This window comes from Curvibacter sp. GW821-FHT01G03 (assembly GCF_059422285.1).
Genome location: NZ_JBWKWP010000012.1, coordinates 1 through 57,671, shown reverse-complemented (window position 1 = coordinate 57,671; position 57,671 = coordinate 1). Strand labels below are relative to the sequence as shown.

Annotated in this window: 43 protein-coding genes and 2 pseudogenes (1 of these 45 running past the window's edge); 34 read left to right on the top strand and 11 right to left on the bottom strand. The window is 66.7% G+C overall.

Annotated elements, in window-relative coordinates; genetic code table 11:
* Positions 1-862: the 3' portion of a DUF2252 domain-containing protein gene (locus AC07VS_RS18080; protein WP_494751637.1), read on the top strand. The gene continues 374 nt to the left of window position 1, outside the view; only the last 862 of its 1,236 coding nucleotides appear in the window; its start codon lies off the left edge, out of view; the stop codon is at positions 860-862.
* Between the two features lie 19 nt (positions 863-881).
* Here the strand turns inward: AC07VS_RS18080 and AC07VS_RS18075 are convergent, their stop codons facing one another.
* Positions 882-1,163, bottom strand: coding sequence for a hypothetical protein (locus tag AC07VS_RS18075; protein WP_492348977.1), 282 nt, complete (start codon positions 1,161-1,163; stop codon positions 882-884).
* Positions 1,164-1,281: 118 nt separating this feature from the next.
* Complete coding sequence (locus AC07VS_RS18070) at positions 1,282-1,950, bottom strand: TetR/AcrR family transcriptional regulator (protein ID WP_492348976.1); 669 nt, start codon at positions 1,948-1,950, stop codon at positions 1,282-1,284.
* A gap of 150 nt (positions 1,951-2,100) precedes the next feature.
* On the opposite strand from AC07VS_RS18070, the gene AC07VS_RS18065 reads away from it, so the two are divergent.
* The 8 genes from AC07VS_RS18065 (at position 2,101) to AC07VS_RS18030 (ending at position 13,883) form a co-directional block, all read left to right on the top strand.
* The gene (locus AC07VS_RS18065; RefSeq protein ID WP_494751636.1) at positions 2,101-3,873 is read left to right on the top strand and encodes a PHA/PHB synthase family protein; all 1,773 of its coding nucleotides are present in this window, start codon (positions 2,101-2,103) and stop codon (positions 3,871-3,873) included.
* A complete protein-coding gene (fabI, locus tag AC07VS_RS18060; protein ID WP_492348974.1) occupies positions 3,874-4,641 on the top strand; it encodes an enoyl-ACP reductase FabI in 768 nt (255 codons plus the stop codon).
* Between the two features lie 7 nt (positions 4,642-4,648).
* Positions 4,649-6,142 carry an efflux transporter outer membrane subunit gene (locus AC07VS_RS18055; protein WP_494658254.1) on the top strand — a complete coding sequence of 498 codons (1,494 nt, stop codon included), beginning with the start codon at positions 4,649-4,651 and terminating at the stop codon, positions 6,140-6,142.
* 29 nt (positions 6,143-6,171) lie between these two features.
* Positions 6,172-7,242 (top strand): HlyD family secretion protein, encoded by a 1,071-nt coding sequence (locus tag AC07VS_RS18050; protein WP_492348972.1) that lies wholly within the window; start codon positions 6,172-6,174, stop codon positions 7,240-7,242.
* Positions 7,239-9,983, top strand: coding sequence for a ribosome-associated ATPase/putative transporter RbbA (rbbA, locus tag AC07VS_RS18045; RefSeq protein ID WP_494751635.1), 2,745 nt, complete (start codon positions 7,239-7,241; stop codon positions 9,981-9,983). The genes AC07VS_RS18050 and rbbA overlap by 4 nt, the downstream gene beginning before the upstream one ends.
* Positions 9,984-9,986: 3 nt before the next feature.
* Positions 9,987-11,111, top strand: coding sequence for an ABC transporter permease (locus AC07VS_RS18040; RefSeq protein WP_492348970.1), 1,125 nt, complete (start codon positions 9,987-9,989; stop codon positions 11,109-11,111).
* A gap of 127 nt (positions 11,112-11,238) precedes the next feature.
* The gene (locus AC07VS_RS18035; RefSeq protein WP_492348969.1) at positions 11,239-12,672 is read left to right on the top strand and encodes a bifunctional enoyl-CoA hydratase/phosphate acetyltransferase; all 1,434 of its coding nucleotides are present in this window, start codon (positions 11,239-11,241) and stop codon (positions 12,670-12,672) included.
* A gap of 8 nt (positions 12,673-12,680) precedes the next feature.
* Positions 12,681-13,883 (top strand): acetate/propionate family kinase, encoded by a 1,203-nt coding sequence (locus AC07VS_RS18030; RefSeq protein ID WP_494751634.1) that lies wholly within the window; start codon positions 12,681-12,683, stop codon positions 13,881-13,883.
* A 65-nt stretch (positions 13,884-13,948) separates the two neighbouring features.
* Here the strand turns inward: AC07VS_RS18030 and AC07VS_RS18025 are convergent, their stop codons facing one another.
* Positions 13,949-14,638 (bottom strand): NYN domain-containing protein, encoded by a 690-nt coding sequence (locus AC07VS_RS18025; protein WP_494658258.1) that lies wholly within the window; start codon positions 14,636-14,638, stop codon positions 13,949-13,951.
* 235 nt (positions 14,639-14,873) lie between these two features.
* Entirely contained in the window at positions 14,874-16,136 is a 1,263-nt protein-coding gene (locus AC07VS_RS18020) for a M20/M25/M40 family metallo-hydrolase (protein WP_492348966.1), read from the bottom strand.
* Between the two features lie 143 nt (positions 16,137-16,279).
* Between AC07VS_RS18020 and AC07VS_RS18015 the strand changes: the two genes are divergently transcribed.
* The 10 genes from AC07VS_RS18015 (at position 16,280) to AC07VS_RS17970 (ending at position 26,420) form a co-directional block, all read left to right on the top strand.
* Entirely contained in the window at positions 16,280-16,714 is a 435-nt protein-coding gene (locus AC07VS_RS18015) for an acyl-CoA thioesterase (RefSeq protein ID WP_492348965.1), read from the top strand.
* An 86-nt stretch (positions 16,715-16,800) separates the two neighbouring features.
* Positions 16,801-17,574: a bestrophin-like domain gene (locus AC07VS_RS18010; RefSeq protein ID WP_492348964.1), complete on the top strand. Its 774-nt coding sequence runs from the start codon at positions 16,801-16,803 to the stop codon at positions 17,572-17,574.
* 185 nt (positions 17,575-17,759) lie between these two features.
* The gene (locus tag AC07VS_RS18005) at positions 17,760-19,439 is read left to right on the top strand and encodes a glycosyltransferase family 39 protein (RefSeq protein WP_494751633.1); all 1,680 of its coding nucleotides are present in this window, start codon (positions 17,760-17,762) and stop codon (positions 19,437-19,439) included.
* 31 nt (positions 19,440-19,470) lie between these two features.
* Entirely contained in the window at positions 19,471-19,839 is a 369-nt protein-coding gene (locus AC07VS_RS18000) for an EamA family transporter (RefSeq protein WP_492348962.1), read from the top strand.
* 21 nt (positions 19,840-19,860) lie between these two features.
* Positions 19,861-20,967: a DegT/DnrJ/EryC1/StrS family aminotransferase gene (locus AC07VS_RS17995; protein WP_494751632.1), complete on the top strand. Its 1,107-nt coding sequence runs from the start codon at positions 19,861-19,863 to the stop codon at positions 20,965-20,967.
* A gap of 18 nt (positions 20,968-20,985) precedes the next feature.
* Positions 20,986-21,966 carry a glycosyltransferase gene (locus AC07VS_RS17990; RefSeq protein ID WP_492348960.1) on the top strand — a complete coding sequence of 327 codons (981 nt, stop codon included), beginning with the start codon at positions 20,986-20,988 and terminating at the stop codon, positions 21,964-21,966.
* On the top strand, positions 21,963-22,925 hold the full coding sequence (locus AC07VS_RS17985) for a formyltransferase (protein ID WP_494751631.1): 963 nt from the start codon (positions 21,963-21,965) through the stop codon (positions 22,923-22,925). The genes AC07VS_RS17990 and AC07VS_RS17985 overlap by 4 nt, the downstream gene beginning before the upstream one ends.
* Positions 22,926-22,956: 31 nt before the next feature.
* Positions 22,957-24,000 (top strand): bifunctional UDP-4-keto-pentose/UDP-xylose synthase, encoded by a 1,044-nt coding sequence (locus AC07VS_RS17980; protein WP_492348958.1) that lies wholly within the window; start codon positions 22,957-22,959, stop codon positions 23,998-24,000.
* A 26-nt stretch (positions 24,001-24,026) separates the two neighbouring features.
* On the top strand, positions 24,027-24,938 hold the full coding sequence (locus tag AC07VS_RS17975; RefSeq protein ID WP_494751630.1) for a polysaccharide deacetylase family protein: 912 nt from the start codon (positions 24,027-24,029) through the stop codon (positions 24,936-24,938).
* A gap of 66 nt (positions 24,939-25,004) precedes the next feature.
* The gene (locus AC07VS_RS17970) at positions 25,005-26,420 is read left to right on the top strand and encodes an MFS transporter (protein ID WP_494658266.1); all 1,416 of its coding nucleotides are present in this window, start codon (positions 25,005-25,007) and stop codon (positions 26,418-26,420) included.
* 52 nt (positions 26,421-26,472) lie between these two features.
* Here the strand turns inward: AC07VS_RS17970 and AC07VS_RS17965 are convergent, their stop codons facing one another.
* Positions 26,473-28,785, bottom strand: a complete 2,313-nt coding sequence (locus AC07VS_RS17965) for a methyl-accepting chemotaxis protein (RefSeq protein WP_492348955.1) — start codon at positions 28,783-28,785, stop codon at positions 26,473-26,475.
* 288 nt (positions 28,786-29,073) lie between these two features.
* Here AC07VS_RS17965 and AC07VS_RS17960 point away from each other — a divergent pair, with 288 nt between their 5' ends.
* The 5 genes from AC07VS_RS17960 (at position 29,074) to AC07VS_RS17940 (ending at position 36,623) form a co-directional block, all read left to right on the top strand.
* Positions 29,074-29,613, top strand: a complete 540-nt coding sequence (locus AC07VS_RS17960) for a putative pterin-binding protein (protein WP_494751629.1) — start codon at positions 29,074-29,076, stop codon at positions 29,611-29,613.
* A 25-nt stretch (positions 29,614-29,638) separates the two neighbouring features.
* Positions 29,639-32,539 (top strand): HD domain-containing phosphohydrolase, encoded by a 2,901-nt coding sequence (locus AC07VS_RS17955; protein ID WP_494751628.1) that lies wholly within the window; start codon positions 29,639-29,641, stop codon positions 32,537-32,539.
* Positions 32,540-32,641: 102 nt separating this feature from the next.
* Complete coding sequence (locus AC07VS_RS17950) at positions 32,642-33,766, top strand: sensor histidine kinase (RefSeq protein WP_494658271.1); 1,125 nt, start codon at positions 32,642-32,644, stop codon at positions 33,764-33,766.
* Positions 33,763-34,548 carry a response regulator transcription factor gene (locus AC07VS_RS17945; RefSeq protein ID WP_494658272.1) on the top strand — a complete coding sequence of 262 codons (786 nt, stop codon included), beginning with the start codon at positions 33,763-33,765 and terminating at the stop codon, positions 34,546-34,548. Before AC07VS_RS17950 ends, AC07VS_RS17945 begins: the two co-directional genes overlap by 4 nt.
* 290 nt (positions 34,549-34,838) lie before the next feature.
* Positions 34,839-36,623, top strand: a complete 1,785-nt coding sequence (locus tag AC07VS_RS17940; RefSeq protein WP_494751627.1) for a methyl-accepting chemotaxis protein — start codon at positions 34,839-34,841, stop codon at positions 36,621-36,623.
* 136 nt (positions 36,624-36,759) lie between these two features.
* Here the strand turns inward: AC07VS_RS17940 and AC07VS_RS17935 are convergent, their stop codons facing one another.
* Complete coding sequence (locus tag AC07VS_RS17935) at positions 36,760-38,997, bottom strand: NADP-dependent isocitrate dehydrogenase (protein ID WP_494658274.1); 2,238 nt, start codon at positions 38,995-38,997, stop codon at positions 36,760-36,762.
* A 492-nt stretch (positions 38,998-39,489) separates the two neighbouring features.
* On the opposite strand from AC07VS_RS17935, the gene AC07VS_RS17930 reads away from it, so the two are divergent.
* From AC07VS_RS17930 to AC07VS_RS17905, 6 genes are all read left to right on the top strand, one after another.
* Positions 39,490-40,629: an ABC transporter substrate-binding protein gene (locus tag AC07VS_RS17930; protein ID WP_492349007.1), complete on the top strand. Its 1,140-nt coding sequence runs from the start codon at positions 39,490-39,492 to the stop codon at positions 40,627-40,629.
* A 60-nt stretch (positions 40,630-40,689) separates the two neighbouring features.
* On the top strand, positions 40,690-41,565 hold the full coding sequence (locus AC07VS_RS17925) for a branched-chain amino acid ABC transporter permease (RefSeq protein WP_492348948.1): 876 nt from the start codon (positions 40,690-40,692) through the stop codon (positions 41,563-41,565).
* On the top strand, positions 41,562-42,551 hold the full coding sequence (locus AC07VS_RS17920) for a branched-chain amino acid ABC transporter permease (RefSeq protein ID WP_494751626.1): 990 nt from the start codon (positions 41,562-41,564) through the stop codon (positions 42,549-42,551). The genes AC07VS_RS17925 and AC07VS_RS17920 overlap by 4 nt, the downstream gene beginning before the upstream one ends.
* 5 nt (positions 42,552-42,556) lie before the next feature.
* Entirely contained in the window at positions 42,557-43,303 is a 747-nt protein-coding gene (locus AC07VS_RS17915; protein ID WP_492349006.1) for an ABC transporter ATP-binding protein, read from the top strand.
* A gap of 2 nt (positions 43,304-43,305) precedes the next feature.
* Positions 43,306-44,064 (top strand): ABC transporter ATP-binding protein, encoded by a 759-nt coding sequence (locus tag AC07VS_RS17910; RefSeq protein ID WP_492348946.1) that lies wholly within the window; start codon positions 43,306-43,308, stop codon positions 44,062-44,064.
* 217 nt (positions 44,065-44,281) lie between these two features.
* Positions 44,282-46,888 carry a chemotaxis protein CheW gene (locus tag AC07VS_RS17905; protein ID WP_494751625.1) on the top strand — a complete coding sequence of 869 codons (2,607 nt, stop codon included), beginning with the start codon at positions 44,282-44,284 and terminating at the stop codon, positions 46,886-46,888.
* 331 nt (positions 46,889-47,219) lie between these two features.
* Here AC07VS_RS17905 and acnA read toward each other — a convergent pair whose 3' ends face one another.
* The 3 genes from acnA to AC07VS_RS17890 all read right to left on the bottom strand — a co-directional run bounded on the left by acnA (position 47,220) and on the right by AC07VS_RS17890 (position 52,699).
* Positions 47,220-50,018: an aconitate hydratase AcnA gene (gene acnA / locus AC07VS_RS17900; RefSeq protein ID WP_494751624.1), complete on the bottom strand. Its 2,799-nt coding sequence runs from the start codon at positions 50,016-50,018 to the stop codon at positions 47,220-47,222.
* Between the two features lie 303 nt (positions 50,019-50,321).
* Positions 50,322-51,203, bottom strand: coding sequence for a glycosyltransferase family 32 protein (locus tag AC07VS_RS17895; RefSeq protein ID WP_494751623.1), 882 nt, complete (start codon positions 51,201-51,203; stop codon positions 50,322-50,324).
* A gap of 56 nt (positions 51,204-51,259) precedes the next feature.
* A complete protein-coding gene (locus AC07VS_RS17890; RefSeq protein ID WP_492349005.1) occupies positions 51,260-52,699 on the bottom strand; it encodes an NAD-dependent succinate-semialdehyde dehydrogenase in 1,440 nt (479 codons plus the stop codon).
* Positions 52,700-52,990: 291 nt separating this feature from the next.
* Here AC07VS_RS17890 and AC07VS_RS17885 point away from each other — a divergent pair, with 291 nt between their 5' ends.
* Entirely contained in the window at positions 52,991-53,263 is a 273-nt protein-coding gene (locus AC07VS_RS17885; RefSeq protein ID WP_494751622.1) for a cupin domain-containing protein, read from the top strand.
* A 50-nt stretch (positions 53,264-53,313) separates the two neighbouring features.
* Here the strand turns inward: AC07VS_RS17885 and AC07VS_RS17880 are convergent, their stop codons facing one another.
* On the bottom strand, positions 53,314-54,195 hold the full coding sequence (locus AC07VS_RS17880; RefSeq protein ID WP_494751621.1) for a LysR substrate-binding domain-containing protein: 882 nt from the start codon (positions 54,193-54,195) through the stop codon (positions 53,314-53,316).
* A 181-nt stretch (positions 54,196-54,376) separates the two neighbouring features.
* Between AC07VS_RS17880 and AC07VS_RS17875 the strand changes: the two genes are divergently transcribed.
* The 3 genes and pseudogenes from AC07VS_RS17875 to AC07VS_RS17865 all read left to right on the top strand — a co-directional run.
* Entirely contained in the window at positions 54,377-55,381 is a 1,005-nt protein-coding gene (locus AC07VS_RS17875; protein ID WP_492348940.1) for a Bug family tripartite tricarboxylate transporter substrate binding protein, read from the top strand.
* Positions 55,382-55,389: 8 nt separating this feature from the next.
* Complete coding sequence (locus AC07VS_RS17870) at positions 55,390-56,847, top strand: N-acyl-D-amino-acid deacylase family protein (RefSeq protein ID WP_494751620.1); 1,458 nt, start codon at positions 55,390-55,392, stop codon at positions 56,845-56,847.
* A 110-nt stretch (positions 56,848-56,957) separates the two neighbouring features.
* A pseudogene (locus tag AC07VS_RS17865) lies at positions 56,958-57,080 on the top strand (IS3 family transposase); the annotation flags it as partial.
* A 292-nt stretch (positions 57,081-57,372) separates the two neighbouring features.
* Here the strand turns inward: AC07VS_RS17865 and AC07VS_RS17860 are convergent.
* Positions 57,373-57,594 (bottom strand): annotated as a pseudogene (locus tag AC07VS_RS17860) (heme-binding protein); the annotation flags it as partial.
* Positions 57,595-57,671: the final 77 nt, after the last annotated feature.

Genomic DNA, 57,671 nt, shown 5'->3' with positions numbered 1-57,671 from the left:
CAGTGCGGCCCAGGCCCAGGCGTTGAGCCAGGCCTGTGTCAGCGCCTACCAACAGGCGCTGCTGCGCGGCAAGGCCCTGTGGGTGGAGGGCGAAACGGCCAGCGGCGTGGTGGCCGAGCTGTTCGAGCGCCTGAAAGAGCGCCGACGGGTTGATTTCCTGAACTCGCGATCCGTGCTGCACAAAAGCGGCCGGCGCCGGCTCAAGATCGATGGTCAGAAAGCCCTGCCCGTGACGGACGACGAGCGCCAGCGGGTGACAGCCTTTGTGCAGCGCTACGCCTCGCAACAGGCCCACCCGGGCTTTTTCGAGGTGCTGGATGTGGCACGCCGCATTGCGGGCACGGGCAGCCTGGGCCTGCCCCGCTACGCGGTGCTGATCGAGGGCAAGGGCTCGCCGGATGCGAACGTGCTGCTCGATCTCAAGACGGCCCAGCCCTCGTCGCTGATCCCGGCCTTGAACGCCCTGGGCGTGAAGCAGCCCGGCGGGGCCGATGAAGCGCAACGCATCGTCGGTGCGCAACACCGCATGCAGGCCGTGGATCACGCCTTTCTGGCACCGGTGGAGTTCGACGGCCAGCCCTGGGTGCTCAGGGGCCTGCAACCCAGTGAAGACCGGGTGGACATGGCGCAGGGCAAGGCCAATCCCGAAGGCCTGCTGGCCACAGCCCAGACCCTGGGCCGTGTGTTGGCCTGGGACCAGTTGCGCGCCAGCGGCCGCAGCGGCGCGGCATCGGCCGACAACCTGATCGCCTTCGCCCAGCAAGCGCACTGGACCGAAGCCGTGCTGGAGGCCGCGCTGCAGATGGTGAACGTGACCCAGGCCCAATGGCAGGCGTTCAGCGCCTCGTCACTGGGCCGTTGAAGGCTGCCCCGCTGAGGGCTTACTTCTTGGCGTCGGCTTCGCACTTCTTGATGGACGACGCCTTGGCCGCACCCGACAGCGGCTTGCCGTCCTTGCTGACGGCCTTGCTTTCGCAGCTCGGTGCGGCGGCGGCCGCGCCGCCGGCATCGGCCTCGCATTTCTTCATGAACGAGGTCTTGGCGGCACCGGCCAGCGGCTTGCCGTTCTTGCCCACCGCCTTGGCTTCGCAATCGGAGGCCTGGGCCAGACCGCAAGTGGCGGCCAGCAAACCGGAAATCAGAACAACGATGAGTTTGGACATGAATGAGCTCCAGAAAAAAGTAGGGGCGAAAGCACTGAATGGCCGCTCAACGATAGCACCGCCTTCTCAACTTTTTTCCACTCGTCCCACCAAAATGACACCTGAGCAGTGAACTCGGTCACATGCGTTCAGGATTGGCCGGAGTAGCAAGCAGTACGGTGAGCATTTCCACATAGCCATCGTGCACCATGTCAGCCGGAGGCATGGCCGCGCCCTGGGGGGCTTTGCCAAACAGCAAGTGGGTCACCATGGTGTGCAAGGCCGGAGCCATGGCCAGCCAAGGGTGGCGTACCAGCAGGCTGTCGGCACACCCCAGATGGGCAGCCACCCGGGCCAGCGATTCAGCCAACTGCCGTTGATGAGGCTCCACCACCTGCTGCTGCCACTGCTGCACCAGGTGGGGCACCCGCTCGCTCTCGGCCACCAGCAACCGGAAAGTGGCCACCGTGCCGGGCCGCTGCAGGCAGGCCTCGACCTGCCCCACCAGCCACTCAGCCACCCCACGGGCGGTGTTGGCCCCGCCCAGGCTGGGCAAGTCCTCCAGATCCGGCAGCGTCAGCGAGCGCGACAGCAGGGCCTCGAATACCTCGTCCTTGCTGGCGAAATGCGCGTACAGCCCGCCCTTGGACAGGCCACAACGGCGCGCGATGTCATCCATGCGCGTGGCGGCAAAGCCCCGCTCGGCGAACTCTTGCTGGGCCGCATCCAGGATCTGGCGCATGCGCACCTCGGGCGGCAGGCGCAGGCGCGGCGCCGTGGGCAGGCGCTCCGGGGCGAGAACGGTCATGGCGATGTCTCCGTCGTGGTCATGGCAGTGTCTTGTTGATCATTTATTAGATACCGACCAGTCGGTCGTTAGTTTGATCCAGGTCATGACCGATCAGATGAGACTTGCCTAGAGTCAATCCCATCCAACCAACGGAAGAGCCCGTTCACCATGAGCACACCCGATTCCACCGCCCCAGCAGCCCCCGCCACCGACCAGGCTGCCGCCGCACTGGATGCGGCTTTTCATGCCGCCCTGGCACGCCACAGTGGTTCGATGTCGCTGGCCGCGCCCTGGCTGGCCGGTCTGGACTGGGCCATGCACCTGGCACTGTCGCCCGGCAAACGCCTGGCCCTGGCCCAGTTGGCCTGGCAGCAGGGTGAGCAGTTCGCCCGCTATGCCACCGAGTGCCTGATGGCCGGCCCCGGTCCGGCCCGCCAATGCATCGAGCCGCCGGCACGTGACCGCCGTTTTGCCGACCCGGAATGGTTGCGCTTTCCCTTCAACCTGCTGCACCAGGGTTTTCTGCTGAACGAGCAATGGTGGCAACAGGCCACCAACGAGGTCTGGGGCGTGGAAAAGCACCACGCCGATCTGGTGGCCTTCGGCACCCGGCAATGGCTGGACATGTTCTCGCCCGGCAACCTGCTGCCGGCCAACCCGGTGGTGTTGCAGCGCACCCTGCAGGAGCATGGGCTGAACCTGCTGCGCGGCGCTTCGTTCGCCCAGGACGACCTGAAGCGGGCCAGCACGCATGAGCCGGCGGCCGGCACCGAGGCCTTCGAGGTGGGACGCGACCTGGCCTGCACCCCGGGCGAGGTGGTGTTGCAAAACCGCCTGATCGAGCTGATCCAGTACCGCCCCACCACGGCCCAGGTGCATCCCGAGCCGGTGCTGATCGTGCCGGCCTGGATCATGAAGTACTACATCCTGGACCTGTCGCCCGACAACTCCTTGATCCGCTACCTGCTGGACCAAGGTCACACCGTGTTCTGCATCTCCTGGAAGAACCCGACCGAGGCCGAGCGCGACCTGGCCATGGACGACTACATCGAGCTGGGCTTCGAGGCCGCCCTGAAAGCCGTGCAAGCCATCTGCCCGGCGCAGAAGGTGCATGCGACCGGTTACTGCCTGGGCGGCACCCTGCTGGCCATCGCGGCCGCAGCCCTGGTGCGCGACGGCCGCGATGAGCTGGCCTCGATGACGCTGTTTGCGGCCCAGACCGATTTCAGCGAGCCCGGCGAGCTGGGTCTGTTCATCGACGAAAGCCAACTCAGCCTGCTGGAGGCCCAGATGGCGCAGACCGGCACCTTGAGCGCAGGCCAGATGGCCGGCGCCTTCCAGATGCTGCGCTCGAACGACCTGCTGTGGTCGCGCCTGATCAACGAGTACATGCTGGGTGAACGCCCCGCCATGAACGACCTGATGGCCTGGAACGCCGACGCCACCCGCATGCCCGCACGCATGCACTCGCAGTACCTGCGCCAACTGTTCCTGAACAACGACCTGGCCGCCGGTCGCTACCAGGTCCAAGGCCACCCCGTGTCGTTGACCAGCCTGCGCCTGCCCGTGTTCATCGTGGGCACCGTGACCGACCACGTGGCCCCCTGGCGCTCGGTCTACAAGCTGCATCACCTGAGCCCGGCAGAGATCAGCTTCGTGCTGACCAATGGCGGCCACAACGCCGGCATCGTCAGCCCGCCGGGCCCAACCCACCAACACACTCACCGCCATTACCAGTGCCTGACCCGCAGCGCCGACGGCGCCGCCCTGAGTGCCGACACCTGGCTCGCCCAGGCGCCCCAGGTCGAGGGCTCGTGGTGGCCGGCCTGGCGTGACTGGCTGGGAGCCCATTCAGGCGCCCCGGTCGCGCCCCCCGCCCTCGGCGCCCCCGAACACCCGGTGCTGTACGCCGCCCCCGGCCACTACGTGATGGAGAAGTGAATGACGCCCCCTCTGCAAGGCAAGCGCGGCCTGGTGGTCGGCATCGCCAATGAACACAGCATCGCCTGGGGTTGCGCCCGGGCTTTCCGCGACGCCGGGGCCGAGGTCGCCGTGACCTGGCTCAACGACAAGGCCCGCCCCCATGTCGAGCCGCTGGCCGACCAGCTTCAGGCAGCGATCCGCGCGCCACTCGATGTGGAGCAGCCCGGTCAGCTGGAAGCCCTGTTCGACACCCTGGGGCGAGAGTGGGGGCAGCTCGATTTCGTGCTGCACTCGATCGCCTTCGCCCCCATGGCCGACCTGCACGGCCGGGTGGTCGATTGCTCACGCGAGGGCTTTGCACGTGCCATGGACATCTCTTGCCACTCCTTCATCCGCATGGCGCGCCTGGCCGAGCCCCTGATGCACCAGGGCGGCACGCTGCTGACCATGAGCTACCTGGGCGCCGACGAGGTGGTGGCCAACTACGGCCTGATGGGCCCGGTCAAGGCCGCCCTCGAATCCAGCGTGCGCTACCTGGCCACCGAACTCGGCCCGCGAGGCATCCGCGTGAACGCGGTCTCGCCCGGCCCCTTGGCCACCCGCGCCGCCTCGGGCATCGCCCATTTCGACCAGCTGATGAGCCAGGCCACGGCACGCTCACCGCTGCGCCGCCTGGTGGGCCTCGATGAAGTCGGCGCCCTGTGCACCTTTCTGGCCAGCGACGGCGGCCGCGCCATCACCGGCGACACGCTGTACGTCGACGCTGGCGTCCACATCATGGGCTGAGCTTCCGATGCGATCACTTTCCAACCCCGCTTGCAGCACCCGGCCCCGGCTGAGCACTGGGTCCATTGCACTGGCCGGCAGCCTGTTGCTGGGCGCCTGCGCCCACACGCCCGCCCCACTGGCTTTGCCCACGGCCCCGGTGGCCGGTGTTTACGCCGAGGCCAGTGCCCCCGAAGGCCCGGCCGCCCCCACCCTGGCCTGGCACAGCTTCTTCACCGACCCGGCGCTGCAGGCCCTGATCACCCAGGCCCTGGCGAACAACCGCGATCTGCGCATCGCGGCTGCCCGGGTGCAACAGGCCCAGGCCGCCTGGGGCTTGCAACATGCGGCCAGCCTGCCCTCGGTGGTGGGCATGGCCGGCAACAGCCGGGTGCACCTGCCGGCCGGCATCAACCCGCTGGGCAGCACCGTGCAAGCCAGCGGGGCCAGCCTGGGCCTGGGCTTCGTGAGCTGGGAGGTGGATCTGTGGAACCGCCTGGGTCAGTTGCAGGATGCCGCGGCCCAGAATGCCGAAGCAGCCGAGCAGGCCCGACGGGGCGCCGAGCTCAGCCTGATGGCCCAGGTGGCCCAGGCCCATCTGGCCCTGGGTGAACTGGACGAACGCCTGGCCCTGGCACGCCAGGCCGAGGCCAGCCGCGCCGAGAGCCTGCGCATCTTCACGCGCCGCGTGGCCATGGGGGCGAGCTCGCGCCTGCAACTGACCCAGGTGCAGACCCTGCTGACGCAGGCGCAGGCCCTGGTGGTGCAGTTGGAGCAGGCCCGTGCCGCCCAGGCCCAGACCCTGATCGCCCTGGTGGGCACCCCCCTGGACCTGCCCGAGCGCGCCGACGCCCTGAGCCGACAAAGCCCGGTGGCCCAACTGCGCAGCGGCCTGCCCTCCGAACTGCTGCAGGCCCGGCCCGACATCGTGGCCGCCGAACACCAACTGCGCGCCGCCCATGCCCAGGTGGGCGCAGCCCGCGCCGCCTTCTACCCCAGCCTGACCCTGACCACCGCCCTGGGCACCACCAGCACGGATTTCGATGGCCTGTTCCGGGGCGCCAGCAAGGCTTGGCTGTTTGCCCCCAGCCTGAACCTGCCGCTGTTTGACGGAGGCCGGCGCGAGAACAACCTGAGCCTGCAGCAGGCGCGCCAGATCGAGGCCGTGGCGCAGTACGAGAAAAGCATCCAGAACGCCTTCCGCGAGGTGAACGACGCCCTGTCTGCCAGCCATGCGCTGGCCCAGCAGGTGCGCATCGCCGAGGCCGCTCTGCAGGCCCAGACCGAGCGCGCCCGCCTGTCCGAGCGCCGCTTTGACGCCGGGTCGGCAGCCTTTCTCGAGGTCCTGGACGCCCAGCGCGATCTGCTGGCCGCCGGGCAGCAACTGGTGCAGGCCCGCCGGGCCGCCATGGCCAGCCGCGTGCTGCTGTACGCCGCCCTGGGCGGCGGCACGCTGGCGGCGGCAGACGCCAGCCCAAGCACGACCGCCAGCCCCGCCAAGACCGCCACCGCACAACCCTGAGCACCCGCCTGCCGGAGCCGAGCCACACCATGAAAAAGCCTTCTTCCCTTCTCCCCATCGCTGCTGTTCTGGCCCTGGCCCTGGCCGCCGGGGCCTATGGCTGGACCCACCTGCGCGCCACCGGCCCCGGGCCGGGCTTTGTGAGCGGCAATGGGCGCATCGAGGCCACCGAGATCGACATTGCCACCAAGACCCCGGGCCGGGTGCTCGACATCCTGGTCGGCGAAGGCGATCTGGTCAGCGCCAACCAGCCGCTGGCCCACATGCAGATGCAGAGCCTGGAGGCCCAGCGCGACGAAGCCCGGGCGCGCCAGCGCCAGGCCGTGACCGGTGTGGCCAGCGCCGAAGCCCAGGTGGCCATGCGCGAAAGCGATGCCGCCGCCGCCCAAGCGGCCGTGGCCGCCCGCGAAGCTGACCTGGACAATGCCCAGCGCCGCCTGGCGCGCTCCACCGACCTGAGCCGCGACGGCGCCGCCTCGCAGCAGGAACTGGACGACGACCGGGCCCGCGCCCGCAGCGCCACGGCCGCCGTGGCCGCCGCCCGCGCCCAACTGGCCGCGGCCCAGAGCGCCATCGCCGCCGCCCGCTCGCAGGTGGGCAGCGCCCATGCCGCCGTCGTGGCCGGTGACGCCACCGTGGCCCGCATCCAGACCGAGATCGACGACGGCACCCTGGTAGCCCCGCGCGCCGGCCGCGTGCAGTACCGCGTGGCCCAGCCCGGCGAGGTGCTGGGCGCGGGTGGCAAGGTGCTGAACCTGGTGGACCTGTCCGAGGTGAACATGGGCTTTTTCGTGCCCGAGACCGTGGCCGGTCGCCTGGCCGTGGGCAGCGAGGTGCACCTGGTACTGGATGCCGCGCCGCAGTACGTGATCCCGGCCAAGGTGTCGTATGTGGCGGCCACCGCCCAGTTCACGCCCAAGACGGTCGAGACCGCCAGCGAGCGCCAGAAGCTGATGTTCAAGGTGAAGGCCCAGATCGACCGCGAGCTGCTGCGCCGCCATCTGCAGCAGGTCAAGACCGGCCTGCCCGGTGTGGCCTGGCTCAAGCTCGACCCCCAGGCCGAATGGCCCGCTGAACTGGCCGTGAAGGTGCCCCAGTGAGTGAAGCCTGCGCCAGCCTCCACGCGGTGAGCCTGCGCCACGGGGCCACCCTGGCCCTGGACAACATCACGCTGAGCCTGCCTGCGGGCTGCCGCGTGGGCCTGATCGGCCCCGACGGCGTGGGCAAGTCCAGCCTGCTGTCGCTGCTGGCCGGCGCCCGCGCGGTGCAGCAAGGTCGGGTCGAGACCCTGGGCGGCGACATGGCCAGCAGCGCCCACCGCGATGCCGTGTGCCCGCGCATCGCCTACATGCCGCAGGGCCTGGGCAAGAACCTCTACCCCACCTTGTCGGTGGAGGAAAACCTGCAGTTCTTCGGCCGCCTGTTCGGCCACAGCCCGGCCGAGCGCCGCCGCCGCATCGACAGCCTCACCGCCAGCACCGGGCTGTCGCCCTTCCTGAGCCGACCGGCCGGCAAGCTGTCGGGCGGCATGAAGCAGAAGCTGGGCCTGTGCTGCGCGCTGATCCACGACCCCGACCTGCTGATCCTGGATGAACCCACCACGGGCGTGGACCCGCTGTCGCGCAGCCAGTTCTGGGACCTGATCGACCGCATCCGCACCGAACGCCCGAGCATGAGCGTGATCGTGGCCACCGCCTACATGGAAGAGGCCGAGCGCTTCGACTGGCTGGTGGCCATGGATGCAGGCAAAGTGCTGGCCACGGGCAGTGCCCCCGAACTGCGCCAGCAGGCCGGCGCCGACACCCTGGAGGCCGCCTTCATTGCCCTGCTGCCCGAAGAGCGCCGCCGCGGTCACCAGGCCGTGCAGGTGCCGCCGCTGGACGCGGCGGCCGATCACAACATCGCCATCGAAGCCCAGGGCCTGACCATGCGCTTTGGCGATTTTGTGGCGGTGGACCATGTGGACTTCCGCATCCGGCGCGGTGAGATCTTCGGCTTTCTGGGCTCGAACGGCTGCGGCAAGTCGACCACCATGAAGATGCTGACCGGGCTGCTCAGTGCCACCGAGGGGCAGGCCTTGCTGTTCGGCCAGACCGTCAACCCCAACGACCTGGCGATTCGTCGGCGCGTGGGCTATATGTCGCAGGCCTTCTCGCTGTACAGCGAGCTCACGGTCGAACAGAACCTGGTGCTGCATGCACGCCTGTTCGGTGTGCCCGAGTCCGAGGTGGCCGGGCGTGTGGCGCACATGGTGCAGCGCTTCAGCCTCAGCGAGGTGGTGGGCAGCCTGCCCGAGAACCTGCCCCTGGGCATGCGCCAGCGCCTGTCGCTGGCGGTGGCCATGGTGCACCAGCCCGAGCTGCTGATCCTGGACGAGCCCACCTCGGGCGTGGACCCGGTGGCCCGCGACCTGTTCTGGCAGCTGATGATCGACCTGGCCCGCCAGGACGGGGTCACCATCTTCATTTCGACCCATTTCATGAACGAGGCCGAGCGCTGCGACCGCATCTCGCTGATGCATGCGGGCCGAGTGCTGGTCAGCGACACGCCGGCGGCCATCGTGCGCCAGCGCGGTGCGGCCACCCTGGAGGCCGCTTTCATCAGTTACCTGCGCGAGGCCACCGGCGACGAGGCCGCCCCCCAGGCCACCGCACCCGCAGCGACCGCCCCTGAAACAGCGGTGCCCACCCATTCCGGCACACCGGCACGGCGCAAGCGCTTCAGCCTGGCCCGGGCCCTGAGCTATTCGCTGCGCGAGGCCCTGGAACTGCAGCGCGACCCCGTGCGCGCCACCCTGGCCTTGCTGGGCACGGCCATCCTGATGTTCATCATCGGCTATGGCATCAGCCTGGACGTGGAAGACCTGTCTTACGCGGTGCTGGACCGCGACCAGACGGTGCTGAGCCAGAACTACGCCCTCAACCTGTCGGGCTCGCGCTACTTCATCGAACGCCCCCCCATCACCAGCGATGCCGAACTGGACCGCCGCCTGCGCAGCGGCGAGCTGGCCGTGGCCATCGAGATCCCGCCCGGCTTTGCCCGCGACCTGGAGCGCGGCCAGACCGTGAGCGTGGGGGCCTGGGTGGACGGCGCCATGCCCACCCGCGCCGAGACCGTGCGCGGCTATGTGCAGGCCCTGCACATGGGCTGGATCGCCGAGCAGGCCGAACAGCGCCTGGGCGTGCACCTGGCCGCCGCCAGCCAGATCGAAACCCGCTACCGCTACAACCCCGATGTGAAAAGCCTGCCCGCCATGGTGCCGGCGGTGATCCCGATGCTGCTGATGATGATCCCGGCCATGCTGACGGCCCTGTCGGTGGTGCGCGAGAAAGAGCTGGGCTCGATCATCAACCTGTACGTCACGCCCGTCACGCGCATGGAGTTTCTGCTGGGCAAGCAACTGCCCTATGTGGTGCTGGCGATGTTCAATTTCGCCCTCATGACCGTGCTGGCCGCCACCGTGTTCGGGGTGCCGGTGAAGGGCAGTGTGGCCACACTCACGCTGGCTGCCTTGCTGTTCGTGATCAGCGCCACGGGCTTCGGTCTGCTGGCCTCGACCTTCACGCGCAGCCAGATCGCGGCCATGTTCGTGACCATGATCGGCACCCTGATCCCCTGCGTGCAGTTTGCCGGCCTGCTCAACCCGGTGTCCTCACTGGAGGGCACAGGCGCCCTGATCGGGGCGGTGTACCCGGCCACCCACTTTCTGACCATCAGCCGCGGTGTGTTCAGCAAGGCGCTGGACCTGGGGGCGCTGACCGGTTCATTCTGGCCGCTGGCGGCCTCGATCCCGGTGATCCTGGGCCTGGCCGTGGCGCTGCTGAGAAAGCAGGAGAGCTGAGCCATGAGTCGACTCAAGAACATCTATCGCCTGGGCGTGAAAGAGCTGTGGAGCCTGATCCGCGACCCGATGATGCTGGTGCTGATCGCCTACACCTTCACGCTGTCGATCTACGTGGCCGCCACGGCCATGCCCGAGACGCTGCACAACGCCGCCATCGCGATCGTCGACGAAGACGGCTCGCCACTGTCGGGGCGCATTGCGCAGGCCTTCTACCCGCCACACTTCAACACGCCGCGCCTGCTGACCCTGACCGAGATGGATGCCGGCATGGACAGCGGCGACTACACCTTTGTGCTGGACATCCCACCGGACTTCCAGGCCGATGTGCTGGCCGGCAAGGCGCCGCGGGTGCAGCTCAATGTGGACGCCACGCGCATGAGCCAGGCCTTCACGGGCAGCAGCTACATCCAGCAGATGGTGTCCGACGAGGTGACCGAATTCGTGCACCGCTACCGGACGCCAACCCGGCTGCCGGTCGAGCTGAATGTGCACACGCGCTTCAACCCCAACCTGGAGCAGTCGTGGTTCGGCTCGCTGATGGAGATCATCAACAACGTCACCATGCTGTCCATCATCCTGACCGGTGCAGCCCTGATCCGCGAGCGCGAGCACGGCACCATCGAGCATCTGCTGGTGATGCCCGTGCGCCCGCTGGAGATCATGCTGGCCAAGGTCTGGGCCATGGGCCTGGTGGTGTGGAGTGCGGCGCTGATCGCGCTGATCTTCGTGGTGCAAGGGGCTTTGCACGTGCCCATCCAAGGCTCGCTGGCGTTGTTCATGCTGGCGGTGGCGCTGCACTTGTTCGCCACCACCTCGATGGGCATCTTCCTGGCGACGGTGGCCCGCTCGATGCCTCAGTTCGGCATGCTGCTGGTGCTGGTGCTGCTGCCCCTGGAACTGCTGTCGGGCGGCATGACGCCACGCGAAAGCATGCCCCGCCTGGTGCAGGACCTGATGCAGGCGGCCCCCACCACCCACTTTGTGACCGTGGCCCAGGCCATCCTGTACCGGGGCGCCGGCCTCGATGTGGTGTGGCCGGCACTGCTGGCCATTGCGGTGATCGGCAGTGTGCTGTTCAGCGCCGCGCTGGCCCGCTTTCGCAACACCATCAGCCAGATGGCATGAACGCCTGAGGCTCTGATGCCGTCGGAGACCCTGTCACAACCCGGTCATGCAGCCCACCGATACCCGCTGAGCCTCAGCCCCCGACGCTGACCTATCCTGTCGAAACGCCTTCAAAGAGGAACGATCCATGCCGCCAGAGACCCTTTCGCCCGCGCCCTTGGAGGCGCTGCAGACGGTGCGCAACCGCACCTTTGACGAGATCGCCGTGGGCGACTCCGAATCGATCCGTCGCCAGCTCACGGCCGAGGACATCCAGCTCTTCGCCATCCTATCGGGCGACGTGAACCCGCAGCACCTGGACGCCGATTACGCCGCCGCGTCGCGCTTTCATGGCGTGATCGCCCACGGCATGCTGGGCGGCGCGCTGATCTCGGCCGTGCTGGGCACGCGACTGCCCGGGCCAGGCACCATCTACCTCGGCCAGACCCTGCAGTTCATGGCCCCGGTGCGCATCGGCGACACGCTGGACGTGCAGGTCACGGTGACCGAGCGCGAGGAAACCAAGCGCCGCCTCAAGCTGGCCTGCAGCTGCGTCAATCAGGACGGGGTGACCGTGATCCGTGGCGAAGCGCAGGTGATCGCCCCCACCGAATCGGTGTCGCGCCCGCGCAGCACCCTGCCCGAGGTGCACCTGAGCGCCGGCAACGACGGCCCACGCCGCCTGCTGGCCGAAGCCCGCCCGCTGGGCCCGATCCGCATGGCCGTGGTCCACCCCTGCGACGCCCTGAGCCTGTCCGCCGCCCTCGATGCGCAGGCCGCCGGCCTGATCACCCCCGTGCTGGTGGCGCCCCGTGCGCGCCTGGCGTCAGTGGCCGCCGAAGCCGGCCTGAGCCTGGACGGCCTGCTCATCGAAGACGTGCCGCACAGCCATGCCGCGGCCGACCGCGCGGTCGAGCTGGTTCGGCAGGGCCAGGCCGAAGCCCTGATGAAGGGCAGCCTGCACACCGACGAACTCATGGCCGCCGTGGTGTCGGCCGAGCACGGCCTGCGCACCAAGCGCCGCATCAGCCACTGCTTTCTGATGCAGACCCCGGCCTACCCGCGACCCTTCATCATCACCGACGCGGCCATCAACATCGCCCCCGGCCTGGACGCCAAGGCCGACATCGTGCGCAATGCCATCGAACTGGCCCACGCCATCGGTGTGGCCCAGCCGCGGGTGGCCATCCTGGCCGCGGTGGAAACGGTCAACCCCGCCATGCCGGCCACGCTGGACGCCGCCGCCCTGTGCAAGATGGCCGACCGAGGCCAGATCAGCGGCGCCCTGCTTGATGGCCCGCTGGCCTTTGACAACGCGGTCTCGGCCGCGGCGGCCCACATCAAGGGCATCCAGTCCGAGGTGGCCGGACGTGCCGATGTGCTGGTGGTGCCCGACCTCGAAAGCGGCAACATGCTGGCCAAGCAGCTCGAATACCTGGGCGGCGCCGCCAGTGCCGGCATTGTGCTGGGCGCGCGCGTGCCCATCGTGCTGACCAGCCGGGCCGACTCGCGCGAAAGCCGCATCAGCTCGTGCGCGATTGCCGTGCTGCTGGCCCACCGCTACCGTGCCACCCCCCCTTGAGGAGCGCCATGAACACGCACATCCTGGTCCTGAACTGCGGCTCGTCGAGCATCAAGTTCGCCCTCTTCGACGCCAGCCGGCCGCCTCTGCCGCGCAGTCCGGTCTGGGGTGGCAAGATCGAAGGCATTGGCGGCCCCCAGGCCACCCACGGTGAAACCGGTCAGCCCCCGGTGGGCCTGAGCCTGGACCCGATCCAGCCCTACCACGCGGCACTCGAGCACATCGAGCGCCGCGTGCTGGCCCAGCCCGGCGCGCAACACCTGGCGGCGGTGGCGCACCGGGTGGTGCATGGCGGGTCCAAGTACTTCGAGCCGGTGGCGGTGAACACCCAGGTGCTGGCCGACCTGCGCGAGTACATTCCGCTGGCACCACTGCACCAGCCCTTTGCCCTGGAGGCCATCGAGGCCCTGCTGGAGCGCCAGCCCCAGTTGCTGCAGGTGGCCTGCTTTGACACGGCCTTTCACCACACCCTGCCCCAGGTCGAGCAGATGTTGCCCCTGCCCTATGCGGCCTGGGAGCGGGGGCTGCGCCGCTACGGCTTTCATGGCCTGTCGTACGCCTACCAGGCCCTGGTGCTGCCCGAGCGCCACGGCGCTGTGGCCCATGGCCGCACCGTGGTGGCCCACCTGGGCTCCGGCGCCAGCCTGTGCGCTCTGAACGATCTGAAAAGCGTGGCCACCACCATGGGCTTCTCGGCCCTGGATGGCCTGATGATGGGCACGCGCTGTGGCGCGCTCGACCCTGGCGCGGTGATCTACCTGATGGAAATCGAGAAACTGAGCCTGCAGCAGGTCGCCCATGTGCTGTACCACGAGTCGGGCCTGCTGGGGGTGTCGGGCCTGTCCTCCGATCCGCGTGTGCTGCTGGCCCACGAGGCCGGCAATGAGCGTGCCCGCGCCGCGCTTGACCTCTATGTGCGGCGCATCGTGCGCGAGATCGGTGCCCTGGTGGCCGTGCAGGGCGGGCTGGACCTGCTGGTCTTCACCGCCGGCGTGGGGGAACACAACGCCGAGATCCGTTCGCGCATCTGCCAGCAACTGGGCTTTCTGGGTCTGCGCCTGGACAACGCCGCCAACCAGGCCCACCAGGCCTGCATCTCGGCGCCCGACAGCGCGGTGCGGGTGGCCGTCGAGCCGGCCAACGAGGAATGGGTGGCGGCCCGGGCGGCGGCCCGGCTGGTGGGGTTGGCGGTTGACAGCGATGGCAGGTAGCTCACAGATGTCAAAGCAGGCATGGATTCTGGCGTGCGGGTGAAGCCCGCGTGACCCTGATCGAATCACCAATGCGCAGGCTTGCTGGCGGGCTTCTTGCGTGTAGGCACGTTGATGGGCATTTGCGCTTGCGCCAATTCATCGTCCCGGATGTATCGGCGAACCCAGTGAGCCAAGTCCGTCAATCTTTTGTTGGGCACCTTGCCCGTGCCTGCACTCGGCTCACGCAAAGGCATCACCAACCCAATTTTGACCGCAGGAACATCTGCGCGCACCCTGCGCAATGCGGGCTCCAGATCGCTGTCGTTCGAACAAATCACCAATTGCTCACTCTGCCCCAGCACCGCATCGCGATAGATGTGCAGGGCCATGTTCACATCCGTCTGCTTCTCCTCAATCATCCAGACTGGCAACACATCGTTCTTGTCGGGTGCCTGCCCCGGTTCGTACCGGGGCAATGCCGTGGGCTCAAAGACATGAAACCCCTGGATGATTTCCAGCAACTGCGGATGGCGGGCTCGCAATGCGCGGTGGTATTGGGTTTGCGCCTGAGCCGACGCCTCACCATGCCGGGCATAGGATGCTTTGATGGGCGCAGTGAAAAATTTGATCGTGTCGACGACCGCAGAGGGGTCCTGAATCTGGACGATGCGATCTCTGAACAGAGCGGCCACATCGAGCCATTTGTAAGGTGTGCCTTTGAGTCGCGAGTAATACAGGTTGAAGCCGTCGACGTAGATCGTTGTTCGAGACACTTTGGAATCCACCCATGAAAAAGCCACCTTGCGGTGGCCTTTTCGCCCCAAGCCTGAGTCAACCAAATGACACCGCGAGGGGATTGTAGGAAGCCATTTTAGCGGTCCGCCTGTGATCTGTACGGGCCAGAACAGTGCAAAGACCGCCGCTCATCCAGCCTCAGCCCACTGCCCACTGCCCCTAGCCATGAGCCATGAGCCATGAGGCACATCGGATCCCATTGACGTAGAGACCTCAAGGCTGGCCCAGGTCCATCAGCAGCCGGGTGGTCAGGTACAGGCGGGGCACGATGGAATCGACCTCGATGTACTCGTCCCGGGCGTGGTAGCCGAAACCGGCCAGGCCAAAACTCTCGACCACGGCCGCCTTGCCCGAGCGGCTGGCAAAGCCGGCATCGGTGGCCGCACCCACCATGTCAACCAGGGCCAAAGGGCGGCCATCCAGCTCAGCGTAGATGCCTTGGGCACGCTGGGCCACGGCCCGACCGGTGGCAGAAGCCAGGTAGGGCGGGCGCCCGATGGTCATGGTGACGGTGGTCTCGGTGTCGGGCACCACCTTGTTGCGTTGCACGGCCGCCTGCAGCTTTTCGTTCAAGGCTTCTGCCGCACCAGGCTGGGTGGTGCGCACATCGGCGCCCGCGGTGGCCAGTTCGGGAATCTGGTTGCGCACCGTGCCCGACTGCGAGGTGGTCCAGTTCAGTTGGGCGCCGGGCACGCTCTTGGCGATGTCGCGGGTCTGCACCAGTTGGTTCGACAGTTCGATCAAGGCGTTGCGGCCCAGCTCGGGGGCTGCACCGGCGTGCGAAGCTTTGCCCTTGACCTGCAGGGTCACGGTGGCCGTGCCGGCCGCCCCCAGCAGCAGCCCCTCCTGGCGCGCCACGGCCTTGGCGGCCGTGGGCTCGAAGGACAGCACCACATCCTGCTGCGCACCCAGGGTGGCAATGGTCTCGCCCGAACCGATCGAGCCCACCTCTTCGTCGGGGTTGAACAGCACGGTCAGGGTGGCGTAGTCGGTCCAGCCCCGCTCACGCAGCAAAGCCAGTGAATGCAGGATGACCGCGATGCCGCCCTTGTCATCGGCAATGCCCGGGCCATAGATGCGGCCACCCTCCACCTTGTAGGCCTGGGTCTTGAGGATGCCGGGCTGGTAAACCGTGTCCATGTGCGCCTGCAGCATCAGGTGCTTGCGCCCCGTGCCCTGTAGGGTGCCGATCACGATGTCGGCCCCAGCGCCCGCCGTGGTCTTGCGGCGCTCGGTCTTGAAGCCCAGGGCCTGCAGCCGCTGCTCGGTGAACGCCGCCATGCGGGCCAGGCCCGCCACATCCGAGCTGCCCGATTCGATCATCACCATCTCACGGAGGCTCTCGATCACGGCCGGCTGGGCTTTTTCGGCCGCCGCCTTCAGGGTCGCATCAGGGGCGGCAAGCGCCCCGATGGAGCCAGCAGCCAAACAAAGAGCGCTCAGCCAGCGGGCGGGTTGGGAAAGACGGAAGGGCATGGGGAATCTCCTGGCAGTCAATGAGGGTTTGAGACAGCGGTGCGCAAACTATAGCCAGCCCGAGGGGACTGGCTGCTCGCCCAGGTGACAGCAGCCCAAGGGCACAATATCAACCCGAATCCATACACCCCCTTCCCCCCGACATGCCCCGCATCCAGTTCACGCTGCCCGAGCGCTTTCTTTTCTCGACCGACATCCAGATCTACATCAGCCACGTCAATCAGGGCGGTCACCTCGACAACGCACAGTTGCTGACCCTGGTGTCCGAGGCACGCGTGCGCTTTTTCAAATGGCTGGGCTACCGCGAGTCGGGGGTGGAGGGGCTGAGCATCGTGGTGGGCGACATCGTGGCCCAGTACAAATCCGAGGGTTTTCACGGCGAAACCATGCAGGTCGAGATGCTGCCCGAAGACTTCAACCGCTATGGCTTCGACCTGGTGTTCCGCATGACCGAGCGCGACTCGGGCCGCGAGGTGGCCCGCGGCAAGATCGGGGTGGTGTTTGTGGGCCGGGTCGACAAGAAGGTGACCCTGGTGCCCGAGGCCTTCCTGGCGCGGCTGGCAGCCGCCCAGGCCTGACCTCACGGCTTCTTGATCCAGCCCCCTGGCGCGCCGCACGGGGCGTGGCACCATGGGCGATTTTTCCCCCTCCTCCTGAGCCCACGATGAACCCAACCTCCTGGCTGGCCTACGACCACTATGCCTACGCTGCCTTTGCCGTGCTGGGCACGCTGGCGGCGGTGCTGTTCATTCAATGGGCGCTGCTGCGCTCGCGCTGGGCCGGCTGGCTGCAGGGTCTGCAGGGGGTGGCGCCGCCGTTCATCAACATCATTGGCGTGCTGTTCGGCCTGACGCTGGCCTTTTTGGCCAACGACACCTGGAGCGCCCACGACAAGGCCATGTCGGCCGTCTACCAGGAGGCTGACGCCCTGCGCACCTTGCGCGTGCTGGGCCACGACCTGCCTGCGCCGCTGCACCAGGCGCTCGACGAAACGGTGCTGGCCTATGCCCGTGCCAGCGCGGCCGAGTGGCCTGAGCTGGCTCGGCGCGAGCAGAGCCCGGCCGTGCAGGCCCAGGGCGAGGCCTTGCTGCACCTGCTGGCCAGCCGGGCGGTGGAGCAAGCCGCCGGCGCCGGCGTGCAGGCCCAGATGCTGCGCGAGGCGCGGCTGCTGGCGGGCCAGCGTGACCTGCGCATTGCCCTCAGCCAGACCCACATCAACCCGCTGAAATGGCTGGGCATGGCGTTTCTGGGCTTTGTCACGCTGTTGTCGGTGGCGGTGGTGCACATCGACCGGCCCCGGGTGGTGGCCACGGCCACGGTGCTGTTTGCGCTGGCGGCGGCCCCCACGGCCACCATCGTGCTGATCCAGGGCAACCCCTTCCAGCAGCCCACGGCTGTGACACCGGCGCCGCTGTTGGCGGCCACGGGCCGCCCCTGAGGCCAGGGCACGGCCTCCTATAATCAGCCGCCTTGGGACTGCCCCAAGGCGTGGCCCGACCGGCCCTCTGGGCCGGCCTTGGCTTCTTAACCCCCAATACACACCAGCGTGCGCGTGAAGTCGGTTGCGATGACCCCACAGCCATCGGTCGCCTGCGCGCTGGCCACCCGTCCACACGCCGGCCCATGCCCCCTTTGAAACCTCAAGCCCCGGCCGGCAGGCCCTCCCCCGGCCCCGGGCTGCAGCGCGGCCGCGCCGGGCTCTGGACCTGGCTGGGCCTGTTCGCGCTGGCCCTTTTGTGGCTGCTGCCCCTGGGCACCCGGGCCCTGATCACCCCCGACGAAGGCCGCTACGCCACCCTGTCGCTGGGCATGCTGCACAGCGGCGACTGGATCACCCCGCGCCTGAACGGCCTGCTGTATTTTGAAAAGCCGCCCCTGCAGTACTGGGGCGGGGCGCTGGCCATGGCCGTGCTGGGGGTGAGCGACTTCAGCGCCCGGCTGTGGTCCGGCCTGGCCGGGCTGCTGACCCTGGGCCTGGTGGGCCACACCGCCAGCCGGCTGTGGGGCGAGCGCACCGGCCGCATTGCGCTGCTGACCGGCGCGGGCACCACCTGGCTGGTGCTGAACAGCCATTTTTTGTCGCTTGATGCCGGCCTGTGTGCGGCCCTGACGTTGGCGCTGTGCGGCTTTCTGCTGGGCCAGCAGGCGCAGGCCGAGGGGCGGCCGCGCAGCGGCTGGATGCTGGCGGCCTGGGCGGGCCTGGCGCTGGCGGTGCTCAGCAAGGGCCTGGTGGGCCTGCTGATCCCGGGCGCGGTGCTGGTGTTGCACAGCCTGTGGCGGCTCGATTTCCGCATCTGGCGGGCCATGCGCTGGGGCCCGGGCCTGCTGCTGTTCGCCCTGATCACCGTGCCCTGGTTCTGGGCGGTGTCGGCGCGCAACCCCGACTTTGCCTGGTTCTTTTTTGTGCACGAGCACTTTGACCGCTACCTCAAGCCCGATCACAACCGCTCGGGCCCGGTCTGGTACTTTTTGCCCTTTCTGCTGCTGGGTTTTCTGCCCTGGACCAGCGCCCTGCCCTGGCTGACCCGGGTGCGCCGCAGCGACTTTGCGTCGAGCTTTCTGCTCTTGTGGGCGGGCTTTGTGCTGCTGTTCTTCAGCATCTCCAGCTCCAAGCTGCCCTCGTACATCCTGCCCATGTTCCCGGCCCTGGTGCTGCTGCTGGCCCCGGCCATCGAGCGCGCCAGCCAGCGGGCCCTGGCCTGGCACCTGGGGCTGCCGGCCCTGCTGTGGCTGGGCGGCGGCCTGGCCTGGCTGCTGGCCGAGCGCATCGCGGGCAGCGACAGCGACCCGGTCGTGGCGCACACCCTGCTCAACGGCATCGGCCTGGCCAGCGCCCTGTTTCTGAGCGCCTGTGGCCTGGCCTGGTGGCTGCTGCGTCGCAACCGCCGGCTGCTGGCCGTGGGGGTGGTGGGCATCAGTCACTGTGCCTGCGTGCTGATCGGCCTGCAGGCGCACAACGGCTACGGTTTGCAGAAAAGCAGCGCGGAGTTGGTGCAGGCGGTGCCCGAGGCCTTCGACCCCGCCGTGCCGGTGTACGCCGTGCGCAGCTACGACCAGACCCTGCCCTTTTACCTGCGCCGCCCGGTCACCCTGGTGGACTACCGCGACGAATTCAGCTTTGGCGAGCAGCACGAGCCCCAGCGCTGGATCGCCAGCCTGCCCGAGTTCGTGGCCCGCTGGCAGGCCGAGCCGCGTGGCGTGGCCTACCTCGAAGGCGACACGCTGAAAGAACTCACCGCCCTGGGCCTGCAGGCCCGGGTGGTGCTGCGCGACGATCGCCGCGTGCTGCTGGCCAAGCCCTGAGCCCTGCCCCCTTTTTCTGCCCCACACCCCCATGAAAATCACCGACTTCCTGTTTGTCCTGGCCGGCGTGCTGCTGAACGCGGGCGCCCAGCTGCTGCTCAAATCGGGCGCCAGCGCGGTCGGGCCGATCCAGGGCTTCGAGGGCCTGCGCAACGTGGCACTCACCTTGGCCTTCCACCCCGGGGTGATCGGCGGGTTGTTCTGCTATGTGCTGAGCGTGGTGCTGTGGATCGTGGCCCTGTCGCGCGTCGATGTGAGCATGGCCTACCCCATGCTGTCGATCGGCTATGTGGTCAATGCGCTGCTGGCCTCGGCCCTGCTGGGCGAGGTGATCTCGGCCCAGCGCTGGGGCGGCATGGCCATCATCTTGTTGGGCGTCGCTATCATCGCCCGCAGCTGAACCCGCCTCTTGGAGCCCCTCTTGCAAGCCTTTCTGCCTTTCACCCGCCCCTCGATCGACGAAGCCACCATTGAAGACGTGGGCGCCGTGCTGCGCTCAGGTTGGCTGACCACCGGCCCGCGCTGCCAGGCCCTGGAGGCCGCGCTGTCGGCCCGCTTTGGTGGCCGCCCGGTGCGCCTGGCCAGCTCGGCCACCGCCACCCTGGAGCTGGGCCTGCGGCTGGCCGGCGTGGGCCCCGGCGACGAGGTGATCACCACCGCCCTGACCTGGGTGGCCACCGGCAACGTGATCCTGCAGGTGGGGGCCCGCCCCGTGCTGGTGGACATCGACCCCGCCACCCGCAACTTCGACCTGGACCTGGTGGAAGCCGCCATCACCCCGCGTACCAAAGCCCTGCTGCCGGTGGACCTGGCCGGCCTGCCGGTGGACCGACAGCGCCTGTATGACATCGCCCAGCGCCATGGCCTGCGCGTGATCGAGGACGCGGCCCAGTCCATGGGCGCGAACTGGGCCGGCGAAGAGATCGGCCTGAAGGGCGACCTGGTGTCGTTCAGCTTCCATGCCAACAAGAACATGACCACGGCCGAAGGCGGCTGCCTGGTGATGAACAACGAAGACGAGGCCCGACGTTTCGAGCGCCTGCGCCTGCAGGGCGTGGTGCGCTTCCCCGACGGCAGCGCCGATGTGGAAGAGCTGGGGGGCAAATGCAACCTGACCGACGTGGCCGCGGCCATCGGGCTGGGCCAGCTCAAGCAACTCGACGGCTTCAACCAGCGCCGCATCGCGCTGGCCCAGCGCTACTTTGAGCTGTTCCCGCGCGATCTGGGCTTTGATTTGCCGCTGGCCGATTTCCAGCAGAGCAACTGGCACATGTTCCAGCCCCTGCTGCCCGTGGGCCTGGCCCGGGCCGATTTCATCGCCCGCATGCGCGAGCAGGGCATCGGCATCGGGGTGCACTACCCGGCCATGCACCTGTTCACGCTGTACCGCAAAATGGGCCACTTTGAAGGCCAGTTCCCGCACGCCGAAGACGTGGGCCGCCGCACCGTGACCCTGCCCCTATTCCCGGCCATGGCCGACAGCGATGTCGACCGCGTGTGCGCAGCCGTGCGCCTGGCCTTGTCCTGATTTTTTGGTGAGCCGCTTTTGAACACCACTCTTGCCTCCCCCCTGCCCGCCGACCGCCACCCGGACGATCCGGTGCTGAGCGTGGTCATTCCGGTCTACAACGAAGAAGACGGCCTGGCCCAGCTGTTTGCGCGCCTCTACCCTGCACTTGACCAGTTGGGCGTGCGCTACGAGGTGGTGTTCGTCAACGACGGCAGCCGCGACCGCTCGCCGGGCATCCTGGCCGAGCAGTTCGACCGGCGCCCCGACGTGACCCGGGTGATCCTGTTCAACGGCAATTTCGGTCAGCACCGCGCCATCCTGGCCGGCTTTGCCCATTGCCGCGGCGAGCGCATCGTGACCCTGGATGCCGACCTGCAGAACCCACCCGAAGACATCGCCACCCTGCTGGCCAAGATGGATGAAGGCCACGACTACGTGGGCTCGATCCGCCGCCAGCGCCATGATGTGGCCTGGCGCAAGTGGGCCAGCAAGGCCATGAACCGCCTGCGCGCCAAGCTCACCCGCATCGACATCACCGACCAGGGCTGCATGCTGCGCGCCTACAGCCGCAACATCGTGTCGCTGATCAACCAGTGCGGCGAGATGAACACCTTCATCCCGGCGCTGGCCTACCAGTTCTCACGCAACCCCGCCGAGGTGGTGGTGGGCCACGAGGAGCGCTTTGCCGGTGAATCGAAATACTCGCTGTACAGCCTGATCCGGCTCAACTTCGACCTGGTGACCAGCTTCTCGGTGGTGCCGCTGCAATGGTTCTCGCTGATGGGCATGGCCATCTCGGCCGGCGCCGGGCTGCTGGTGCTGCTGCTGATCGGGCGACGCATCGTGATCGGCCCCGAGGAAGGCGGCCTGTTCACCCTGTTCGCGATCGCCTTCTTCCTGATCGGCCTGGCCCTGTTCGGCATCGGCCTGATCGGCGAGTACGTGGGCCGCATCTACAGCGAGGTGCGGCAACGCCCGCGCTATGTGATCAGCGCCATCCTGGAGCAGAAGCGATGAGCGCACCCAGTGCCGTCGTCTTCGCCTACCACAACGTGGGCGTGCGCCTGCTCAAGGTGCTGATCGACGCCGGGGTGCAGATCCGGCTGGTGGTCACCCATGCCGACAACCCGAACGAAACCATCTGGTTTGGCAGCGTGGCCCAGGTGGCGGCCGAACATGGCCTGCCCTGCATCACGCCCGAGACGGCCGACAGCCCCGAGCTGCTCAGCCAGTTGCAGGCCCTGGCCCCCGACTACCTGTTCTCGTTCTATTACCGCTACATGCTGCCTCAGGCGCTGCTCGAAGTGCCCCGGCGCGGCGCCTACAACCTGCATGGCTCGCTGCTGCCGCGCTACCGAGGCCGGGCCCCGGTGAATTGGGCCGTGGTGCGCGGCGAACGCGAGATCGGCGCCACCCTGCATGTGATGAACGCCAAGCCCGACCACGGGGCCATCGTCGACCAGCAGGCCGTGCCCATCCTGAGCAACGACACCGCCCGCGAGGTGTTCGACAAGGTCACGCTGGCCGCCGAACTGGTGCTGGCCCGCTGCCTGCCCGGCTTGTTGGCCGGCACCGCCGTGCTGCAGCCGCAGCAACACATCGCTGGCCAGTACTTCGGCCGCCGCACGCCTGAAGACGGGCGCATTCCGGCCACAGCCACGGCCTGGCAGGCGCACAACCGGGTGCGCGGCGTGGCCCCGCCCGACTACCCCGGCGCCTTCTTCGACACGGCAGGCAGGCGCCTCCAGATCGACCGCACCCTGTGGCTCGGCCCCCCGGGCCCGGCGGATCAAGAGGGGTGCACGCCCCCCGCAGAGAACAGGCTGGCCCTGCTGGTGCAGGACGGTCGCCTGCTGCTGCGCGGCGCCGACGGCGTGCTGCTGCCAGTGCTGGCCGCGCGGCTCGATGGCAGCGCGCTGGACGCAGCCCGTTTTCAATCGCTTTACCCCGGGCAGGCGCTGACGCCTCGCGACTGAGCGAAAATCCCGGCATTGACAGGAAAAAATCTTGAAAAACGTCCTCATCCTTGGCGTCAACGGCTTCATCGGCCACCACCTGACGCGCCACATCATCGAAACCACCGACTGGCACATCTACGGCATGGACATGCAGTCCGAGCGCGTGCAGCCCTGGATGGACCACCCCCGCTTCCACTTCTTTGAAGGTGACATCACCATCAACAAAGAGTGGATCGAGTACCACGTGCGCAAGTGCGACGTGGTGCTGCCCCTGGTGGCCATCGCCACCCCGGCCACCTATGTGAGCGACCCGCTGCGCGTGTTCGAGCTCGACTTTGAGGCCAACCTCGAGATCGTGCGCCACTGCGTCAAGTACAAGAAACGCATCGTGTTCCCGAGCACCAGCGAGGTGTACGGCATGTGCGGCGACGACGAGTTCGATCCCGAGGCCTCGCCCCTGGTCTACGGCCCGATCAACAAGCCGCGCTGGATCTACGCCTGCTCCAAGCAGCTGCTCGACCGCGTGATCCACGCCTACGGCCAGCAGCACGGCCTGGACTACACCTTGTTCCGCCCCTTCAACTGGATCGGCCCGGGCCTGGACAACCTGCACACCGCCAAGGAAGGCTCCAGCCGCGTGATCACCCAGTTCCTGGGCCACATCGTGCGCGGCGAGCCGATCAAGCTGGTGGACGGCGGGGCCCAGCGCCGCTGCTTCACCGACATCGAAGACGGCATCCGCGCGCTGATGCTGATCCTGGCCAATCAGGACGGCTGCGCCACCCGCAACATCTACAACATCGGCAACCCGAGCAACGACCTGTCGGTGCGCGAGCTGGTGGGCGAGATGATGGCCCTGGCCGCCAGCATCCCCGAGTACCGCGACCACGCGGCCCAGGTCACCGTGCTGGAGACCACCTCGGCCGAGTACTACGGCAAGGGCTACCAGGACGTGGAACGCCGCGTGCCCAAGATCGCCAACACCCAGGCCGACCTGGGCTGGAAGCCTGAGGTGACCATGCAGCAGGCCTTGGCCCGCCTTTTTGAACATTACAAAGACCAACTCGACAGCGCCCGGGGTCTCATCAACTGATCGCCCAGCGGCCTGGAATTGAAGCCATGGGCGTGATTGCACTGAAGATCGATGTGGACACCTGGCGCGGCACGCGCGAGGGCGTGCCGGCGCTGGCCAAGCTGCTGGAGCGGCTGGACGCGCCGGCCACCTTTTTGTTCAGCCTGGGGCCCGACCACACGGGTCGCGCGCTCAAGCGCGTGTTCCGGCCGGGCTTTTTCGGCAAGGTGGCGCGCACCTCGGTGGTCGAGCACTACGGCCTCAAGACCCTGATGTACGGAGTGCTGCTGCCCGGCCCCGACATCGGCCGACGCGAGGCCGAAGGCCTGCGCGCCATCGCCCGCGCTGGCTTCGAGACCGGCGTGCACACCTGGGACCACGTGCGCTGGCAAGACCACGTGGCCGGCGCCAGCGAGGCCTGGACACGGCGCGAGCTCACCCGGGCCGTGGAGCGTTACAGCGAGATCTTCGGCGCCCGCCCCAGCGTGCATGGGGCTGCCGGCTGGCAGATGAACGAGGCGGCCTACCGGCTGCAAAAAGAGCTGGGCTTCAGCGTGGCCTCCGACGGCCGCGGCACCCAGCCCTACTGGCCTTGCGATGCCCAGGGCGAGGTGATCGGCCCGGTGCAGTTGCCCACCACCCTGCCCACGCTCGACGAGCTGCTGGGCCTGGACGGCTGGACCGTGGACAACGTGCACGAGGCCCTGCTGGCGCACACCCGCGAGGTGGCGCCGCTGCACGTCTACACCCTGCACGCCGAACTCGAAGGCCAAAAACTGGCCCCGGTGTTCGAACGCCTGTTGCGCGGCTGGCGCGACCAGGGCTACCGCTTTGCCACCCTGGGCGAGTGCGCCGCGTACCTGCAGCCGGCCCGCCTGCCACGCTGCCCCGTGGGGCTGGGGACCATCCCGGGGCGCAGCGGCGAGTTGGTGGTGCAGCAGCCTTCGCTCGCGCGCTGAGTCGGCGTCGGCGACCTGGCGTGGCCTCGCCAGCACGTTTTGGCCTGCGCCGATATAGTCGGCGACATGTCCGCACCGCCAGCATCGTCCAGCGCCCGCCCCGGGCAAGCCCACTCACCAACCCCACCTGAAGACCCCGACCACGGGCTGGACCGCAGCGCGCTGCTGGCCCTGGCGGCCATTCTCATGGGCGTGGGGCTGGGCACACTGGACACCGCCATCGCCAACACCGCGCTGCCCGCGATTGCCCACGACCTGAATGCGCCGCCGGCGGCCTCGATCTGGGTGGTGAATGCCTACCAACTGGCCACGGTGGCCCTGCTGCTGCCGTTTGCGGCGCTGGGCGACCGGATCGGGCCCCGGCGCGTGTTCATGGGCGGGCTGGCCTTTTTCACGCTGGCCTCGCTGGCCTGTGCGCTGGCGCCCACGCTGCCGCTGCTGGCGCTGGCCCGGGGCCTGCAGGGCATGGGGGCGGCCGCCATCATGAGCGTGAACATCGCGCTGATCCGGTTGCTGTACCCGGCCTCGCGCCTGGGGCGCGGCGTGGGCATGAACGCGCTGGTGGTGGGGGTGTTCTTTGCGGTCGGGCCCACGGTGGCCTCGCTGGTGCTGAGCGTGGCCGACTGGCCCTGGCTGTTCGCCATCAATGTGCCGCTGGGCTTGCTGGCCCTGGGGTTTGGCTGGCACACGCTGCCCCACAGCCCGCCGCGTGACCATGGCTTCGACCCGCTGACGGCGGTGTTCACCGCCCTCACCTTCTCCACCCTGATCGGTGCCCTGGGCGCGGCGGCCCAGCAAGAGCCCTGGGCCCTGGTGGCGATTCCGGCCAGCGTGACAGTGGTGGCCGGGGCGTTGCTGCTGTGGCGCCAGGCCGGGCACCCGGCGCCCATGCTGCCGGTGGACCTGATGCGCCGGCCCCTGTTTGCCCTGTCGGTGCTGACGGCGCTGAGCGCCTTTGCCACCCAGGGCCTGGCCTTTGTCTCGCTGCCCTTCTTTCTGGAGCAGGTGCTGCACCGCAATCCGGTGGACACCGGCTTTCTGATGTCGGCCTGGCCGGTGGTGGTGGCCGCGGCCGCCCCCTGGGCCGGGCGCCTGTCAGACCGCCACCCGCCGGGGTTGCTGGGAGGCATCGGGCTGGCCGTGTTGAGTGCGGGCATGCTGTCGCTGGCGCTGTTGCCCGATCAGCCCGGCACGCTGGACCTGGTGCTGCGCCTGTGCCTGTGTGGCGCCGGGTTCGGCTTCTTCCAGTCGCCCAATCTGCGCGCCCTGATGTCGAGTGCCCCGCCCGAGCGCGCCAGTGGGGCCAGCGGCATGATCGCGCTGGCGCGCCTGACCGGCCAGGCCAGCGGGGCGGCCGGCGTGGCGCTGTGCTTTGCCCTGGGGGGCACGCAGGGTGCCAAGACAGCGCTGGCGGTGGGTTGCGGCACGGCCGCGCTGGGCGCCGTGGCCAGCACGGCCCGGCTGTTCACCCGCGCGCGCTGAGACGCTGAGACGCTGAGACGCTGAGACGCTGAGACGCTGAGAGCCTGCCCGCTCAGAAACCCAGGCGTTTGGCCGATGAGAGGGTGCTGACCACTTCGCTGGTGGCCTGGGCGAAGGCGGTTCCTGGGGCCAGGGCGTCTTCGGCCTCGCGCATGCGACGCTGGTTGATCAGGTCGCCCACCTGACCCGCCACGCGGTGGAAGTGGGCATGCCGCCCCACCAGGGTGCTGAAGGTGGGGCGCTCGGCCAGGCGCTGGCCATCGCCATAAATCCACTTGCCCAGCGCGCAACAGTCATCGCGCGACAGCGTGGCGGTATCGACCTGGCTGCGGTCTTCAATGGCCTGGCGCAGCTTGACCTTCCATTGGCGGTGGGCGTCGATGATGGCGTCCACATCCACGCCTTCGACCAACGCTGCGGCGCGATGCCCCGGCAGCCGGAACTCATCCACCGTGGCAGCCATGGTCACGGCCACCCGGCGTTGTGAACCAGCGGCAGCGGCGGTTTCCTCGACCAGCGCGGCGTTGGCCTGGGTGTTGCGGTCCAGCTCCTGCACGGCGGCGCCGATCTGGCTCACGCCCAGGCTTTGTTCACGCGCGCCATTGGCCACCTCGTCGAGCAGCGACTTCACGTTCTCGGCACTCGCCACGATCTCCTGCATGGTCTGGCCGGCCTGGCGCACCACGGCCGAGCCCGAGCTGACCTCTTCGGTGCTGCCCGCGATCAGGGTCTTGATCTCTTTGGCGGCCACGGCACTGCGCTGAGCCAGACTGCGCACCTCGCCCGCCACCACGGCAAAGCCGCGGCCCTGCTCGCCGGCACGGGCCGCTTCCACGGCCGCATTCAGCGCCAGGATGTTGGTCTGGAAGGCAATGCCATCAATCACACCAATGATGTCGCTGATCTTTTGCGACGAGGCCTGGATGCGTTCCATGGTCTGCACCACCGAGCCCATGACCCGCCCACCATGCTCGGCCGTGCTGGCGTTCTCCTGGGCGATCTCGGAGGCCCGGCGCACAGATTCGGCCGTCATCTGGATGGTCGAGGTGGTCTGTTCGAGGGCGGCCGACGACTGCTCCAGCGCGGCAGCCGCCTGCTCGGTGCGGGCCGACAGGTCGGCCGTGCCCTGGGCAATCTCGGTGCTGGCCTGCACCACCTGGTCGCTGGCCTCCTGCACCTGGCGCACGGTGTCGGTGAGCGAGGTCTGCATGTTGCCCAGTTCACGCATGAGGTCGGACACCTCGTCATGCCCCTTGGTGTCGACGCGGGTGCGCAAATCGCCCATCGAAATGCTCAGCAGGAACTTGCGCAGCAGCTTGAAGCCCCCGGTCATCGAGCGGTAAAAGCCCATGAAAAAGTAAAGCGCCACCAACAGGCTCAGCCCCGTCAGTGCTGCCGTCAGGCCCACGTGCAGGCGCAGCGCCTCCTGGCGCTCGGCCAGCATGTCGTCAAGCACCGCCAGGTTCTGCTTCACCTGGTCCGACTGGGCCTGCAAGGCCTCGGTGGCCAGCACGCGAAAGGCCTCGGCATCGCCCTTCACATCAACCTGCCCGGGTGGGAAGCTGCTGTGCGCGGCGCCCTCCAGACGCAGCAGCAGGGCCGCGGCATCGGTCTTCAGGCGGCTGCCGGCGGCGGGGGCCGCGGCGCGCACCTTGTCAAGGTTGTCGGTCAGCAACTGGCGCTCGTGGGCCAGCACACCCAGCAAGGCATACAACCTTGCGGCCACGTCGGGCTTGAGCTGGCCGCCAGCCAGGGCCGCCCGGCCCAGGCCACGCAGCTCGGCCGTGTCACGCAGCAGGCCCGGCGGCTGCATCAGCGTGGCGCCCACGAGGTGGAACGAGGCCAGGTCGGAGTCCAGCGCCAGCCCCGAGCCGTCGGTGACACGGTCCTGCAATTGGCTGAGGGCGGCGGCCAATTTGTTCATGGCGGTAAACACAGCCTCGGGGGTGCTGTTGGCCTGGCTGGCCGCCTGACTGGCCTCCAGCACCTGGCGCAGCGCTGCCGTGCTGCCCAGTCGCTCACCCAACTCAGCATCCAGCGCCTGCAGCTTCTGCAAGGCCTGCTGGTACTGCGCCTGGGCCTGGGCCAGTTCGCCTCCGGCCTGCCCCGCTGCCGCGCTGCGGGCCCGGTAGCGCCACACGCTGGCGGCATCCACCACGGGGGCCAGCGCCTGGCTGTAATGCACGCCCTCCCGCTCGGTGGCCACGAATTCAAGTTCGGCGTTCTTGGCGCTGCCATAGGCCAGCAGCAGCCAGGCCACCGGCAGCAGGAAGGCGGCCGAAATGAGGGTCATCTTGGCCGGGAAACGCAGGCCGCGCATCAAAGCGGCACCGGGCCGCCACAGGGGGGAATTGACAAAGCTCATGCTGGATCGGATGGGACGAGGGTGGGGTGAAGGTGGGTCACAGGCTGCAGGTGAATCCCTGCTTTTGCTGACACTTTGTCACAAGACTCCCTCCGCTTTCCTGACATCCGTCAAGAACAACCGGAAACCCAGCCTCGGTCACGGCGCCGGGCTCACGCCACCAGGCCGCGCCGGGTCACGGCAAGGCCAGTGACGCGTGCGGCAGACACCGGGACCGGTCACCGCACGCATCGGCAAACAGACCGCCATAATGTCCAGAAATAACAATTTGTGACCAATGGGATTGAAATGGCAGCCAAGTCCATGCGGCCCCAGGGCCGACGCAGCACCTTGCTTCGACTCGCCTTGCCCCTGGTGCCGGCCCTGCTGGGCCGCGGTGCCGCCGCCGGCCAACTGCCAGAGCCTGCCGGGCCGGTGGTGCTGACCCTGTCGGGCCGGGTGGGCCAGCCCAATCAAGGCGCGCAGGCCGTGTTCGACTTGGCCATGCTGACGGCGCTGGCGCAGCGCCGCTTCAGCGTCAAGACGCCTTGGGACCCGCGCCCGGTCTCGTTCGAAGGCCCGCTGCTGCGCGAGGTGCTGCAAGCCGCCGACGCCCGCGGCACCCGCCTGACCCTGGTGGCCGTGAACGACTACAAGGTGGAGATCCCGACGGAGGATCTGGCGCACTGGGACGTGGTGCTGGCCCTGAAGATGAATGGCCAGGCCATTCCGGCGCGCACCAAGGGCCCCCTGTTCGTGGTCTACCCCTTCGATGTGGCGCAAGGCGCGTTGCTGGAGCAGTTCCGCGACCGCTCGATCTGGCAACTGGTGTCGATACGCGTCGATTGACCCACACCACGCACAGGGACACGGCATGACATCCAGCGCCAGCGAGCACGGCCCGTCGGGGCAGACCGAACCGGGTCGGGGCTTGTCGCTGCGGGTCTCGATTGCCACTGTGGTGGTGTTCTCCATGCTGCTGGTGGCCGTGGTGGTGATTGCCACAGGGTGGGCCGGTGCCCGAGCCAACGCCATCGACACCGCGGCCCGCATGGCCACCGACGCCGGCAAGCTGGTGGGCGAGCGGGCCAAGGGCCTGCTGGAGCCGGCCAAGTCCACTCTGCGCCAACTGACCTTCGACCCCATCACCACCGCCCGCACGCTGGAGGCACGGCTCGAGCGCATCCATGTGCTGTCGGAGGAACTGGTGGCCAACCCGCTGCTGTCTTCGGTCTACGTGGGCTATGAGGATGGCGCCTTTCTGCTGGTGCGCCCGCTGGATCAGCCGGCGCAGCGCAAGCTGTTTGCCGCACCGCCCAAATCGAACTTCATGGCCCAGTCACGCGCCCGCGACCGGCAGGGGCGCTGGCAGGGCGAATACCTGTTCTTCGACACGGCCCGCCAACTGCTGGAGCGCAGGGCCATGCCCGACTACCGTTTCGACCCTCGCACGCGCCCCTGGTACCAGGAGGCCCAGACCACCGGTCAGCCCTCCTTGTCCGAGCCGTATGCCTACTTCACCACCCAAGAGCTGGGGGTCACCCTGAGCCAGCTGAGCCACTCGGGGCAGGCCGTGATCGGCCTCGATGTGGTGCTGGACCAGCTGAGCCGCTCGCTGGCCGATCTGCGCGTGACGCCGCATGCGCGGATCGCCCTGGTGAACGCGCGCCAGGAGGTGCTGGCCGACCCGGACCACCCCCACGCCAGCCAGTCGAGCCAGGGCGCGCCACGTTTTCGGCGGGTGCAGGAGCTGGGCGAGGCGGGGCTGAACGCACTGCTTGAACAGGCCACCCAAGCCAGCCCGCCCTCGGGCCTGGGCCAGGCCCGCTTGCTGAAGGTTCAGGGCCACGAGCTGCTGGGCGTGGTGCTGCCGTTTGAAATGTGGTCCGACCAGGGCATGCGCCTGCTGGTGACCCTGCCGGTGGAGGAACTGCTGGGCGATCTGACGGCCAAGCGCCGCCGCATCGTGTTCATGGTGGTGCTGCTGGTGATTGCCATGCTGGCCCTGAGCTGGCCCATGGCGGCGCGAATCGGTCGCGGCATTGAAGGCCTGACCGACAAGGCCCGCTCTGTGGAACGCTTTCACTTCACGCAGGTCACGCCGCGCCGGTCGGCCATCAAGGAGGTCAACGAGCTCGCTGTGGCGATGCAGGGCATGAGCCAGACCATCGAGAGCTTTCTCAAACTCAGCCACCAGATGGCCACCGAGCCCGAGGTCGAACACATGCTTGACCAGGTGCTGCAGCAACTGGTGCAAGCCACCCGCAGCCATGCCGGCGCGGTGTACCTGTGGGACGAGGCCGCGGGCTGCATGCAACGGGCGGCCACCCACGGCCCGGCCACAGCCGGCTTCGAGCCCCGCCTGGCCGGGCCTGGTACAGCCGCCCCTGGCCCGGTCGGCGAGCAACGCAGCGAGTTGCTGCTGCAGGGGCGCCAGGGCGATCGCCAGGGCCTGCTGGTGCTGCTGCACCAAGGTGACGACGGCCACGAAGACCGGGCCTTCCAGCACTTTGCCCAACAGCTGTCGGGCATGCTGGCCGTTTCCATCGAAACCCGTCAGCTGATCGACGCCCAGAAAAAGCTGCTCGATGCCGTGATCCGGCTGATGGCCGACGCCATCGATGCCAAAAGCCCCTACACCGGTGGGCACTGTGAACGTGTGCCCGAATTCGCCATCCAGATGATGGACCAGTTGCAGGCCGATACCCGCGGCCCCTACGCCGGGTACGGCCTGAACGAACAAGAGTGCTATGCCTTCCAGTTGGGGGCCTGGCTGCACGACTGCGGCAAGGTCACCAGCCCGGAGCACATCGTCGACAAGGCCACCAAGCTGGAGCTGATCGGCAACCGGATCCATGAAGTGCGGCTGCGTTTCGAGCTGCTGTGGCGCGACGCCGAGATCAGCTGCTGGCAGGCCCTGGCCCAAGGTCAGGACACGGACGTGGCCCATGCCACCCTGGCCGCACGCCAGCAGCGCCTGCAAGAGGACTTTGCCTTTGTCGCCGCCTGCAATCTGGGCAGCGAAGCCCTGAGCGACGATGCCGTGGCCCGCCTGCAGGCGCTGGGGGCCCAGACCTGGCAACGCCACTTCGACGACCGCCTGGGTTTGTCGGTTGAGGAGCTGGACCGCCTGCAAAAAGCCCGCCCCCAGGCCCCGCCTTTGCCCACCCCCGAACCCTTGCTGGCCGATCGGCCCGAACACTGCGTCCCCTGGGGTGAGCGACGCCCCCCGGTGGAAAAAGGCGCCCCGGGCAATGTTTACGGCTTTGACATGCCGCTGCCCCTGTACAAGCAAAACATGGGGGAGCTGCACAACCTGTCCGTGCGCCGCGGGACCCTGACGGAAGAGGATCGCTTCCGAATCAACGAGCACATCGTTCAGACCTACACCATGCTCAAGGCCCTGCCCTGGCCCCAGGCCCTGAGCCGGGTACCCGAACTGGCTGCAACCCACCACGAACGGCTCGATGGCCAGGGCTACCCGCGCCGACTGAAGGCCGACCAACTCGGCCTGCCCGAGCGGGTGATGGCCCTGGCCGACGTGTTCGAGGCCCTGACAGCGGCCGACCGCCCTTACAAGACGCCCAAGCCTCTGAGCGAAACCCTGAACATCATGGCCCGCATGTGCCGTGAACAGCACCTGGACACCGAGTTGTTCCGGTATTTCCTGCGCAGCGGGCTGTGGCAGCAACTGGCCCACACCTACCTGCAAGCCGCACAGATCGATCGGGTCGATCTGGCCTCGATCGAAGCCCAGCTGCCCGCACGGTCCTGACAGGCTTGGCCGACTCCGCCACGGGCTTAAACCCGGATGCGCGGTGCGAAAATAGCAGTTCGTAGGGCGAAAAATGCCTTACGTCAAATACACTTGCCCAAAATGAACGTTCCAGCCAACGCCCTGCGGGTGATCGAGTTCCTGATGCAGAGGACTCCCACCATGATCGCCTATTGGGATCAGGCGTTGCGCTGTCACTATGCCAACGACGCCTACAAGACTTGGTTCGGCGCCGACCCCGAAAAGATGATCGGCATGACGTTGATGGACCTGCTGGGTCCGGAGTTGTTTGCACTGAACGAACCGCATGTCAAGGGCGCCATGGCCGGCCAGGAGCAGACCTTCGAGCGGGTCGTGCCTGGGCCGGACGGCGTGCGACGCAACAGCCTGGCCAAGTACATGCCCGACATCGAAGATGGCGTGGTACAGGGCTTTGTGGTGACGGTCACTGAAATCACCCAACTCAAGCAACTCGAAGAAGCGCTGGCGCGTGAGACAGCCATGCGCAAGGACATCGAGTTGCGTGCCCAGGAGCTATCGGCCCTGCTGGTCGAGCGCAGTGAAATGCTGGACGTGCTGGCCCACGAAGTGCGCCAGCCCCTGAACAACGCGTCGGCCGCGCTGCAAAGCGCCCAGGCCGCCATGATCACCATGGCGCCCAGCGGCCTGAACCAGCGGCTGGAACGGGCCCAGTCGGTGCTGCAGCAGGTGCGCAGCAGCATCGACAACACCCTGGCGACGGCAGCGCTGCTGGCGGGCCCCGGCAAGTTGAACCGCATCGACATGGACATCGACACCTTTGTCCAGGTGTGCATCCAGGACCTCGGCGAAGCCGACCAGAGCCGAATCCAGGTGGACCGGCAGACCGCCACCCGCACGGCCTCGATGGACCTGGGCCTGATGCGACTGGCACTGCGCAATCTGCTGCTCAATGCGGTGCGCCACAGCGCACCCGACACGCCCATCGTGGTGCGTCTGGCGGACTCCGATGCCCCCCTGGCACTGCTGATCGACGTGGTCGACCAGGGCACCGGATTTGACCCGCAGGTGTTGCCCCACCTGTTTGAACGCGGTGCCCAGGGCCGCCAAAGCCACGGGGGCCGCGGCCTCGGCCTTTACCTGGTGCACCGCATCCTAGAAATGCACGGCGGACAGGCCTGCCTGCTGCAGCACTCCGCTGCAGGCTCGACCCTCCGCATGATCTTGCCCCCTCAGGAAGACGAATGAACATGCTCAGCGATACCACCGTCATCACGGACGCCCAAACCCCCGCACCACTCCACGCGCCGGCCGCATCCGGCCAGACGCCCGCGCCCCCCCTGCCGACTTCGCTGGCCCTGGTGGAGGACGACCTCGAATACGCTGAATACTTGGCCCAGTACCTCAGCGAGCAAGGGGTCAACGTGCACCGCTATGGCGACAGCAACGACCTGCTGGCCGACCGCACGCCTTACGAATATGGCTTTTACCTGCTCGACCTGACCCTGCCCGGCGTGGACGGGGTGGAGCTGATCCGCATCCTGCGCAAGCGCACTGCCGTCGGCATCATCGTGGTCACCGGGCGGCGCGACAACGACGTGTTCGAGCGGGTCATGGAGGCCGGCGCCGACATGCACCTGAGCAAGCCGGTGCGCTTCGAACAGGTGACCATGGCCATCAAGGCCGTGCAACGCCGCAGCAGCCCCAACCCGGTTCAGAACCCGGGCCTGAGCTGGAGACTGGACACCTTGCAGGCCGAATTGCTCGCCCCCGATGGAACCCGCATCGGTCTGAGTGGGACCGACATGGCCGTCATGGAATGCCTGCTCGAGGCTCAGGGCGCCGTGGTCAGCAAGAACACGCTCAACGAGCGCCTGGGCCGCCCCCTGACCGAGGGCCCGGACAACGGCCTCAACGCCACCATCTACCGCCTGCGCCGACGCATCGAACAAGCCACCCCGCTGCACGTGCCGCTGCACAGCCAAAGCCGCAAGGGCTACCAGTTCAGGGCGCCGCTGGTTCGAGTGTGAGCCGACCTGCTCGGTCGCCGACGGCTCGGTGCCGAGCACCTGTCCACTTTTGGTACAAATGACGAAGCACAACAAAAATCAAACATAAAAATCATTTTCTCGATGGGCGGTACCTATGATGGGCATTGAAAAGCCCATTGAGTGTCATCCGTGAACTGCACCGGATGACCTCGCCCTCAGAGGCTTTCAGTTTCTGATTGCTGTCACACCTCAAGAGCATCATCGTCGGCGCGATGCCATCGCTGTCGGCCACATGAAAAGCCATTTGAGAACCTATTCGAGAGGTGTTGATGAATCTTGCGCATTGGTCGGTTCGTGGCCAGTTGACCCTGGCATTCGGCGGCTTGACCGCCCTGGTGCTGTTGATTGCCGGCCTGGCCATCCAGGCTCTGGGCGCCTCCAACGCCGACTTTGAGGCCTATGTGAATGGCGTCAACCGACGGGCCAAGCTCGCCGAAGAGGTGCACAAGGCCGTGGCAGGCCGGGCCATTGCGGCGCGCAATCTGGTGCTGGTGACCCAAGCGGCCGATCTGGAAGCCGAAAAAGCCTTGGCCCAGGCTGCACACAAGGCGGTGGGCGAGCACCTGGCCCAACTCAAGGATCTGGTCAAAGCCGCCGACGTGCCCGCCCAGCCACGCCAATTGGTGGCCGACATCGACCAGATCGAGCAAGCCTACGGCCCGGTGGCGCTGGGCATCATCGACCTGGCCCTGAAAGGGCAGCACGAAGCGGCCGTGCTCAAGATGAACACCGAGTGCCGCCCACTGCTGGCACGCCTGCTGGGCAAGACCGAGGAATACGCGCAATTGACCGAAAAGCGGGCGCAGGCGATGGTGGCTGAATCTGAAGCCCACTACACCCGACAGCGCACACTGATGGTCACGACCGGCCTGGCGGCCCTGCTGGGCGCGGCCCTGGCCGGCTGGCTGATCACCCGACGGCTGACCCAAGCCCTGGGGGCCGAGCCGGCCGAACTGGGTGAAGCGGCGCAACGCGTGGCCAATGGCGATCTGGGCACCCCACTGGCCAAGCTGAGCCAGGCGCCCGAAGGCAGCGTGCTGGCCTCTCTGGGCGCGATGCAGGCCAGCCTGGTGAACATCGTGCAACAGGTTCGTTCGGCCTCCGAATCGATTGCTGGCGGGGTGACGGAGATCTCCACCGGCAACACCGACCTGAGCCAGCGCACCGAAGAGCAGGCCAGCGCCCTGCAACAGACCGCCGCCACCATGGACCAGTTTGGCGCCACCGTGCGCAACAACGCCGACAACGCCCAGTTGGCCAACCAGTTGGCGAGCAATGCCTCCAGCGTGGCGAGCCGCGGTGGCCAGGTGGTGTCACAGGTGGTGGATACCATGAAGGGGATCCACGACAGCTCGCGCAAGATCTCCGACATCATCGGCGTGATCGATGGCATCGCCTTCCAGACCAACATCCTGGCGCTGAATGCAGCGGTGGAGGCTGCCCGTGCCGGCGAACAAGGCCGAGGCTTTGCCGTGGTGGCAGGTGAGGTGCGCACCCTGGCCCAGCGCAGCGCCAGTGCGGCCAAAGAAATCAAGACCCTGATCGGCAACAGCGCCGACCAGGTGGCCCAGGGGGCCCAATTGGTCGAGCAAGCCGGCAGCACCATGACCGAGGTGGTGCAGGCCATCCAGCGCGTGAGCGACATCGTGGGCGAAATCAGTTCGGCCAGTGCCGAGCAGAGCTCGGGCATGGGCCAGATCAGCCAGGCCGTGAACCAGCTAGATCAGACCACCCAGCAAAATGCCGCCCTGGTGGAGGAAAGCGCCGCCGCTGCCCAGAGCCTGGAGAACCAGGCCGCCCAACTGGTCCAGACCGTGGCCGTCTTCAAGTTGGGATCGGCAGGCACCCGTGTGACAGGCCCGTCGGCAACGCTGCCGCGTCACTCGCCACATCACTCGCCGCATCATCCAACACAACGCCCCCCGGCGGCGGCCCGCTTGGCATCCGGCAGGCCCGCCACGCAGCGAGTGGCCCTGGCATCGACACCGACTTCGTCACCGGCCCCTGCCCTGGCCACCACCCGCAAGGGCCAGGATGACTGGGAGAGCTTTTGAACGCAGCCCGGCCGGGTCGGGCCGCGTCGCAGGGCCGGGCCTTGGGTGTGGCCCCGACTGTGAACACCGCATGAAAAAACCCACCGGGCGCAGCGCAAGCTGCATCCGGTGGGTTTTTTGTTGAAGGACGCGCTCGTCAGGCCTTGACGGTGCCCAGCGCGGCGTTCAGCGTGGCGCTGGGGCGCATCACGGCATCCAGCTTGGCGAAGTCTGGCTTGTAATAGCCGCCGATGTCGACCGGCTTGCCTTGCACCGCAGCCAGTTCAGCCACGATGGTCTGCTCGTTGTCGGCCAGGGCCTTGGCCAGCGGCACGAACTTGGCCGCCAGGGTGGCGTCTTCGGTCTGTGCGGCCAGTTCCTGGGCCCAGTACAGGGCCAGGTAGAACTGGCTGCCGCGGTTGTCCAACTGGCCGGTCTTGGGCGACGGATTCTTGTTGTTGTCCAGCAGCTTGCCGGTGGCAGCGTCCAGGGTCTTGGCCAGGATCTTGGCCTGGTTGTTGCCCGTCTTGATGCCCAGGTCTTCCAGACTCACGGCCAGGGCCAGGAACTCGCCCAGCGAATCCCAGCGCAGGTGGTTTTCTTCGACCAACTGCTGCACGTGCTTCGGAGCCGAGCCGCCGGCACCGGTTTCGTACATGCCGCCGCCGGCCATCAGGGGCACGACCGACAGCATCTTGGCCGAGGTGCCCAGTTCCATGATGGGGAACAGGTCGGTCAGGTAGTCACGCAGGATGTTGCCGGTGGCGCTGATGGTGTCCAGGCCGCGGATCACGCGCTCCAGGGTGTAACGCATGGCTCGCACCTGACTCATGATCTGGATGTCCAGGCCGGTGGTGTCGTGCTCATGCAGGTACATCTTGACCTTGGTGATCAGCTGCGCCTCATGCGGACGGTACGAATCCAGCCAGAACACCACGGGCATGCCCGAGTTGCGGGCACGCGTGACGGCCAGCTTGACCCAGTCGCGGATGGCGGCGTCCTTGACCTGGCACATGCGCCAGATGTCGCCGGCTTCCACGTTCTGGCTCAGCAGCACTTCGCCAGTGGCCAGGTCGGTGATGTTGGCCACGCCGTCCTCAGGAATCTCGAAAGTCTTGTCGTGCGAGCCGTATTCTTCGGCCTGCTGGGCCATCAGACCCACGTTGGGCACCGTGCCCATGGTCTTGGGATCGAAGGCGCCGTGCCACTTGCAGAAGTTGATGATCTCCTGGTAGATGCGGGCAAAGGTCGACTCGGGCATCACGGCCTTGACGTCCTTCAGGCGGCCATCGGCGCCCCACATCTTGCCGCCGTTGCGGATCATCGCGGGCATGGAGGCGTCCACGATCACGTCGTTGGGCGAGTGGAAGTTGGTGATGCCCTTGGCCGAGTCGACCATGGCCAGCTCAGGACGGTGCTCGTGGCAGGCGTGCAGATCGCGCTTGATCTCGTCCTGCTTGGATTGCGGCAGGGTGGCGATCTTGTCGTACAGGTTGGCCATGCCGTTGTTCACGTTCACGCCCAGTTCCTCGAACAGCTTGGCGTGCTTCTCGAACGCGTCCTTGTAGAAGATCTTCACGCAGTGGCCGAACACGATGGGGTGCGAGACCTTCATCATGGTGGCCTTGACGTGCAGCGAGAACATCACGCCGGTCTTGTGAGCGTCTTCGATTTCCTTCTCGTAGAACTCGACCAGCGCCTTCTTGCTCATGAACATGCTGTCGATCACTTCACGATCCAGCAGCGAAACCTTGGGCTTGAGGATGATGGTCTTGCCGCTCTTGGTCAGCAGCTCCATCTTCACATCACGGGCGCGGTCCAGTGTCATGGACTTTTCGCCGTGGTAGAAGTCGCCGGCGTGCATGTGCGACACGTGGCTGCGCGAAGCCTGGCTCCACTCGGCCATGCTGTGCGGGTTCTTGCGAGCGTATTCTTTGACGGCCTTGGGGGCGCGGCGGTCCGAGTTGCCTTCGCGCAGCACCGGGTTCACGGCCGAGCCCAGGCACTTGTTGTAGCGCAGGCGGATGGCCTTTTCTTCGTCAGTCTGGGGGTTTTCCGGGAAGTCGGGCAGCTTGTAGCCCTTGGACTGCAGTTCGCGGATGGCGGTCACCAGCTGGTTCTGCGAGGCGCTGATGTTGGGCAACTTGATGATGTTGGCGTCTGCCTGCAGGGTCTTCTTGCCCAGTTCGGCCAGCGTGTTGGGCACGCGCTGCTCTTCCGACAGGAACTCGGGGAACTCACCCAGGACGCGGCTGGCCACCGAGATGTCGCTGGTGACGACGTCCACGCCCGCCGGGGCCGTGAAGGTGCGGATGATCGGCAGGAAGGCACTGGTCGCCAGCAGCGGAGCTTCGTCGGTCAGGGTGTAGATGATGGTGGGTTGCTGGGTACTCATTGCAGATCTCAAGAAGTGGTGCTGGACAAACGCCACCGGCCCCGTCAAAGACTTGGCCGGCAGTCACTGAAGAATGCTCCCCGATTTTGCTTGCTGGGGTCTGACCTCTGGGCAATTTTTTGCAACGGAATCTCACAATGCGAAATTTCATACCCTTCGTGGGCGTTTTTTTGCTTGTGCAGTGCAGCAATTCAACCCCGCAGACCCCTCCGGAGCGCCCCCACCTGACGCTTGGCCTGGGCCGGTAGAACACCCCCGCAGAGGCCCGGCGTCAGGCCCCGCGAGGCGCGTCTGGCGTTCCCGAAAAAAACCAGCGCCCGTAGATACCCGTGAAACGCCCCCGCTGCGCCCAAACCGCGCGTTTATCGCGCAATTCAAGGAATCCCCTGCTTCCGCCGCCTGGCGAGGCCTTCTAGGCTTGCGCCCATGTCCTTGGTCCGTGTGTACGAAACGGCCATCGACCCGCCTTCAGAACCTCAACCGGAGACCGACATGACCCCCTTGCGCACCATCCATAAAGCCACCCTGCTGGGCGCGCTGCTGACCGCTGCCGCCCTGGCCCAGGCTCAAGACAGCATCAAGATCGCCAACCTGGTCGAGTTGTCCGGCCCGGGCACCACCGCGGGCACCCTGTTCAAGAACGGGGTCGAGTTGGCCATCAAGGAGATCAACGCGGGCGGCGGCATCCTGGGCAAGAAGATCAGCTACACCACCGAAGACACCCAGAGCAACCCGGGCGTCGCCAAGGGCCTGACCCAGAAAGCCGTGGACAACGAGGTGTTTGCCATCTTCGGCCCGGTGTACTCGGGTTCGATCATGGTGTCGATGGCCGAAAGCAAGCGCGGCGAGGTGCCCAACTTCACCGGCGGCGAGGCCGCGGCCATCACGGCCCAGGGCAACCCCTATGTGTTCCGCACCTCGTTTGGCCAAGCCGTGTCGTTTCCGAAGCTGGTGCGCTACGTGAACAGCAAATCGCAGAAGCTGGCCCTGATTTACGTGAACAACGACTTTGGCAAGGGCGGGCGTGACAGCCTGATCAAGCTGCTGGAGGGCTCGCCCACCAAGCTGGTGGCCGACATCTCCACCGACGCCGGCCAGGTCGACTTTTCGGCCGCCGTGCTCAAGGCCAAGCAAAGCGATGCCGATGCCGTGCTGATCTACACCAACGAAGAAGAATCGGCCCGCGCCCTGCGCGAATTGCGCAAACAGGGCTGGAAGAAGCCCATGATCGGCGAGACCACCCTGACCGGGCAAAAGGTGATCGAGCTGGCTGGCGATGCGGCCAATGGGGCCGTGGCCCACGTGGGCCTGACCATCGATGCGCCCCAGTTGAAGGCCTTCGGAGCCAAGTACAAGGCCGAGTACAAGTCGGAGTCGGACCACAACGGCATCAAGGGCTACACCGGTGTGTACATCCTGAAGGCGGCCATCGAGAAAGTGGGCAAGCTCGACCGCAAGGCGGTGGCGGCAGCCCTGCGCGGCGGCTGCTTCACCACCAAGCAGCAGCCCAACATCCTGATGGACGTGTGCTTTGACGACAAAGGCGAGCTGGACCGCGAAAGCTTCCTGGTCGAGGTGAAGAACGGCAAGGCCGAAGTGGTTCAAACCCTGCCGCCGCTGCGCCAGAAGTGATCGCCTGCCCGGCCGGGCCCTGGGCCCTGGCCGGGGCTTTTCCCTTGTCTGGACCCTCCGATGACCGACTTTCTCCAACTCTTTCTGAGTGGCCTGTCCACCGGCAGCATCTATGCGCTGGTGGCCCTGGGCTTCACCCTGCTGTGGCAGGCATCCGGCACCATCAACTTCGCCCAGGGCGAATTCGTGATGCTGCCGGCCTTCATGATGGTGGCCATGCTGCAGGCGGGCCTGTCTTTGTACCTGGCCTTTGCGATCGCCATCGTGCTGTCGTGCCTGGTGCTGGGCTGGCTGTTCAAGCGTGGCCTGGTCGACCCCCTGTTCAAGTACGGGATGATGCCGATCGTGGTGGCCACGATCGGCTTGTCGATTGCCCTGCGCAACGGCGTGCGGGCTGGCTACTCGGCCGAGCCTCAGCCCTTCCCGCAGGTGTTTCCGGACGTGGTGTTCGACGTGATGGGGGTCACCCTGTCGGGCAGCGACATCGGCACCTTTGTGCTGGCCATTGCCCTGGTGCTGGTCACGCAGGCCTTCCTGGCCAAGACCGTGACCGGTCGCGCCATGCAGGCCGTGGCCCAGAACACCGAAAGCGCCGCTGTGCTGGGCATCAACGTGCCCCGCATGATCTTCTACACCTTTGCCATCAATGCGGTGCTGGCCGCCGCTGCGGCGCTGCTGGTCACGCCGACCTACCTGGCCAAGTTCGACATGGGTGAAGGCCTGGGCAACAAGGCCTTCTTCGCCGCCATCATCGGCGGCTTCAACAACAGCCGTGGTGCCCTGCTGGGCGGGCTGATCGTGGGGGTGTGCGAGAACCTGGCTGCGGCCTACATCTCGCCGGCCTACAAGGATGCGGTGGCCCTGGTGATCTTCATGGTCGTGATCCTGTTCAAGCCGCAGGGCCTGCTGGGCCGCAAAGAGGAGCGCAAGGTATGAAAAAAGCGCAACTGATCTTCGGCATCGCGGCCCTGGCCGCGATGCTGGTATTGCCCGGTTTCCTGAAAAACTACGGCATCCACCTGTTCACCACCTGGCTGGTGTTCACCATTGCCACCATGGGGCTGAACCTCACGGTGGGGTATGCGGGGCAGAAGTCGCTGGGCCACGCGGCCTTCTTTGGCATCGGGGCCTACACGGTGGCCATCTTGCTCAAGGCCGGCATCAGCTTCTGGATCGGCCTGCCCGCGGCCGCCCTGCTGTGCTTTGCAGTGGGCCTGCTGCTGGGCTTTCCGGCCTTGCGTGTGCAGACCATCTACCTGGCCTTTGCCACCCTGGGCTTCAACACCGCTCTTTGGTTGGTGATGCGCAATGAAGAGTGGCTGACAGGGGGCACCTTCGGCATCAACGACATCGCCCGCCCCGGCCTGGACGGCAACCTGGCCTATTACTACCTGGTGCTGGCCTTTGCCGTGGTGCTGGGGGCCTTGTTGTGGGGCCTGCTGCGCTCGCCCTGGGGCAAGGCCTTCACGGCCCTGCGCGACAACCCGATCCGGGCCGAAAGCCTGGGGGTGGACATCCGCAGCTACACGCTGATGAGTTTTGCCATTGGCGCCGTGTACGCCGGCATCGCCGGGGGCTTGTATGCGTCGCAGGTGCAGTTCATCGACCCCGCCACCTTCACCGTGGGCTCGTCCATCATGATGTACCTGATGGTGGTGGTGGGCGGCCCGGGCTACTTCTTCGGCCCGCTGCTGGGCTCGGCCGTGGGTGTGATCCTGCCCGAGTGGCTGCGCTTCGCCCAGGCCTGGTACCTGTTCGTGTTCGGCGCCGCCGTGGTGTTGCTGATGATCTGGCTGCCCGATGGGTTGCTGAGCGTGCCCGAGCGCTTGAAGGCACGCCGACAGTCCCGCGAGGAATCGGCCGCCCGGGCCGCCAAAGCCGCCAGCGCCGCGTCAACCCAGCCGAACGGAGGTCAGGCATGAACCCCATGAATCAGCCCTTGCTGCAAGTCAGAGGCCTGAAGAAGGCCTATGGTGCGATCCAGGCCGTGGGCGGTGTGTCGTTCGAGGTGCGCCCCGGCGAGATCTTCGGCGTCATCGGGCCCAACGGCTCGGGCAAGACCACCTTGTTCAACAGCATGCTGGGCCAGATCACGCCCGACGAGGGGCAGATCCTGCTGCACGGCCAGGACGTGTCGCGCCTCGGGCCGCTGGCGCTGAGCCGGCGCGGCGTGGGCCGCACCTTCCAGACCCTGCAGGTGTTCGGCAAGATGAGCGTGCGCGACAACCTGATCGTGGCCGCCCAGGAACACCAGGGCAGCCTGCTCAGCCGCATGTTCGCGCCCAGCGATTCGGGCCTGGGGGCCCGGGCCGACGCGCTGATCGACCAGTTCCACATCCGCCACGTGGCGCACAAGAAGGCCGGCGAGCTGAGTTACGGCCAGCAAAAGCTGGTCGACATCGCGATGGCGTTCATGAGCGAGCCCGACCTGGTGCTGCTGGACGAGCCCTGCGCCGGGGTCAACCCGTCGCTGGTGGGCGGCATCAGCACCCTGCTCAAGCAACTCAACCAAAGCCGCCGCGGCAGCTTTGTGGTGATCGAACACAACATGGATTTCGTGATGGACCTGTGCCACCGCATCATGGTGATGGTGGAGGGCCAGGTGATGGCCATTGGCACACCGGCCGAGATCCGCGCCAACAAACAGGTGCTGGACGCCTACCTGGGGAGCTGAACATGGCCACCATGCCCAACACAGAGGCCTGCATCACCTTTGACAAGGTGAGCGCCGGCTACAAGGATTTCATGATCCTCAACGACCTGTCCTTCCAGGCCCGGCGCGGCAGCATCACGCTGCTGATCGGGCCCAATGGGGCGGGCAAATCCACCGTGCTGAAGACCTTGTTCGGCCTGCTCAAGCCCCGCCAGGGCCAGATCCTGCTGAACGGTGAAAGCATCGGTGGCGCCAGCCAGAAAGAGCTGCTGGCACGTGGCATTGCCTTCGTGCCGCAGGGGCGCAACCTGTTCGGCCAGCTCAGCGTGTACGAGAACCTGGAGCTGGGGGGCATCACCCTGGGCATGAAGACCACCCACGAGCGCATTCCCGAGGTGCTGGAGTTCTTCCCCCGCGTGAAGGAGCGCCTGCACTCGCGGGCCGCCTCGCTGTCGGGCGGGGAGCAAAAGCAGCTTGAGATCGGCCGCGCCCTGCTGCTGCGCCCCAAGGTGATCCTGATCGATGAACCCTCGATCGGCCTGTCGCCCATGGTGGTGCTGGATGTGTTCAAGCTGCTGCGTCGCCTGGCCGAGCAAGGCACCACCGTGCTGATGGTGGAGCAGAACGTGAAAAGCGCCCTGGCGTATTCAGACGACGCGATCGCGCTGGAATCGGGCCGACTGGTGCTGCACCGGCCGGCGGCCGAAATTCTCAGCGATCCACACATGGAGCGGCTGTTCCTCGGTGGTGCACACACCACTTCACAGCCACTTGTGGCTTGATGCATGCCGCCAAAGATGCACCAAAATCAAAATAAACGCACCCACACAGGGATCAATGCACCAATTTGGTTCATCACTCCAAACCAATGTCAATCTGCGAATAAATATGGCAAAACCGGATTGACTAAGCACATAAAAATCGCTCAACACCCGTATTTGGCGGGCATAAGTATTGCAACCCCTTCAGAAGAGCCACTGATGCTCGAGAAGGAACGCCATGCCAGCCAGCCCACTGACCACTGCCCAGACCGAAGTGTTCATGCCCCACATGCGGGACGTGGGCCGATGCGAGCGCTCTCTGCAAGAACTCAACCTGATGTGGCGCATCATCGAGGCCTCGGCCAAGATGAACTGCCCACAAGAGGCTCGCGCCATCCTGCCCACCATGGCGGCCACCCGCAGCAGCTTTGCAAAACTCGAAAAGGAGCTGGTGCGCAGCCTGGTGCAGGAGAAGGTGAGCCACGTGCTGACCGAGATCGGCACCAAGGCCCAGTACGTGATCGACATCGTGGTGCGCAACCTGTACGAACGCACGGCCGATGTGGGCTTTCTCGCCACGGACCGGGAACTGTGCAGCTTCGTGGCCGGCCAGCATGATGAACGCGGCCGCATCTACCATCGACTGTGCGAGTACCGCAGCAAGTACACGGTCTATGACGAAATCATCCTGCTGGACACCGCCGGCAACGTGCTGGTGCAAATTGACCCAGCAACACCACTTGAACACAGCAGCGATCCGCTGATCCAACAGACCCTGGACAGTGACGGCTACATCGAGACATTCCGCGCCAGTGACCTGCGGCCCGGCAAGCGCAAGGCCCTGATTTACTCGCGTCGCATGCACCACCCCGACACCGGCTCGGTGATCGGCGTGTTGTGCCTGTGCTTTCATTTCGAACACGAGATGCAGGGCATCTTTGCCTCACACGGTGACCTGGCCCGACGCAGCAACCTGCTGCTGCTCGACGCCAGCCATGAGGTGATCGCCAGCGCCGACCCGCTGTGGGTGCCCGTGGGCGCCCAGGTACCGGTGAACCTGGAGCACGCGCCCCAGTTGCGCCTGTTCGGAGGCCGTGAGTACCTGGTGCGCACCTTCGGCGCCGAGGGTTACCAGGGCTACCCGGGCCCGACGGGTTGGCTCGGCCAGGTGATGATCCCGCTGGACGTGGCTTTCGGACACAGCGAGCGTGATCTTCTGAGCAACCTGGACCCCGCCCTGCTCAACGGCCTGCTGTCGCATGCCGACACCTTCTGCCCCCCGTTGCACGACATCATGATGGCGGCGCGGCACATCCAGCGCATCGTCTGGAACGGACAGGTGATGACGGCGGGGCAGACCGGCGATCTGCTCAAACTCAAGACCGTGCTCGACCAGATCAGCGAGACCGGCAATCGCAGCAACGAGTTGTTTGAGCAATCCATCCACGACCTCTACCAGACCGTGCTGGCCTCGTCGTTGCAGGACGCCGAGTTCACGGCCCATCTGCTGGTCGACCTGCTGGACCGCAACCTTTACGAACGTTCGGACGACTGCCGCTGGTGGGCCCTGACCCCCGAGCTGCGGCAAGGCCTGGCCCATCCTGAAGGCGACACCCCCGAGCGCTTCGCCACGATCCTGGGCTACATCAACCAGCTCTACACCGTGTACACCCGCCTGGTGGTGTATGACCGCCAGGGTTGCATCATCGCGGCCACGGGTGAGGGCGGCACCGAATGGGTCGGGCAGGCGGTCTCGTCGGAGTCCTTGTCCAAGGTGCTGACCCTGAGCAGCCCTCAGCACTACCATGTCAGCCCCTTTGAGGCATCACCACTGTACGAGGGGCAGGCCACCTACATCTACCACGCGGCCATCCGCCACCCCGAGCACGAGGACCAGGTGGTGGGGGGCATCGGCATCGTGTTCGACTCTGGCCCCGAGCTGGTGAACATGCTGCACAGCGGCCTGGGCGGGCGCGACCAGATGGCGGCGGCGTTCGTCGACCGCCAGGGCCGGGTACTGGCCAGCACCAGCGAGCTGCATCCGATCGGATCCCAACTCGACCTGGCGGCCGCGGCCTTGGGGATGGACAACGGACAACACCTGTCGCGGGTCACCACCCACCAGGGCCAATACGCCATCGAAGCCTGCTCGGTGTCCAGCGGCTACCGCGAGTTCAAGACCAGCGATGGCTACCGTGAGGACGTGATCGCCGTGGTGTACCGCCACTTCGGCGAGGTGCGCTCGACCCAGACCCCGACCAGCACCCGGGCGTATTTCATCGAGCACGACCCGGCGCAGACCAGCGGCCTGGAATTCGCCACCTTCTTCAGCGACGGCAACCTGATGGCCCTGCCCGCCGAGTGCGTGCAAGAAGCCGTGTCCTTTGCCGAGGTGCGCACCACCTCGATGGGCTTGCGCACGGCGCAGATCGGCATCCTGGGCCTGCGCGCCGACCAGGCGCCCCTGGGCAAGGCCAGCTTCATCTGGGTGTTCGACCTGGGCGAGCTCATGCATGGCCGGCGTTCGCGCACCACCCCCACCAGCCAGGTGATGATCTTGCGCCACCGCGACCAGGCCCTGGGCCTGCTGGTGGACGACCTGCACGCCGTGACCCAGTTCAACCCCGCCGACATCGAGCCCAGCCCGCTGGCCCTGCTGTCCGAGTCCATGCTGACCACCGAGGTCATCAAGGCCAACCAGGGCCGCCTGCTGATCCAGGCCGTGAACGCGCCCCGGCTGTTCGACTGGCTGATCGACGGGATCGAGCCACCCGGGCCAGCCGCCGCTCGACCGCGCCAGGAAGCCGATCTCTCCGAGGAGGCCCTGGAGGCCCTGGCCGACTGAGGAGAACCTTCAACTCACCGGGAACGCGTTGCATGGCGCCATGGCGCAGCGGCCGTCACCGCCGCAGTGGCGTAGCCGAAGGGGCAGAACATCGGCAGTGTCTCGTCCGCCGGGCTTTGGGGGCAGGCATGCCAAGCCTGCGTTGGTGCAGCCAGCCGAGACCTGATCACCTCGTCGATTGCTTCAGTCACCCTGCGGGCCGCCGCACCAACACCGCCTGATTGAAGGTGTTGCCACGACCGGTTGAATCCACCCATTGCGCCGAGGCGGCTGGCCTTGCGAGGGTGTGGCCTGTCGGGCCGACGCCGTGCCCAGCAGGGCGGCAGCCCCCTTACTGCAGCAGTTGCCGCAGCACGTAGGGCAGTATGCCGCCATGCCTGTAGTAGTCGGCCTCAATCGGCGTGTCGATGCGCAGCCTGACCACCACGGTCTGTTGGCGGCCATCGGCGTGATGGATCACCAGTTGAGCCTCGCTCTGCGGCGCGAGGTCTGCCGCAGGAAGCACGTCGATGAACTCCTCACCGGTCAGGCCCAGCGTTTGCCAACTGTCCGAGCCCAGGAATTGCAAGGGCAACACGCCCATGCCGACGAGGTTGGAGCGGTGAATGCGTTCAAAGCTGCGCGCCACCACCGCCTTGATCCCCAGCAGTTGCGTGCCCTTGGCCGCCCAGTCGCGGCTGGAGCCTGTCCCGTACTCTTCACCGGCCAATACCACGGTGGCCCGCCCCTCGGACTGGTACTTCATGGCCGCCTCGTAGATGGCCATCTGGGTGGCCTTGCCCGTCACGTCACGGTACAGCGTCAAGCCCCCCTCCTCGCGCGAGCCATCGGACTGGGCGGGAATCATCAGGTTCTTGATCCGCACATTGGCGAAGGTCCCGCGCACCATCACCTCATGGTTGCCACGGCGCGAGCCGTAGCTGTTGAAGTCTGCTTTTTGCACACCATGGGCCAACAACCACTGGCCTGCGGGGGAGCTTTCCTTGATGGAACCGGCGGGTGAAATGTGATCCGTGGTGATGGAGTCGCCGAACAGCGCCATCACGCGCGCGCCCTGCACGGCGTAGGAAGGGTGGGGGCGGTCCTGGCCCGCAGCCTCCTGCAGCTTGAGCTGAAAGCCGCTGAAGAACGGCGGCTCGGCGATGTAGGTGCTGGCAGGCCAGACATAGGTGGCGCCCGTCACGCCATGAATCTGCTCCCAGAGTGGGCCTGGCACCGATTTGACTTTCTCGTAGTTCGCACGAAAAGCCTTTGCATTCATGGCGCACGCCATCAGCGCCTCGATCTCATCGCTGCTCGGCCAGATATCGCTCAGGTAGATGTCCCGCCCCCCCAGACCCTGGCCCAGGGGCTGGGTCAGCAAGTCGCGGCGCACCGTGCCCACGATCGCATAGGCGACCACCAACGGTGGGCTGGCCAGAAAGTTGGCCTTGATATTGGGGTGGATGCGCGCCTCGAAATTGCGATTGCCCGAGAGCACGGCGGAGCACACCAGGTTGTTGTGGGTGATGGCCTCATTGAGTTCGGGCGTCAGATCACCCGCGTTGCCGATGCAGGTGGTGCAGCCGTAGCCGACGACCGAAAAGCCCAGCGTTTCCAGGTAGGGCAACAGGCCCGCCTCGGCCAGGTATTCAGTGACCACGCGCGACCCCGGCGCCAGGGAGGTCTTGACGTGCGGCGACACTCGGAGCCCGGCCTCCACCGCCTTCTTGGCCAGCAAGCCGGCCGCCAGCATCACGCTGGGGTTGGAGGTGTTGGTGCAGCTGGTGATGGCGGCGATCAGCACATCGCCGTTGGCAACGCTGCCGCTCAGGTTTGCGTCGGGCCCAAGCGCCGGCGCCTCGCTCTGCATGGCCGCGCTTTCGCTGGCAGGGCCCCCGATGCGGAAACGCTGGCCCAATCGGTCCAGCGGCTGATTGAAACCGTTTTGCGCCGCAGGCGCGCCAAACAACTCATCAAACGTGGCCGAGACCTTGCCCAGCTCGATGCGGTCTTGCGGCCGCTTGGGCCCGGCCACGCTGGGCACCACCGTGTCCAGTTGGAGGCGCACCACCTGGGAGTAATCAATGTCCCCCGCGCTGGGCACACCGAACAGCTCCTGGGCACGAAAGTAGCGCTCGAATGCCTCGATCTCGTCCTGGCTTCGACCCGTGCCACGGAAGTAATCCAGGGTCTTCTCATCGACCGGAAAAAACCCCATGGTGGCACCGTATTCCGGGGCCATGTTGCCGATGGTGGCACGGTCCGGCAGCGTCAATGTGCGGGTGCCTTCGCCAAAGAACTCGACAAATTTGCCGACCACCTTCTCGCGGCGCAGGATGTCGGTCACGCAGAGCACCAAATCGGTGGCGGTGACGCCCTCGCGCAGCTGCCCGGTGAGCTCAAAGCCCACCACGTCGGGTGTCAGAACATACACGGGCTGCCCCAGCATGGCGGCCTCTGCCTCGATGCCGCCCACGCCCCACCCCACCACACCGATCCCGTTGATCATGGTCGTGTGGCTGTCCGTGCCCACCAGGGTGTCGGGGTAATAAACCCCGTCCTGGGTCTTGTGCACGCCTCGCGCCAGGTACTCCAGGTTCACTTGGTGCACGATGCCAAAGCCGGGAGGGACCACGCCGAAGGTGTCGAAGGCCTGCATGCCCCACTTCATGAACTGGTAGCGCTCCTTGTTGCGCTGGAACTCAAGCTTCATGTTCAGATCCAGCGCGGTCTTGGTGCCGAAGTAGTCGACCATGATGGAATGGTCCACCACCAAGTCCACGGGTACCAGCGGCTCGATCAACTGGGGGCTCTTACCCAGTCGCGTGGCCGTGCTGCGCATGGCGGCCAGGTCAGCCAGCAAAGGCACGCCCGTGAAATCCTGCAAGACCACGCGCGCCACCACGAATGGGATCTCGTCCACACGCTCGGCTCGCGGTGTCCAGCGGGCCAGTTGCTCCACATGCTCACGCGTCAGCTTTTTGCCATCGCAGTGGCGCAGCACCGACTCCAACACGATGCGCAGCGACACAGGCAAACGCCGGATCTGTGGATATTGCTTGGCCAGTTCAGGAAGCGAGAAGAACTGCCCCACCGACCCATTCGCCAGGGCAAAGGACTGGAGGGTATTTTCGAATTCGTGACGCATGGAGAGACTCCTGGGTGAAACGCAGGGAACAGAGCTTGCCCGTGAAAACCGCAGTGCATGACCCGGCTCTCAGGCGGCAGGTGGGCGCTGGATGGCCAACCCATGGTTCTGGTGTTGCGCAGGATTCATTTGGCCCGTGCTTGACTGTAGCCGGGAACGGTTCCACGGCCCAATCCAGGTCCAAAGGCCCTGTTGGGCTGGGTCTATTCAGAAGCCGGAGACAAAGCACACGCCCATCCAGCAGCCCCTGCGCGGGACACGCAAGGCGATGGCGTGACGGCCGGACAGCTTGTGATGGCCCGATCAGGCCTGGGCCTGTCGGCGCCGCGCCACCCGCTGCCGGTTGAGAATGCGCAGGCGCTCGGGCACGGCGGCCAGCAAGGCCGCCCCTTCCCAACGCAGACGACGCCCCAGAGACCAGGCCGGGTCGGCCAGCACCACCGGGGCCGTGAGTTCGCTGTAATGCCGGCGCCCGGCCAGCTGCATGTGCGAGGTCTCACGCGCCAGCGTGGTGTAGCGCAGGCCCACCTGTTGCGCCACGATGCTGCGGTGCGGGTGTTGCGACAAGGCCGGGGCCAGGGCCTGGGTGTAGGCGATGGGGCCGGTGACGCGCAGCACGCCCATCTTGCCCACGCCTTCGCGCAGCGGTGAATACTGCTCGATGCGCTGCAACACCTGGTGCAGCACCGCGGCCAGCAAGGGGTGGCGTGGCGCGGCAGCCAGGAACCACTGGATGTACTCGCCGCCCACGGTGTCGGCCAGCTCGGGGTGCACGGTGTCGCCACCGTCCCCCACGAGGTATTGGTCGTCGGGCTGAAGCAGCGCATCGAGCGGCCCTAGCAGACCGCTTTTCTGGTCGAAGTAGACACCGCCCATCACATACAGCGCAAAGTAGCGGAACAGATCGGCCCGCGCCGGCCCGTAGGCCGGGTTGAGCCGCTGGTAGGCCGCCTGCAGCCGAGGCGAACCCCAGGCCTGGATGAATTCAGCCTGGCGCCGGTCGTCCATGATGAGCTGCTCCCAGCCCGGGTTTTGCGCCTGCAGTTGCTGCAGGTTGAGCTGGATCGATTCCGGCAGTTGCCCGGCATCGGGCACGCAGTGGAAGATCTTGCGGCTGACCCGGCCCGCCGCATCGGGCAGAGGGGCGTGGGTCAGATCGTCGGAGTCCGGGTGGGGGCGGGTCATAGCGCCGTGATTTTGGCAGCTTTCGACCCCGTTGCCGCCCACCCGGCCCAGGCTGCTCAGGCGTTCATCACGGCCACGGAGCGGGTGTTGAGGTAGGCCTCCATGGCCTCGGGGCCGCCTTCCGAGCCGTAGCCCGAATCCTTGATGCCGCCGAAAGGCATTTCGGCCGAAGGCATGGCCGGCATGTTGACCCACAGCATGCCCACTTCCACCTTGCGCGAGAGCAAGTCGGCGTTCTTGAGCGAGCGCGTGAAGGCATAACCCGCCAGTCCGAAGGGCAGGCGGTTGGCTTCGGCAATCGCGTCTTCCAGGGTGTTGAAGCTGCGGATGGCAGCCATCGGGCCGAAGGGCTCGTCATTGAACACCTTGGCGTTGAGCGGCACGTCGGTCAGGACGGTGGGCTGCCAGAAGTTGCCCGCCTCACCGATGCGGGCACCGCCGTAGGCCACGGTGGCCCCTTGTTGCACGGCATCCTGGGTGAACTCGGCCATGGCGGTCACGCGGCGCGGGTTGGCCAAGGGGCCCATCTGCACGCCCTCGTCCTGGCCATTGCCCACCTTCAGCGACTGGGCGTGCGCCACCAGGGCGGCGGCAAAGTCCTTGGTGATGCTTTCATGCACCAGGAAGCGGGTGGGCGAGATGCAGACCTGGCCCGCATTGCGGAACTTGGCCGCGCCGGCCGACTTGACGGCCAGGGCGATGTCGGCGTCCTCGGCCACGATCACCGGAGCGTGACCACCCAATTCCATGGTGACGCGCTTCATGTGCTGGCCGGCCAGGGCCGCCAGTTGCTTGCCCACCGGGGTGGAGCCGGTGAAGGTGATCTTGCGGATCACCGGGTGGGCGATCAGGTAGCTGGAGATCTCGGCCGGGTTGCCATAGACCAGGCCCAGCACGCCCGCAGGCAGGCCGGCGTCGGCAAAGGCACGGATCAATTGCGCAGGCGCAGCCGGGGTTTCCTCAGGGGCCTTGACGATCATCGAGCAGCCGGTGGCCAGTGCCGCGGCCAGCTTGCGCACCACCTGGTTGATGGGGAAGTTCCAGGGCGTGAAGGCGGCCACCGGGCCGACAGGGTCCTTCAGCACCATCTGGCGGATGGCCAGGTTGCCGCGCGAGGGCACGATGCGGCCGTACACGCGCAGTCCTTCATCGGCAAACCACTCGATGATGTCGGCCGCCGCCATGGCTTCGACCTTGGCCTCGGGCAGGGGCTTGCCCTGCTCCTGCGTCAGCAGCGCGGCAATGTCGCCGGCGCGCTCGCGCATCAGGGCGGCAGCGCGGCGCATGACCTTGTTGCGCTCGATGGCCGGGGTGTCACGCCAGAGGGCAAAGCCATCCTGGGCGGCCAGCAAGGCCTGGTCCAGGTCGACCCGGCTGGCATGGGCCACACGGCCGATTTCCTGGCCCGTGGCCGGGTTGTTGACGGCCAGGGTCTTGCCGTCGGCGGCGTCCAGCCATTGGCCACGGATGAAGAGTTGGGTGTTGGGGTAGGTCATGTGCGGCTCGGGATGATGCAGGTTCATGGGAAACAGAAAGCCGGCCGCCCAAGCAGCAGCGGGGCCCGCACCAGGCCGGCCCGCTCACCCGACAAGGGGTGCACGCTTCTCGCAAGCTGCTGAGTATGCCGGCTTGCCAGCATTTCTGCAGGCAGCAACCTCCAGCCTGATCAGGCTTGCGTCTGGTCAAGGGTTTTCGCGCCATTTCAGACATAGGGTCAATCAATAAGACGAATGGCGTGTGCACCGGATAATTTCGGCCAACCCCCACCCCACCCCGCAGGAGATCCCATGCCGGAGACCTTTGAACACTTTCGCGACCAGTCACTGGCCCAAGGCTTCGCCGAGGTGCTGGAGCGGCGCTGGCAACCCCAACAAGTGGTGCCCATGCACACCCACCCCTTCGAGGCCAAGGCCTTGGTGACCGAGGGCGAGATGTGGTTGACGGTGGGGGGCGAGACCCAACACCTGCAGGCCGGCGATCGCTTCGAGCTGGCCGCGGACGTGCCCCACGATGAGCGCTATGGCGACCAGGGCGCGGTGTATTGGGTGGCGCGGCGCTGAAGCCCGAGTGCCATGAAAGCGCTTGAGCTGCTGCGACAGCACAGGCCAGATCACGTCGCCAGGCCCATCAACCAACTCTTGAAGGTCTGCAAAGCCGGCAGGCGGGCCGCATCGGGCGGGTAGACCAGGTAATACCCCTTGGCATAGCGCCAGGTCTGCGAGGACAGGCGCATGAGTCGCCCGGCCTGCACCATGTCTTCCGCCATGTAGGGCGGTAGAAGCACCACCCCCAGCCCGGCCACGGCCGCGTTGAGGGCCATGGACATGATCTCGAAACGCGGCCCGGAGCGGCCCGGAGTGGCCTCGATCTGCTCGGCCCGAAACCACAGCTCCCAGGCATCGGGCAGGGTGTGATGGTGCAACAGGGCACTGTCGGGCGTGGTGGCCGAGAGGCGAGTGCCGTGGCGTGCCACCCACGAGGTGGCGGCGTAGGGGGCCAGGTCCAGCGCGGTGACAAAGTCGCTGCAAAGACCAGGGCGCTGGCCGTCACCGAACTCAAGCGACGCGTCGATGGCCCCCGACTTGAAATCTGCCGGGCCCACGCGCGTGCTCAGGCTCAGCGTGATCTCGCCGTGGGCGCGGGTGAAGGCGGGCAGCCGCGGGATCAACCAGTACGCCCCCACCGAGGCCCCCACCGACAGCGAAAGCTCGCCACCGCGACCCTTGAATGCCGTGACATGAACAGTGGCCCGCTCCAGGCGACGCAACAGCGGGGTGATCTCGTCCAGGTAATAGCGCCCGGCATCGGTGAGCAACAGGGATTCGCGGCGCCGGGTGAACAGCCGAACCTCCAGACGCGCTTCCAGGGCCTGGATCTGGCGGCTCACGGCGCCCTGGGTGAGGTGCAGGTCTTGCGCCGCCGCCGTGAAGGATCCCAGGCGGGCGCTGGCCTCAAAACACAGCAGGGACATGGTGGAGGGGGCACGGTACATCAGGATCCATCCATGAAAAATGCACATACAACGTGCATCAGATAGGGAGTATCTCCGCATGGATCAAAAAGATGCATGAGAAAAAGACATGCCAGGATCAGAAAACATGGTTTGTCGGCACGGATCGGCATCCCTAGCATTCACCGTCATCAGCCCACTCAACCCTTTCGGGAATGCCACGATGAATACACCGCTTTGCCCCTCCGCCCGGTCTCGCCGCCGCTGGCTTGAGTCCGTCACGGCCGCTTCGGTCAGTGCCTTGCTGCCCCTGGAGCTGCGGGCGGCGACAGGCTATCCGGACAAACCCATCCGGCTGGTGGTGCCTTCGGCAGCAGGGGGATCGCCGGATGCGGTCTGCCGCCTGCTGACCCAGGAGCTGGGCAAGGGTTTAGGCCAGCCCTTTGTGGTGGACAACAAGCCCGGCGCCAGCGGCAACATCGGCATGGCAGAGGTGTACCGATCCTCGCCCGATGGCTACACCCTGGGCTATGCCAACGTGGGCACACTGGCCATCAACAAGGCCCTGTACGCCAAGCTGCCCTATGACCCGGATGCACTGGTGCCGGTGGGCCTGATCGGCTTTGTGCAGAACGCCCTGGTGGTTCGCAAAGATCTGCCGGCGCAAAGCGTGGCCGAGCTGATCGCGCTGGCACGCAGCAAGCCTGGCGTGCTGAGCGTGGCCTCCAGCGGCAGCGGCACCACCGGCCACCTGAGCGGCGAGCTGTTCAAGACCCTGACCCAGACCGCCATGACCCATGTCCCCTACAAAGGCAGCCCCCAGGCGATCACGGACCTGATGGGGGGAATGGTCGATCTGATGTTCGACAACCTGAGTTCGATCCTGCCCCACATCCTGGCAGGCCGGGTGCGCGTGCTGGCCGTGACGGGGGCCGCACGCAGCCCGCAACTGCCGCAGACCCCGACGGTGGCCGAGGCCGGCGTGAAGGGCTACGAGACCGTGGGCTGGGGCGGCTTCGTGGCGCCACCTGGCACGCCCCGGAGCATCGCAACGCTGCTCAACAAGGCGATGAACGAGGCCCTGAGCCAGCCCTTGATGCTGGAGAAATACGCAGCCATCGGTTTCGAGCTGACGCCAGGCCCACCCGATCGACTGAGCGAACGGGCACGCAAGGAATCGCCCCTGTGGGCCGACCTGGTCAAGCGCTCTGGCGCCCAGGTGGGATGAGGCCGCCCATGTTCGATCTGATCATTGCAGGTGGCAGCGTGGTGGATGGCACAGGCGCCGTCCGCGTGCGCGCCGACGTGGGGGTTGTCGACGGGTACATCGCCGCCGTCGGCGACCTGGAGGGCCGGGCCGCAGCCACGCGACACGATGCCCGCGGCCACATCGTCTGCCCCGGCTTCATCGATGTGCACACCCACGACGACCGTTTGCTGCTGACCGAGCCTGAGGGCCCCCACCCCAAACTCACCCAGGGGGTGACCACCGTGGTGACCGGCAACTGCGGCATCAGCCTGGCGCCACTGTCCAGCCCCCAAGCCCCTCCCGCCCCCCTGGACCTGCTGGGGACAGAAGACTGGCGTTACGAACACTTTGCCGACTACCTGAGTGCCCTGGAGGCGGCTCGCCCCGCCCTGAACGCGGTGTGCCTGGTGGGACATTCCACCTTGCGGGTTCGCCACGTGCCGGACCTGCAACGGGCGGCCACGGCGCAAGAGGCAGAGCGCATGGCACAGGACCTGGCCCGGGCCATGGACGCGGGCGCCTTCGGCCTGTCCACCGGTTTGTACTACCCCCCGGCGCGTGCAGCCACGGCCGAGGAGGTGATTGCCGTGGGTGCTCCGCTGACCGCAGCACGGGGCCTGATCACCATGCACATCCGTGACGAGGCCGACCACATCGATGAAGCGCTGCGGGAGGCTCTGCACATCGGTGCGGCCCTGGGCATCGACACCGTCCTGTCGCATCACAAGCTCATTGGCCAACGCAACCACGGCCGCTCGGTGCAGACCCTGGCCACCGTGGACGCGGCGGCGCAGCGACAGGCCGTGTGCATGGACTGCTATCCCTACGCAGCGTCGTCGACCATGCTGCTGGCCCACCGGGTGAGTCAATCCCGGGAGGTGCTGGTGACATGGTCCGTCGGCGACCCCGGTGCCGCAGGCCGCTCGCTGTTCGAGCTGGCCCGGGAGCGCGGATGTTCCGCCGAATCGCTGGTGGACACCTTGTCGCCCGCGGGGGCCATTTACTTTGCGATGGACGAGTCGGATGTGCAGCGGATTCTGGCGCACCCCTTGACCATGGTGGGCTCGGACGGGCTGGCGCACGACGCCGTGCCCCACCCACGCCTGTGGGGTACCTTTCCTCGGGTGCTGGGGCACTATGCGCGCGAGCGGCGCCTGTTTTCGCTGGAGACCGCCGTGCACAAGATGACCGGGCTCAGCGCCCGCCGCTTCGGCCTGGGCGACCGGGGGCTGATCGCCCCCGGCCATGCGGCCGACATCGTGGTTTTTGACGAGGCCACGGTGGCCGACCGTGCCACCTTCGAGCACCCGACCACCCCCAGCACCGGGATCGAGTGGGTCTTCGTCAACGGCCACCTCGCCTGTGAACGCGGCCTCACTGTCCACGCCCATGCGGGCCAGGTGCTGCGGCGCCATCGGCCGGCCCTGAAACGGCCTCTTGAATGACAGGACACGGTTCATCGCTTATCTTTGAGGATGAAGCCGCCCTGGCCATGGGCACCTGTGTACCCGGGATGCCGGTGCCGCTCGTGGCCCGACAAGAAGGTGTTGCTGTCAAGCTCCAACGCATGCTGGGCAAGAAGACCTTGAAGAATGAAATTCTCAAGGATGCCGTGGGTTATTTCGGACGCCAAAAAGTGGGTTGCGCACTCGCCCTTGTTGCCCAAGGTCGACCGGTGACGACGAGTGGATCCAGGGGAGCCTCCAGCACAATGCCGAACTGAGCAGCCACGGCTACCGCCGAGCTTGTGCCCTCGTCACCAGGGACCGACGTGCGCAAGGGCTCCCTGTGGTCAATACCAAGCGGGCCTTGCCCAAGGGGCCTGGTTCGATGACCAGGCCCAGGTTCCAAACGCCTCATTGAAGGGGCGCTGACGAGAGATAGCGCCCTTATTAAAAGCATCTCCATGACGGAGCCAAGCATCGCTTTGGTCGTAACGGCAAGGTAGCTGACTTTCTACGCGCAAGTCTTCAGGGACGGACAGAAAGCGCGTTCAGCCGTTCAGCAATCTTTGCCGCACCAGTAGCGGCACAAGCTTCGTCGAGTTGACCGCCAGGTGCACCACCGACACCAATTGCAGCAAGGATCTCATCCCCTGATTTCAGCGCGACGCCACCTGCCAGCAGAATGATGTTGTTGACGGTTGTCATCGCCGGTCCAGTGGGTGTCTTGTTGATGCGGTCTGCCAGCGCAGATGTCGCTGTAGCACCGAAAACTGAATCGCCCCGGGTTTCGAGGAGGCTGTTTGGTTTAAGTCAGGCCACCATCG

Bases quoted from the DNA above. Each gene is read 5' to 3' on its own strand.
- AC07VS_RS18075 (WP_492348977.1), bottom strand. From the start codon at position 1,163: ATGTCCAAACTCATCGTTGTTCTGATTTCCGGTTTGCTGGCCGCCACT.
- AC07VS_RS18070 (WP_492348976.1), bottom strand. From the start codon at position 1,950: ATGACCGTTCTCGCCCCGGAGCGCCTGCCCACGGCGCCGCGCCTGCGC.
- AC07VS_RS18065 (WP_494751636.1), top strand. From the start codon at position 2,101: ATGAGCACACCCGATTCCACCGCCCCAGCAGCCCCCGCCACCGACCAG.
- fabI (WP_492348974.1), top strand. From the start codon at position 3,874: ATGACGCCCCCTCTGCAAGGCAAGCGCGGCCTGGTGGTCGGCATCGCC.
- AC07VS_RS18055 (WP_494658254.1), top strand. From the start codon at position 4,649: ATGCGATCACTTTCCAACCCCGCTTGCAGCACCCGGCCCCGGCTGAGC.
- AC07VS_RS18050 (WP_492348972.1), top strand. From the start codon at position 6,172: ATGAAAAAGCCTTCTTCCCTTCTCCCCATCGCTGCTGTTCTGGCCCTG.
- AC07VS_RS18040 (WP_492348970.1), top strand. From the start codon at position 9,987: ATGAGTCGACTCAAGAACATCTATCGCCTGGGCGTGAAAGAGCTGTGG.
- AC07VS_RS18035 (WP_492348969.1), top strand. From the start codon at position 11,239: ATGCCGCCAGAGACCCTTTCGCCCGCGCCCTTGGAGGCGCTGCAGACG.
- AC07VS_RS18030 (WP_494751634.1), top strand. From the start codon at position 12,681: ATGAACACGCACATCCTGGTCCTGAACTGCGGCTCGTCGAGCATCAAG.
- AC07VS_RS18020 (WP_492348966.1), bottom strand. From the start codon at position 16,136: ATGCCCTTCCGTCTTTCCCAACCCGCCCGCTGGCTGAGCGCTCTTTGT.
- AC07VS_RS18015 (WP_492348965.1), top strand. From the start codon at position 16,280: ATGCCCCGCATCCAGTTCACGCTGCCCGAGCGCTTTCTTTTCTCGACC.
- AC07VS_RS18010 (WP_492348964.1), top strand. From the start codon at position 16,801: ATGAACCCAACCTCCTGGCTGGCCTACGACCACTATGCCTACGCTGCC.
- AC07VS_RS18005 (WP_494751633.1), top strand. From the start codon at position 17,760: ATGCCCCCTTTGAAACCTCAAGCCCCGGCCGGCAGGCCCTCCCCCGGC.
- AC07VS_RS18000 (WP_492348962.1), top strand. From the start codon at position 19,471: ATGAAAATCACCGACTTCCTGTTTGTCCTGGCCGGCGTGCTGCTGAAC.
- AC07VS_RS17985 (WP_494751631.1), top strand. From the start codon at position 21,963: ATGAGCGCACCCAGTGCCGTCGTCTTCGCCTACCACAACGTGGGCGTG.
- AC07VS_RS17975 (WP_494751630.1), top strand. From the start codon at position 24,027: ATGGGCGTGATTGCACTGAAGATCGATGTGGACACCTGGCGCGGCACG.
- AC07VS_RS17970 (WP_494658266.1), top strand. From the start codon at position 25,005: ATGTCCGCACCGCCAGCATCGTCCAGCGCCCGCCCCGGGCAAGCCCAC.
- AC07VS_RS17965 (WP_492348955.1), bottom strand. From the start codon at position 28,785: ATGAGCTTTGTCAATTCCCCCCTGTGGCGGCCCGGTGCCGCTTTGATG.
- AC07VS_RS17960 (WP_494751629.1), top strand. From the start codon at position 29,074: ATGGCAGCCAAGTCCATGCGGCCCCAGGGCCGACGCAGCACCTTGCTT.
- AC07VS_RS17955 (WP_494751628.1), top strand. From the start codon at position 29,639: ATGACATCCAGCGCCAGCGAGCACGGCCCGTCGGGGCAGACCGAACCG.
- AC07VS_RS17950 (WP_494658271.1), top strand. From the start codon at position 32,642: ATGAACGTTCCAGCCAACGCCCTGCGGGTGATCGAGTTCCTGATGCAG.
- AC07VS_RS17945 (WP_494658272.1), top strand. From the start codon at position 33,763: ATGAACATGCTCAGCGATACCACCGTCATCACGGACGCCCAAACCCCC.
- AC07VS_RS17940 (WP_494751627.1), top strand. From the start codon at position 34,839: ATGAATCTTGCGCATTGGTCGGTTCGTGGCCAGTTGACCCTGGCATTC.
- AC07VS_RS17935 (WP_494658274.1), bottom strand. From the start codon at position 38,997: ATGAGTACCCAGCAACCCACCATCATCTACACCCTGACCGACGAAGCT.
- AC07VS_RS17930 (WP_492349007.1), top strand. From the start codon at position 39,490: ATGACCCCCTTGCGCACCATCCATAAAGCCACCCTGCTGGGCGCGCTG.
- AC07VS_RS17925 (WP_492348948.1), top strand. From the start codon at position 40,690: ATGACCGACTTTCTCCAACTCTTTCTGAGTGGCCTGTCCACCGGCAGC.
- AC07VS_RS17920 (WP_494751626.1), top strand. From the start codon at position 41,562: ATGAAAAAAGCGCAACTGATCTTCGGCATCGCGGCCCTGGCCGCGATG.
- AC07VS_RS17915 (WP_492349006.1), top strand. From the start codon at position 42,557: ATGAATCAGCCCTTGCTGCAAGTCAGAGGCCTGAAGAAGGCCTATGGT.
- AC07VS_RS17910 (WP_492348946.1), top strand. From the start codon at position 43,306: ATGGCCACCATGCCCAACACAGAGGCCTGCATCACCTTTGACAAGGTG.
- AC07VS_RS17905 (WP_494751625.1), top strand. From the start codon at position 44,282: ATGCCAGCCAGCCCACTGACCACTGCCCAGACCGAAGTGTTCATGCCC.
- acnA (WP_494751624.1), bottom strand. From the start codon at position 50,018: ATGCGTCACGAATTCGAAAATACCCTCCAGTCCTTTGCCCTGGCGAAT.
- AC07VS_RS17895 (WP_494751623.1), bottom strand. From the start codon at position 51,203: ATGACCCGCCCCCACCCGGACTCCGACGATCTGACCCACGCCCCTCTG.
- AC07VS_RS17890 (WP_492349005.1), bottom strand. From the start codon at position 52,699: ATGACCTACCCCAACACCCAACTCTTCATCCGTGGCCAATGGCTGGAC.
- AC07VS_RS17885 (WP_494751622.1), top strand. From the start codon at position 52,991: ATGCCGGAGACCTTTGAACACTTTCGCGACCAGTCACTGGCCCAAGGC.
- AC07VS_RS17880 (WP_494751621.1), bottom strand. From the start codon at position 54,195: ATGTACCGTGCCCCCTCCACCATGTCCCTGCTGTGTTTTGAGGCCAGC.
- AC07VS_RS17875 (WP_492348940.1), top strand. From the start codon at position 54,377: ATGAATACACCGCTTTGCCCCTCCGCCCGGTCTCGCCGCCGCTGGCTT.
- AC07VS_RS17870 (WP_494751620.1), top strand. From the start codon at position 55,390: ATGTTCGATCTGATCATTGCAGGTGGCAGCGTGGTGGATGGCACAGGC.